Here is a 57,671-nt window from a genome sequence, read left to right on the forward strand (position 1 = left end):
TCAGGAGATTGAGCATCTTCTGTAGTTCTCTTAAACCGCACGGCTTGATCGACATAAAATTGGCGAGTTGCAATTAAATCAATCAATTGCTGATCAAGTTGATCGATATTTTCACGGACTTGCTCTAAAGATTCACACTTCTCTTTTTTCATCATTTGATCCGTCTAAGTCCTGTTCTTCTGCGTCTTGTTGAGCACGTTCCAGCTCATTCTCTGTCTTATACTTCTGTTCTAACACATTACTAAAAATACTTTCAATCATCCAAACGCGATATAGACTGTTAAATACGTAACGCTTTCCTTCAATTCTTAACTCTAAGACAGGAAAATCAGGCTGATGCTTTTCGGCACATTGTCGATCGTTATCTTTTAATAATGCTTCAACATCAATATCAATCAGCTTTTCAATATTTAAATCACGCTGTAATTTTTGAAAATGTGCTTGAAAAGACAAATCCTGACCCCGTGTCCAAACAGCTTGTAAAATCTCATACATCGCATCTACACGTTGTTCTTCTAGCACACTGTAATAAAGTTGCGCCATATTCAGAATACTGTCCTTTGTTGGTCTACAAAATGGCGTGAATTTCACTTCAGTCCGTTTGGATAAACGAGTCGCCAAACTCCAATCAAAAAAATCACGCCCGTGATAACTTAAAGGAAATAAATTCAACTGGATATTATAATAATTTGCCAACTCTTCTTTGATATAGGCCAACAATAACCAACTAATTGGATCTTCTAAAGCAATGTATAAGTCCAATTCGGGATGCATGGCTTGAATTTCAGCCAGTTCCTCTGCATCACTCATCAAATGTTCACGCCATTCAATGTGATTAATCAAGAAGATTGGATTATCTACCAGTACCTTTTGTTGTTTTAAACGACGTGTTAAACGCAATAAATCATCTACAGCATGATATTTGCGCCCACCAAATTCAAAATAACTTTCTAAAATAGGTGTATCGTTAAAGACACGTTCTGGGAAATTTTGTGGTTTTTGATGCTTACTCGCCATAACGAATAAAGTGCGTAATTTTCCATACTGTTGTTGCCATAACATATGGAACACATCTTCGAGTAAATAAAGAAAATTCTGACCTAATAAAGGGGTATTTCTTAGAATAATTTCCGCTTGTTGTAATGCTTCTTGGGTCGGTTGCTCAGGTTTTTCATTGTCATAGCTAAAACGATGTTGCGTTGCGAGAATCTTGGCATCATTTAAACTATAGGTCCGCCATTCCTCCACAGTCATACCATTTGGGGGTTCTGCTGAAGTATTCGAAATAATTACTTTTAATGGTTTTAAATCATCTCGAAGTATTTCTTCAAGTTGTGGTAACTGCTGTACTGCAAGATAGCTATAAACATCGTCTAAACGCAAATAAATACTCAGCCCATGCTCCGTGGATAACACCTCTTGACGAGTTGGTTTTTGATAAAACCAGCTCGATCGGATTGGATCAAACCAACGGCGTAGCAATGACATGTGTAGGGCCTCGAAATAAGCGCTTAAAAATAAATAGGATTTGATTGAAACTCATTCAAGCATATCATCCATTCACCTTGGATGCTGAAAAAAATCAATATGAATGAATGGCTCAAAATTTTATAACAATTCATATCGAAATGATCAATGTCTAAAATCCAAAATGAATGAAAGCATTTAGGTCAATACAATAGAAAAAGCACCCAACCAGTGAGTGCTTTTTGAATATTTTAAAATATCATCATGCTATTTAATTCGATGTTTTAAAGTTCTCGAACAGCACCTTTTGAAGCACTTGTCGTATGCATTGCATAAGCTTTCAAAGCTTTAGAGACTTTACGTGGACGCTCTTCCTCAGGTTTCCAACCTTTTGCTTCTTGTTTGGTATGACGGTGCGCCATTGTCGCATCATCAACCGCCAAGTGAATGGTACGGTTTGGAATATCAATTTCGATACGATCACCATCTTCAACCAATGCAATCGCACCGCCTTCAGCAGCTTCAGGAGAGACGTGGCCTATTGAAAGACCTGAAGAACCACCAGAGAAACGACCATCTGTTAATAATGCACAATCTTTGCCTAAACCTTTCGATTTTAAATAGCTGGTTGGATAAAGCATTTCTTGCATACCCGGACCACCACGTGGACCTTCGTAACGAATCACCACCACATCACCAGCAACAATTTTACCTGCTAAGATAGATTCCACAGCAGCATCTTGGCTTTCAAATACACGAGCTGTACCGTTGAATTTCAAGATTGAATCATCAACGCCTGCAGTTTTAACAATACAACCTTCAAGTGCGATGTTGCCGTAAAGGACAGCCAAACCACCATCTTTAGAGAATGCATGTTCTGCATTACGAATCACACCATTTTCACGGTCACCATCTAAACGTGAATAATAACGATCTTGAGAGAATGCTGTTTGAGTTGGCACACCACCCGGTGCAGATTTAAAGAAGTTATATACGTCTTCATCTTCTGTACGGATAATATCCCACTTATCTAAAGCATCTTTCAGTGTTTTCTCATGTACGGTTGGTACAGAAGTATCGAGTAAACCTGCACGGTCTAATTCACCTAAAATCGACATGATACCGCCAGCTCGATGCACATCTTCCATATGTACATCTTGTTTCGCAGGAGCAACTTTACACAATACAGGCACTTTACGCGATAAACGGTCAATATCATCCATAGTGAAATCAACTTCTGCTTCGTTCGCAGCCGCCAATAAGTGAAGAACTGTATTGGTCGAACCACCCATCGCGATGTCTAAAGTCATGGCATTTTCATACGATGCTTTCGTCGCAATGTTACGTGGCAACAAACTGTAATCATTTTGTTCGTAGTGACGTTTGGTAATCTCAACAATCAACTGACCCGCTTTTTCAAATAATTTTTTACGGTTTGCATGCGTTGCTAAAGTTGAACCATTGCCTGGTAATGAAAGCCCTAAAGCTTCCGTTAAACAGTTCATTGAGTTTGCGGTAAACATCCCTGAGCATGAACCACAGGTTGGACATGCTGAACGTTCGTATTCTGCAACTTCTTCATCGGTAAAGCTGTCATCAGCAGCAACAATCATGGCATCAACAAGGTCAATGGCGTGTTCATTACCACGGATTTTCACTTTACCCGCTTCCATTGGTCCGCCTGACACGAAAACCACTGGAATGTTTAGGCGCATAGAGGCCATCAACATTCCCGGTGTGATTTTGTCACAGTTAGAAATACACACCATTGCATCGGCACAATGTGCATTCACCATATATTCAACTGAGTCTGCAATTAAATCACGAGAAGGTAATGAATAGAGCATGCCATCATGCCCCATTGCGATACCATCATCGACGGCAATGGTATTAAACTCTTTCGCTACACCGCCTGACGCTTCAATTTGACGTGCCACGAGCTGACCTAAGTCTTTTAAATGTACATGGCCAGGTACAAATTGCGTAAATGAGTTGACCACCGCAATAATCGGTTTACCAAAATCGTCATCTTTCATTCCTGTCGCACGCCATAAGCCACGTGCGCCAGCCATATTTCTTCCATGTGTCGATGTTTTTGAGCGATAGTCAGGCATTTTTACTTCCAACATTATTTGAGCTGAAATGAATTCAATAATTCATTTTGGCGGAATAAAACTGATAATCAGTCGAAATATATCTACATCATACTATAAGATGTTGTGTAACAGATGATCAAACGCAGGATCGTTTTTATACAATCGTGATTTGTGATGATTTCAACGATTATTTTGTCAATCGGGTATTCTAAAAACTAATATAAACTGATATTTGAGAATACAATACAAAACTTATATGAATAATTTTTAAAAAAAGCATAATTAAATTTTATAAATATAAGTAATTCAAACAAAACTCACGAATAAAAAAGGCTTCCGAGGAAGCCTATCTATTCAAATATTGATTACTTCTGTTTGATTAAATACAAACCTGTACATTGTTTGCCTTCGCGGTCTGTACACAATTCAGCTGTTTTTGCAGACATCCATCTTAAACTCAAACGAATATCAGCATTGGTATAATCCACAGGTTGTCCGCCACAGCCTGCTTTTTTATTGTCTGTTTGCACTTTCATTGCCAAAATATCTAAAGCTTTGGCATCTTTACTTCTAAGTACAGAAAACTCACCCGTCATTCTTTTCTGTTTCGTAGTATAGGTGAACTGTTGAGGCTTAGTGAATTGATAGGTTTCTGTACATTGCGTCTTAGCATTATAAATCGACCAAATTCCCCAAAAATCGTTGGCTAAATTGACTTGTGATTTATCAAAAGCTTGCGCTTGCATAGCTAATCCTAAACCAAGTGCAGCAAATACTATTTTCTTCATTTCGTATTTCTCAAAGTATTTAAATTAATGTTCTGGACGAAGATAAACTGGGCAGTTCTTTCCGAGAGAGTCTATACAAAAATAAATTTTTTGATCCGATTCTTTCTTTAAAAAGTGGGTGGTTGACAACCCTGTTTGATTCTCACGGCTTCCTGTGCAATCAGGTTTTTGATTGTCTGTTTGAAAACCAATCACAACAGCTGGTAATTCAAAACCATTTTCTTTCGATATAAAACTATACATCCCAGAAACTCGCTCTTGATTGCTTTCAATCAAAACTTCACCTGATGGTAAAAAACGATATTTTTCAATACATGCCGTTCCAGTTTGTACCAAACCCCATTGTGGTGTTTTTTGTAAAACCTGCATTACAGATGATGTTTCTGCTTTGCTCACTCCAGCTAAACTCATCAATAAGCTTAATACAACAAGTCTTTTTTTCATGCTGCCATCCAATTCCCTGTTTAACTCTATCACTTTTACCATGAAATATTAACGCGACGATTCGGTGCTAGGCATTCTATTAATTGAATTTTCCTATTTACCCCAGAACATTGTTGATATGCATCTGTTTTGTTTTTCGCTTCAAATTGAATTTGGTTTGCATCTATACCTTGCTGAGTCAAAAGCTGAGTCACCGTGTTGGTTCTTGCGACAGACAAATTTTGGTTATACTTAAATGACCCTAAACGATCTGTATAACCATAAACTTGTACAGTTTTACCATTAGACTGTTTAATTTCTTCAACAATTTTTCCAATCACTTCTGGGTTTTTCACGCCCTTTTTATCTGAACGATCAAAATAAAATAAAACTGTTGCAGTCTGACTTGCAGGAGAAATCACACTTTGCTCTGTATCAGATTGATTATTCACGCCCCATGCCATTAAACCTTGGCAAGCTTCACCTTTCCAATACAGATTTTCAGATAAATAATGTTTATCAAAATCGATACGCAATTGGCAACGTTTATATTGAGTAGAATCAGGCTCTCTAATATCTAATACATAATTCCATGTTCTGACAGCAAATAAGCCTTCAGAGAATTGTGGATTGCCTAGAATATGGCGAATTTGATCTTTGCTCAAACCTTTATCTAATCGAGCAACATTGTCATATTCATAACGTGGTACTTGTTTTAAATAACTGTCTTTTAATTCAGGAAAATGAATTTCTTGAGCTGTTTGTGTTTCTATTTCAGCAGCATGACTTAAAGACATCACTAGACCGCTGATTACACTTAACAGAATCTTTTTGTTGAATGCTTTCATTTTTTGTCTCTCTAAAATTAGGGAAGAAAAAGGAAGGTTCGAAAACCTTCCTTGTCTAGTGAATTAGTCAATTACGCCACTGATACCGATACGTACGCTTGGATCACCTTCAGATGCTGCTGCCACACCACCTGTGATAGACCAACGACCGTTATCTGCCGTTTTACGTAACGTCACACCTACAGCGTTTTCACCACCATGGTATGCCGCACCAGCCGCATAGGTATATTTACCAGGAACATATGGTGCCGATTCCATTGCTAATGCAGCTGCAATACCTGCATTGGCTTTTTTCTCAACATCGTCTATGCGGTTATTGGTTACACGGAATGCGTTATCAAGCTTATTATTCACATTATCAATTTTATTGTTTAATGTTTGATCCGCTTGATTTAATGCATCAATTGCACCGCCGACATTGTTATAAGTATTGCCACCAACATTATAGCTTGGAGCCGTCGTGAAGCTACCTGTGATATTGTCATAACCAGCACCACCACCAAGATAATCAACAACTGTCTGGTTGGTCTTATTCAATTGACTACCATTCACTGCATCTTTAGAAGTTGCATTGACAGCGCCATCTTTAACACCAGTCACAACACGCGCACCTTCGGTACCCGTCATATCTACAGTCGTACCGCCAGTGTCTTTACCAACAGTAATTGGCGCATTCTTATCAGCCTGTTGAACAAGACCAGAAGTACCATTATTAATATTGGTAATCTGCTGTTGAACATTCCACAACTGACCGCCATTCACTGCATCTTTAGAACCTTGTGCAACAGTACCATCTGCAACATTATTCAGTTTTGTTCCATTACCGTTGTTATTCGATAATGTCACTGAATCTTTATTTGCATTGTCATATTGAACAGCATTGTTCGCAACTTGATCAACTTTGTTTTGAACATCGGTGATCGCTGTATCTAACTGGCCTTTATTGACTGCATCTGTTGCATTCACACCATTCGATACATTGGTAATGGCTTTATTACCTGCACTAATGCCTGCTGTCGTTACACTTGGACCATTGGTAATGATCAATCCAGTATTACCTAGAGTGACATTTGAGCCAACTGTTACACCACCATTTTTAATAACAGTATCACCTGTAGTCAGTGAATTAACATTCAAGTTATCTGCAAGTTTAACTGCGATCTTGCCATTCTTCACTTCAGTTGAGATGTTTTTGTCATCACCAACAACTTCTACAGACTCACCCAATTTTTTCTGTACAGTTTGTCCATCTTGAGCAGTTAAGGCAAAACCTTTATTGACAATATTTCCTGTCGCATCAACTACAGCATTGTTCAAGTCACCAGCATTCACAGCTTTAGACGCATTTGCAACATTGGTGTAATCACCTGCACTTGCAACATTATTCAAGCTTGTACCACCTGTTGTGGTGATCTTGCCTGTTGTCGCATCTTTGGTGCTGTTAGACGTCGTTCCTGCAAAAGTTACGCTGTCTTTGTTTGGTACGCCTGACTTGTCATCATACTTCACAGCGTAGTTGTCTAATGTACTTTGCGCTGTATTTAAAGTGTTGATTGCTTTGTTAATGCTGGTTTCAGCATTACCACTGCTATCTTTCACAGTCAGAGCAGTATTGTCTACACCAGCAATGGTCTTACCTGCATTGTCTTTAACCGAAATGCCGTCTTTGCCAATCACTGTTGAACCAGTTGTTCCATCTGTACCATTATTTACAGTGATACCGGTTAAGTTGTTCAAGTTCTTGTTCAACTCAATCGCAACCTTACCGCCAGTAACTTTGGTGGTGATATTGCTATCTGCACCAATTACTTCTACAGCTTCACCTAGGTTTTTCTGTACTTTGCTGCCATCAGCTGCTTGTAATGCAAAACCTTTTGTAGTCGCGGCATTCGTCGCATCTGTAACCGCATTGTTCAAATCACCTGCATTTACAGCTTTAGAAGCATTTGCAACATTAGTGTAATCACCCGCACTCGCTACGTTGCTCAAGCTCGTACCACCAGTTGTGGTGATCTTACCTGTCGTTGCATCTTTAGTGCTACTCGCTGCTGTACCGTTGCCGTTACCAGCGGTAATACTGTTGTAGTTGGTACTACCATCAGCATTCTTGTCATATTGAACACCATTGCTTAATACAGACTGGATCGCATCATTGATGTTATCTTTGCCTGTTCCACCAATGTTGCTCATTGTTATATTGCGTGCTGTTGGGTCGCTTGAGTTGTTTGTTGCATTACCACCCAAAATGTCTTTAACAGCGTCAAGGCCTTTGTGTAGCTGTCCTCCATTGATTGCATCGGTTGAACCTGCTGCCAATGAACCTGCTGCTAAACCACTGATTTTGTTCGTCGTACTATCAACGACAATATTACCTACAGTCACTTTGTCTGTTGTAATACCGTCTTTAGTGATAACAGTTTGGTCACCCACTGTGCCTACTGTTAAACCTGTTGTATCCAGTTTGCTTGCACCAGCAGTTACGCTAGTTACAGATACATCTTTCTTCAATGCAACCACAATATTGCCAGCTGTATCAACTTGAGTCATCAAGTTGTTGCCACCATCAAACTGAGCAAAGTCTGTATTGGTGTCTGCACCTTTTACAGTCACTTTAGTGCCAAGTTTTGCTGTGTAATCCGCTCCACTATTCGCACCAAAGATTAAGCCTTTATCGGTTAAACCTGTGCTTAAGCTGTCCAGTTGGCCTTTGTTCACCGCATCGCTTGCATTCACACCATTGGCAACATTACTGATCGTTGTGCCGCCTGAGGTCACTACGTTATTACCCGCAGCATCTTTAATGATCGTTGCCGCTGTACCTTTACCATTTCCAGCAGTGATGCTGTTGTAGTTGGTACTACCATTTGCATTCTTGTCATATTGAACACCATTGTCTGATACGGATTGAATCGCGCCATCAATGGTCGTTTCACCTGTGCCACCAATGTTAGTGGTTGTGATTGCACCTGTCGTTGCATCAATCGTGGTCGAGCCACCAATGATGTTCTTCACGTTGTCTGCTGTGTTAAATAGCTGACTACCATTCACCGCATCCGTTGAGGTAGAGGTGATGTCTCCTGCCGCTAAGCCACTGATCTTGTTGGTCGTACCATCAATAGCAACTGTGCCAACTGTCACTGAATCGAAGTTGACATCTTTCGCTGTCGCGACTTCGTAGTTGCTTGAACCATCTGCATTGGTGGTTGCATTCACAACAACGTTGTCACCCGCTGTAACCGTGGTCTTCGCTTTGGTCGCTGCATCTTTTACATTGCTGATCGCGCCATCAATGGTCGTTTCACCTGTGCCACCAATATTGCTGGTTGTGATTGCACCTGTCGTTGCATCAATCGTGGTCGAGCCACCAATGATGTTCTTCACGTTGTCTGCTGTGTTAAATAGCTGGCTACCATTCACCGCATCCGTTGAGGTAGAGGTGATGTCTCCTGCCGCTAAGCCACTGATCTTGTTGGTCGTACCATCAATAGCAACTGTGCCAACTGTCACTGAATCGAAGTTGACATCTTTCGCTGTCGCGACTTCGTAGTTGCTTGAACCATCTGCATTGGTGGTTGCATTCACAACAACGTTGTCACCCGCTGTAACCGTGGTCTTCGCTTTGGTCGCTGCATCTTTTACATTGCTGATTGCGCCATCAATGGTCGTTTCACCTGTGCCACCAATGTTAGTGGTTGTGATTGCACCTGTCGTTGCATCAATCGTGGTCGAGCCACCAATGATGTTCTTCACGTTGTCTGCTGTGTTAAATAGCTGACTACCATTCACCGCATCCGTTGAGGTAGAGGTGATGTCTCCTGCCGCTAAGCCACTGATCTTGTTGGTCGTACCATCAATAGCAACTGTGCCAACTGTCACTGAATCGAAGTTGACATCTTTCGCTGTCGCGACTTCGTAGTTGCTTGAACCATCTGCATTGGTGGTTGCATTCACAACAACGTTGTCACCCGCTGTAACCGTGGTCTTCGCTTTGGTCGCTGCATCTTTTACATTGCTGATTGCGCCATCAATGGTCGTTTCACCTGTGCCACCAATGTTAGTGGTTGTGATTGCACCTGTCGTTGCATCAATCGTGGTCGAGCCACCAATGATGTTCTTCACGTTGTCTGCTGTGTTAAATAGCTGACTACCATTCACCGCATCCGTTGAGGTAGAGGTGATGTCTCCTGCCGCTAAGCCACTGATCTTGTTGGTCGTACCATCAATAGCAACTGTGCCAACTGTCACTGAATCGAAGTTGACATCTTTCGCTGTCGCGACTTCGTAGTTGCTTGAACCATCTGCATTGGTGGTTGCATTCACAACAACGTTGTCACCCGCTGTAACCGTGGTCTTCGCTTTGGTCGCTGCATCTTTTACATTGCTGATTGCGCCATCAATGGTCGTTTCACCTGTGCCACCAATATTGCTGGTTGTGATTGCACCTGTCGTTGCATCAATCGTGGTCGAGCCACCAATGATGTTCTTCACGTTGTCTGCTGTGTTGAATAACTGGCTACCATTCACCGCATCCGTTGAGGTAGAGGTGATGTCTCCTGCCGCTAAGCCACTGATCTTGTTGGTCGTACCATCAATAGCAACTGTGCCAACTGTCACTGAATCGAAGTTGACATCTTTCGCTGTCGCGACTTCGTAGTTGCTTGAACCATCTGCATTGGTGGTTGCATTCACAACAACGTTGTCACCCGCTGTAACCGTGGTCTTCGCTTTGGTCGCTGCATCTTTTACATTGCTGATTGCGCCATCAATGGTCGTTTCACCTGTGCCACCAATGTTAGTGGTTGTGATTGCACCTGTCGTTGCATCAATCGTGGTCGAGCCACCAATGATGTTCTTCACGTTGTCTGCTGTGTTAAATAGCTGGCTACCATTCACCGCATCCGTTGAGGTAGAGGTGATGTCTCCTGCCGCTAAGCCACTGATCTTGTTGGTCGTACCATCAATAGCAACTGTGCCAACTGTCACTGAATCGAAGTTGACATCTTTCGCTGTCGCGACTTCGTAGTTGCTTGAACCATCTGCATTGGTGGTTGCATTCACAACAACGTTGTCACCCGCTGTAACCGTGGTCTTCGCTTTGGTCGCTGCATCTTTTACATTGCTGATTGCGCCATCAATGGTCGTTTCACCTGTGCCACCAATGTTAGTGGTTGTGATTGCACCTGTCGTTGCATCAATCGTGGTCGAGCCACCAATGATGTTCTTCACGTTGTCTGCTGTGTTAAATAGCTGGCTACCATTCACCGCATCCGTTGAGGTAGAGGTGATGTCTCCTGCCGCTAAGCCACTGATCTTGTTGGTCGTACCATCAATAGCAACTGTGCCAACTGTCACTGAATCGAAGTTGACATCTTTCGCTGTCGCGACTTCGTAGTTGCTTGAACCATCTGCATTGGTGGTTGCATTCACAACAACGTTGTCACCCGCTGTAACCGTGGTCTTCGCTTTGGTCGCTGCATCTTTTACATTGCTGATTGCGCCATCAATGGTCGTTTCACCTGTGCCACCAATGTTAGTGGTTGTGATTGCACCTGTCGTTGCATCAATCGTGGTCGAGCCACCAATGATGTTCTTCACGTTGTCTGCTGTGTTAAATAGCTGACTACCATTCACCGCATCCGTTGAGGTAGAGGTGATGTCTCCTGCCGCTAAGCCACTGATCTTGTTGGTCGTACCATCAATAGCAACTGTGCCAACTGTCACTGAATCGAAGTTGACATCTTTCGCTGTCGCGACTTCGTAGTTGCTTGAACCATCTGCATTGGTGGTTGCATTCACAACAACGTTGTCACCCGCTGTAACCGTGGTCTTCGCTTTGGTCGCTGCATCTTTTACATTGCTGATTGCGCCATCAATGGTCGTTTCACCTGTGCCACCAATGTTAGTGGTTGTGATTGCACCTGTCGTTGCATCAATCGTGGTCGAGCCACCAATGATGTTCTTCACGTTGTCTGCTGTGTTAAATAGCTGACTACCATTCACCGCATCCGTTGAGGTAGAGGTGATGTCTCCTGCCGCTAAGCCACTGATCTTGTTGGTCGTACCATCAATAGCAACTGTGCCAACTGTCACTGAATCGAAGTTGACATCTTTCGCTGTCGCGACTTCGTAGTTGCTTGAACCATCTGCATTGGTGGTTGCATTCACAACAACGTTGTCACCCGCTGTAACCGTGGTCTTCGCTTTGGTCGCTGCATCTTTTACATTGCTGATTGCGCCATCAATGGTCGTTTCACCTGTGCCACCAATGTTAGTGGTTGTGATTGCACCTGTCGTTGCATCAATCGTGGTCGAGCCACCAATGATGTTCTTCACGTTGTCTGCTGTGTTAAATAGCTGACTACCATTCACCGCATCCGTTGAGGTAGAGGTGATGTCTCCTGCCGCTAAGCCACTGATCTTGTTGGTCGTACCATCAATAGCAACTGTGCCAACTGTCACTGAATCGAAGTTGACATCTTTCGCTGTCGCGACTTCGTAGTTGCTTGAACCATCTGCATTGGTGGTTGCATTCACAACAACGTTGTCACCCGCTGTAACCGTGGTCTTCGCTTTGGTCGCTGCATCTTTTACATTGCTGATTGCGCCATCAATGGTCGTTTCACCTGTGCCACCAATGTTAGTGGTTGTGATTGCACCTGTCGTTGCATCAATCGTGGTCGAGCCACCAATGATGTTCTTCACGTTGTCTGCTGTGTTAAATAGCTGACTACCATTCACCGCATCCGTTGAGGTAGAGGTGATGTCTCCTGCCGCTAAGCCACTGATCTTGTTGGTCGTACCATCAATAGCAACTGTGCCAACTGTCACTGAATCGAAGTTGACATCTTTCGCTGTCGCGACTTCGTAGTTGCTTGAACCATCTGCATTGGTGGTTGCATTCACAACAACGTTGTCACCCGCTGTAACCGTGGTCTTCGCTTTGGTCGCTGCATCTTTTACATTGCTGATTGCGCCATCAATGGTCGTTTCACCTGTGCCACCAATGTTAGTGGTTGTGATTGCACCTGTCGTTGCATCAATCGTGGTCGAGCCACCAATGATGTTCTTCACGTTGTCTGCTGTGTTAAATAGCTGACTACCATTCACCGCATCCGTTGAGGTAGAGGTGATGTCTCCTGCCGCTAAGCCACTGATCTTGTTGGTCGTACCATCAATAGCAACTGTGCCAACTGTCACTGAATCGAAGTTGACATCTTTCGCTGTCGCGACTTCGTAGTTGCTTGAACCATCTGCATTGGTGGTTGCATTCACAACAACGTTGTCACCCGCTGTAACCGTGGTCTTCGCTTTGGTCGCTGCATCTTTTACATTGCTGATTGCGCCATCAATGGTCGTTTCACCTGTGCCACCAATATTGCTGGTTGTGATTGCACCTGTCGTTGCATCAATCGTGGTCGAGCCACCAATGATGTTCTTCACGTTGTCTGCTGTGTTAAATAGCTGACTACCATTCACCGCATCCGTTGAGGTAGAGGTGATGTCTCCTGCCGCTAAGCCACTGATCTTGTTGGTCGTACCATCAATAGCAACTGTGCCAACTGTCACTGAATCGAAGTTGACATCTTTCGCTGTCGCGACTTCGTAGTTGCTTGAACCATCTGCATTGGTGGTTGCATTCACAACAACGTTGTCACCCGCTGTAACCGTGGTCTTCGCTTTGGTCGCTGCATCTTTTACATTGCTGATTGCGCCATCAATGGTCGTTTCACCTGTGCCACCAATGTTAGTGGTTGTGATTGCACCTGTCGTTGCATCAATCGTGGTCGAGCCACCAATGATGTTCTTCACGTTGTCTGCTGTGTTAAATAGCTGACTACCATTCACCGCATCCGTTGAGGTAGAGGTGATGTCTCCTGCCGCTAAGCCACTGATCTTGTTGGTCGTACCATCAATAGCAACTGTGCCAACTGTCACTGAATCGAAGTTGACATCTTTCGCTGTCGCGACTTCGTAGTTGCTTGAACCATCTGCATTGGTGGTTGCATTCACAACAACGTTGTCACCCGCTGTAACCGTGGTCTTCGCTTTGGTCGCTGCATCTTTTACATTGCTGATTGCGCCATCAATGGTCGTTTCACCTGTGCCACCAATGTTAGTGGTTGTGATTGCACCTGTCGTTGCATCAATCGTGGTCGAGCCACCAATGATGTTCTTCACGTTGTCTGCTGTGTTAAATAGCTGACTACCATTCACCGCATCCGTTGAGGTAGAGGTGATGTCTCCTGCCGCTAAGCCACTGATCTTGTTGGTCGTACCATCAATAGCAACTGTGCCAACTGTCACTGAATCGAAGTTGACATCTTTCGCTGTCGCGACTTCGTAGTTGCTTGAACCATCTGCATTGGTGGTTGCATTCACAACAACGTTGTCACCCGCTGTAACCGTGGTCTTCGCTTTGGTCGCTGCATCTTTTACATTGCTGATTGCGCCATCAATGGTCGTTTCACCTGTGCCACCAATGTTAGTGGTTGTGATTGCACCTGTCGTTGCATCAATCGTGGTCGAGCCACCAATGATGTTCTTCACGTTGTCTGCTGTGTTAAATAGCTGACTACCATTCACCGCATCCGTTGAGGTAGAGGTGATGTCTCCTGCCGCTAAGCCACTGATCTTGTTGGTCGTACCATCAATAGCAACTGTGCCAACTGTCACTGAATCGAAGTTGACATCTTTCGCTGTCGCGACTTCGTAGTTGCTTGAACCATCTGCATTGGTGGTTGCATTCACAACAACGTTGTCACCCGCTGTAACCGTGGTCTTCGCTTTGGTCGCTGCATCTTTTACATTGCTGATTGCGCCATCAATGGTCGTTTCACCTGTGCCACCAATGTTAGTGGTTGTGATTGCACCTGTCGTTGCATCAATCGTGGTCGAGCCACCAATGATGTTCTTCACGTTGTCTGCTGTGTTAAATAGCTGACTACCATTCACCGCATCCGTTGAGGTAGAGGTGATGTCTCCTGCCGCTAAGCCACTGATCTTGTTGGTCGTACCATCAATAGCAACTGTGCCAACTGTCACTGAATCGAAGTTGACATCTTTCGCTGTCGCGACTTCGTAGTTGCTTGAACCATCTGCATTGGTGGTTGCATTCACAACAACGTTGTCACCCGCTGTAACCGTGGTCTTCGCTTTGGTCGCTGCATCTTTTACATTGCTGATTGCGCCATCAATGGTCGTTTCACCTGTGCCACCAATGTTAGTGGTTGTGATTGCACCTGTCGTTGCATCAATCGTGGTCGAGCCACCAATGATGTTCTTCACGTTGTCTGCTGTGTTAAATAGCTGACTACCATTCACCGCATCCGTTGAGGTAGAGGTGATGTCTCCTGCCGCTAAGCCACTGATCTTGTTGGTCGTACCATCAATAGCAACTGTGCCAACTGTCACTGAATCGAAGTTGACATCTTTCGCTGTCGCGACTTCGTAGTTGCTTGAACCATCTGCATTGGTGGTTGCATTCACAACAACGTTGTCACCCGCTGTAACCGTGGTCTTCGCTTTGGTCGCTGCATCTTTTACATTGCTGATTGCGCCATCAATGGTCGTTTCACCTGTGCCACCAATGTTAGTGGTTGTGATTGCACCTGTCGTTGCATCAATCGTGGTCGAGCCACCAATGATGTTCTTCACGTTGTCTGCTGTGTTAAATAGCTGACTACCATTCACCGCATCCGTTGAGGTAGAGGTGATGTCTCCTGCCGCTAAGCCACTGATCTTGTTGGTCGTACCATCAATAGCAACTGTGCCAACTGTCACTGAATCGAAGTTGACATCTTTCGCTGTCGCGACTTCGTAGTTGCTTGAACCATCTGCATTGGTGGTTGCATTCACAACAACGTTGTCACCCGCTGTAACCGTGGTCTTCGCTTTGGTCGCTGCATCTTTTACATTGCTGATTGCGCCATCAATGGTCGTTTCACCTGTGCCACCAATGTTAGTGGTTGTGATTGCACCTGTCGTTGCATCAATCGTGGTCGAGCCACCAATGATGTTCTTCACGTTGTCTGCTGTGTTAAATAGCTGACTACCATTCACCGCATCCGTTGAGGTAGAGGTGATGTCTCCTGCCGCTAAGCCACTGATCTTGTTGGTCGTACCATCAATAGCAACTGTGCCAACTGTCACTGAATCGAAGTTGACATCTTTCGCTGTCGCGACTTCGTAGTTGCTTGAACCATCTGCATTGGTGGTTGCATTCACAACAACGTTGTCACCCGCTGTAACCGTGGTCTTCGCTTTGGTCGCTGCATCTTTTACATTGCTGATTGCGCCATCAATGGTCGTTTCACCTGTGCCACCAATGTTAGTGGTTGTGATTGCACCTGTCGTTGCATCAATCGTGGTCGAGCCACCAATGATGTTCTTCACGTTGTCTGCTGTGTTAAATAGCTGACTACCATTCACCGCATCCGTTGAGGTAGAGGTGATGTCTCCTGCCGCTAAGCCACTGATCTTGTTGGTCGTACCATCAATAGCAACTGTGCCAACTGTCACTGAATCGAAGTTGACATCTTTCGCTGTCGCGACTTCGTAGTTGCTTGAACCATCTGCATTGGTGGTTGCATTCACAACAACGTTGTCACCCGCTGTAACCGTGGTCTTCGCTTTGGTCGCTGCATCTTTTACATTGCTGATTGCGCCATCAATGGTCGTTTCACCTGTGCCACCAATATTGCTGGTTGTGATTGCACCTGTCGTTGCATCAATCGTGGTCGAGCCACCAATGATGTTCTTCACGTTGTCTGCTGTGTTAAATAGCTGACTACCATTCACCGCATCCGTTGAGGTAGAGGTGATGTCTCCTGCCGCTAAGCCACTGATCTTGTTGGTCGTACCATCAATAGCAACTGTGCCAACTGTCACTGAATCGAAGTTGACATCTTTCGCTGTCGCGACTTCGTAGTTGCTTGAACCATCTGCATTGGTGGTTGCATTCACAACAACGTTGTCACCCGCTGTAACCGTGGTCTTCGCTTTGGTCGCTGCATCTTTTACATTGCTGATTGCGCCATCAATGGTCGTTTCACCTGTGCCACCAATGTTAGTGGTTGTGATTGCACCTGTCGTTGCATCAATCGTGGTCGAGCCACCAATGATGTTCTTCACGTTGTCTGCTGTGTTAAATAGCTGACTACCATTCACCGCATCCGTTGAGGTAGAGGTGATGTCTCCTGCCGCTAAGCCACTGATCTTGTTGGTCGTACCATCAATAGCAACTGTGCCAACTGTCACTGAATCGAAGTTGACATCTTTCGCTGTCGCGACTTCGTAGTTGCTTGAACCATCTGCATTGGTGGTTGCATTCACAACAACGTTGTCACCCGCTGTAACCGTGGTCTTCGCTTTGGTCGCTGCATCTTTTACATTGCTGATTGCGCCATCAATGGTCGTTTCACCTGTGCCACCAATGTTAGTGGTTGTGATTGCACCTGTCGTTGCATCAATCGTGGTCGAGCCACCAATGATGTTCTTCACGTTGTCTGCTGTGTTAAATAGCTGACTACCATTCACCGCATCCGTTGAGGTAGAGGTGATGTCTCCTGCCGCTAAGCCACTGATCTTGTTGGTCGTACCATCAATAGCAACTGTGCCAACTGTCACTGAATCGAAGTTGACATCTTTCGCTGTCGCGACTTCGTAGTTGCTTGAACCATCTGCATTGGTGGTTGCATTCACAACAACGTTGTCACCCGCTGTAACCGTGGTCTTCGCTTTGGTCGCTGCATCTTTTACATTGCTGATTGCGCCATCAATGGTCGTTTCACCTGTGCCACCAATGTTAGTGGTTGTGATTGCACCTGTCGTTGCATCAATCGTGGTCGAGCCACCAATGATGTTCTTCACGTTGTCTGCTGTGTTAAATAGCTGACTACCATTCACCGCATCCGTTGAGGTAGAGGTGATGTCTCCTGCCGCTAAGCCACTGATCTTGTTGGTCGTACCATCAATAGCAACTGTGCCAACTGTCACTGAATCGAAGTTGACATCTTTCGCTGTCGCGACTTCGTAGTTGCTTGAACCATCTGCATTGGTGGTTGCATTCACAACAACGTTGTCACCCGCTGTAACCGTGGTCTTCGCTTTGGTCGCTGCATCTTTTACATTGCTGATTGCGCCATCAATGGTCGTTTCACCTGTGCCACCAATATTGCTGGTTGTGATTGCACCTGTCGTTGCATCAATCGTGGTCGAGCCACCAATGATGTTCTTCACGTTGTCTGCTGTGTTAAATAGCTGACTACCATTCACCGCATCCGTTGAGGTAGAGGTGATGTCTCCTGCCGCTAAGCCACTGATCTTGTTGGTCGTACCATCAATAGCAACTGTGCCAACTGTCACTGAATCGAAGTTGACATCTTTCGCTGTCGCGACTTCGTAGTTGCTTGAACCATCTGCATTGGTGGTTGCATTCACAACAACGTTGTCACCCGCTGTAACCGTGGTCTTCGCTTTGGTCGCTGCATCTTTTACATTGCTGATTGCGCCATCAATGGTCGTTTCACCTGTGCCACCAATGTTAGTGGTTGTGATTGCACCTGTCGTTGCATCAATCGTGGTCGAGCCACCAATGATGTTCTTCACGTTGTCTGCTGTGTTAAATAGCTGACTACCATTCACCGCATCCGTTGAGGTAGAGGTGATGTCTCCTGCCGCTAAGCCACTGATCTTGTTGGTCGTACCATCAATAGCAACTGTGCCAACTGTCACTGAATCGAAGTTGACATCTTTCGCTGTCGCGACTTCGTAGTTGCTTGAACCATCTGCATTGGTGGTTGCATTCACAACAACGTTGTCACCCGCTGTAACCGTGGTCTTCGCTTTGGTCGCTGCATCTTTTACATTGCTGATTGCGCCATCAATGGTCGTTTCACCTGTGCCACCAATGTTAGTGGTTGTGATTGCACCTGTCGTTGCATCAATCGTGGTCGAGCCACCAATGATGTTCTTCACGTTGTCTGCTGTGTTAAATAGCTGACTACCATTCACCGCATCCGTTGAGGTAGAGGTGATGTCTCCTGCCGCTAAGCCACTGATCTTGTTGGTCGTACCATCAATAGCAACTGTGCCAACTGTCACTGAATCGAAGTTGACATCTTTCGCTGTCGCGACTTCGTAGTTGCTTGAACCATCTGCATTGGTGGTTGCATTCACAACAACGTTGTCACCCGCTGTAACCGTGGTCTTCGCTTTGGTCGCTGCATCTTTTACATTGCTGATTGCGCCATCAATGGTCGTTTCACCTGTGCCACCAATGTTAGTGGTTGTGATTGCACCTGTCGTTGCATCAATCGTGGTCGAGCCACCAATGATGTTCTTCACGTTGTCTGCTGTGTTAAATAGCTGACTACCATTCACCGCATCCGTTGAGGTAGAGGTGATGTCTCCTGCCGCTAAGCCACTGATCTTGTTGGTCGTACCATCAATAGCAACTGTGCCAACTGTCACTGAATCGAAGTTGACATCTTTCGCTGTCGCGACTTCGTAGTTGCTTGAACCATCTGCATTGGTGGTTGCATTCACAACAACGTTGTCACCCGCTGTAACCGTGGTCTTCGCTTTGGTCGCTGCATCTTTTACATTGCTGATTGCGCCATCAATGGTCGTTTCACCTGTGCCACCAATATTGCTGGTTGTGATTGCACCTGTCGTTGCATCAATCGTGGTCGAGCCACCAATGATGTTCTTCACGTTGTCTGCTGTGTTAAATAGCTGACTACCATTCACCGCATCTTTCGAACCTGATGCAATACTTCCGTCTGCTACATTCGTAATCTTTTGATTGTTTGCATCAAAACCATTCGCTTTAACCACTCCACTAAATACTGGTGCATCTACTACATTGTATTTATAGGTATTCGTTGCAGCATCATAGACTGCCGTTGTATTGGTGCCATTCGCAAAGTTAACCGTTTCTCCAAGCTTAACGTTGTCTGCAGTTCCACCATTCACACTAAAGTTTAAGCCTTGATTGGCTGTAGTCAGTGCTGTATTTGCTGTCGTATTGGCTGTATTGGCTGTAGTCAGCGCTGTATTCGCTGTCGTATTAGCCGTATTGGCCGTGGTTTGTGCCGCATTCGCTGTATTTTGCGCTGTCGTTACATTCGTATTCGTTGTAAACAGCTGTCCACCATTCACTGCTTCTGTCGATGCTGCTGAACTGATGTCGCCAGCTGCCAATCCACTGATCTTATCCCCACCTACATTTAGACCATTTGCTGTGCTGGTTAAAGTAGTCGTGTTTGCTCCAGTTCCAATCACCGCTTGTGGTGTCGTGATACCAGTATTATTAATTACTGTTGCACCTGTAGTGACACTACCTGCAGCTCCTAAATTGATTGCTTCTGCTAGTTTGATATCAAGCTGATTACTACCATTAGCCACAACACCAATATTATTATTGGTAAGTGTACCTGTAGATCCACCCTTAACATTTAAGTCTTCGCCTAGTTTACGTGTTGCTTTCGTTCCACTATCACCTACAAAGCCTAGTGGACTGTCTGCTAGAGTCTGTACTTTACCGTCAACATAGGTTTTGTTGGTCGCATCTGTCCCTAACGTAGGTGCAGCAGTCACCGTTACACTGGTAAAGGTTGGGGTAGCACTTGTACCAATCGTAATATCATTACCACTTCGTGTAACTTTAATATTAGTACCGTCAAGGAATTTAACCGTATCACTCGATTTAACCGCGGATGCTACATCTCCATTTGCTTGAAGTTTCCATGTTTGGTTTTGTAAATTTGTTACATTCGTATTCGTTGTAAACAGCTGTCCACCATTCACTGCTTCTGTCGATGCTGCTGAACTGATGTCGCCAGCTGCCAATCCACTGATCTTATCCCCACCTACATTTAGACCATTTGCTGTGCTGGTTAAAGTAGTCGTGTTTGCTCCAGTTCCAATCACTGCTTGTGGTGTCGTAATACCCGTGTTGTTAATTACTGTAGCGCCTGTTGTAACACTACCTGCAGTTCCTAAATTGATTGCTTCTGCTAGTTTGATATCAAGTTGGTTACTACCATTCGCCACAACGCCAATATTATTATTGGTGAGTGTACCTGTAGCTCCACCTTTAACATTCAGGTCTTCACCCAATTTGCGTGTTGCTTTCGTTCCGCTATCACCTACAAAGCCTAGTGATTTCGTCACTTCTGTATTTAAGTTACCTAGTGCAGTTGCTACGTTATTCGCCGCTGTGTATGCCGTGCCATCTGTCTTAGTAATTGTGTAGCTCGGTGCTGTAATACCACCAGCTGCCGTATTTGCTAGCGATCCACCACCCAAAGCTGATGCTGTATTTGTAGCAAGATTACCTAGCTCAGTATTTGTTTGGAAAAGCTGACTACCATTAATACCATCTGTACTCGTCGCACTTACTCGACCTGCAGCTAAATTAGTTAATGTACGCTCGCTACCCGCTGTCCCAATGCTCACTGTACTTGAACTTGCAGGCGCACCAGCATAGGTATATGTTTTACCATTTACTGTTGCACTACTGGTTTGAACATAAGCAGCTGTTGTAGAACCGCTACCTAACGCAACACTATTTGCAACAGATGCATTTGCTCCTGCACCGATAGCGACTGCATTGGCTGCTACTACATTACTTCTTGCCCCCAAAGCAACTGCGCTCGTACCTGCAGCTGTAATCGTTGATTGCGCACCAATAGCAACAGCATTAGCACCAGCAGATTGAGCACCTCGAGTTGAGTTACTACCAATGGCAACAGCGCCTTCAGCATTTGCAGTTACAGAATTTGCATAAGAGGTTCCAGACCAGTCAGCCGTACCACCAATAGCTGTTGCATATTGCGCATTCGCTAAGGAGCCATTACCAACTGATGTTGCAAATGATGCATTCGCATATGAATCACCACCAACAGCCACTGCTTTAGGTTGCGTTGCTTTCGCAGATGTACCAATTGCAAAGGCATTATTCCCATTTGCTTGTGAGCTTGCGCCAACAGCAAAAGCACCAGGCCCTCCAGCTGCATTGGAATTATAACCTATAGATACTGAATCTACAGTTAATGCATTTGAGTTATATCCCAATGCAGTAGCTCTAGCATCAGAAGCTTTAGCTCCATTCCCTATAGCTACAGCATTTCCTCCTGTTGCGGCAACAGTCGCGCCATCACCAATTGCAATAGCACTGGTCGCTAGTGCATTTGAAGCCACACCTATAGCAATAGAATTCACCGCATTCGCATTAGAACCCGCCATTAATGCCAAAGCATGGTTACCCGCAGCAACAGCACCATTCAAACTATTGGTCGTACCATCACCACTTGAACCAATTGCAACAGAACCTGTACCATTGGCCATCGGGCTTTTAAGAGTAGTCGTTAAACCACTACCAATAGAAACACCACCTTTACCTGTTGTTGTTGTAGGGTTCGCATTAAAATTTGAACCAATGACAACTGCCTGTATAGCAGTTGTGCTTGTAGTAATATCATTACCAATCAGTGTGGATTGCTCACCATTACCATAAACATTTGGACCAATCGCGATCACTTCAACAGCATTTGACTGAGTTGTACCAATCCCAGCTCCACTACCACCAGTCGTATTACCAATTGCTATGCCCGTAATCGTACTGCTCGTACCACCAGCAACAGTATATGCCGCCATCGCCTCTGGACTAAACGTTACCATCAAACTTATAGTAGCCGCACCGACAATACTTGTAATTTTAGACGACTTTGTTTTGCCTTTTGCAAGCTCTGATACTGCTACCCATGTACCTAAAGTTGCATTCCAAATAACTTTATAGATCTTATTCATTTCGACTTTCCTCTAGGAGATAGGCTGCAGCAGTTACCGTTTGGCTAAACAATGCATACAAAACATACAATTTTTTTGATATTTAACAATCTATATACAATTTTTTCAATCATTTTTTTAAGATATATTTCACTTTTTTAAGCAGTAAACATTAATTATGTTTACATTTTTATTAAATCTAAATTATATGATAATAATCATTAATTATAGCAAATAAAATCAATTACTTATTTTAAATATATCGTTTGTTAAAATTGACCCTACTAAGTTTGATGAAAATCACACTTGTGACAATTTTTGTCATTATAAGTCGCATTTTGTGTGACATACTTCACACTTGCAAAACTATTAAATATGGGTTAACTTTTTATGTTCATTATCTAAATAATGATTGCTTTTTTACACGTCATCTAAACCTTAAAGATTTGTTATAATTCCTTTAGAACGGATATTAAACGAGTCCATATTTTGAAAATTATTTTTGCAGGCACACCTGAGTTTGCAGCGACCGCTTTGGCTGCACTTCTTCAAACTGAACATGAGATTGTTGCAGTGTATACGCAACCTGATCGTAAGGCAGGGCGTGGGCAGAAACTCACTGCATCTGCAGTCAAACAATTGGCTTTAGCGCATGATCTCCCTATTTATCAACCCTTACATTTTAAAGCTTCTACTGAGGAAGGTTTAGCGGCACAGCAGGAACTTGCTGATTTAAATGCAGATGTGATGGTGGTTGCTGCTTATGGTTTGATTCTGCCTCAAGCTGTTTTAGATTTGCCAAAATATGCTTGTCTAAATATTCACGGTTCATTGCTTCCGCGTTGGCGTGGTGCAGCACCGATTCAACGTGCCATCGCAACGGGTGATGCTGAAACAGGTGTGACCATTATGAAAATGGCAGCTGGATTAGATACAGGTGATATGTTATTTAAAACATTCTGTCCGATTACTGCGGAAGATACTTCAGCAAGTTTGCACGATAAACTTGCAGTGCAAGGTGCAGAGGCCATTTGTGCGGTTTTAGCCTCAGAAGAAAAACTTAAAGACTATTTAGACAACCGTGAAGTGCAAGATGAAGCTTTTACGGTTTATGCTCAAAAACTGTCTAAAGCCGAAGCGCAAATTGATTGGACACAGCCTGCAATCAATATTGATCGTAATATTCGTGCATTTAATCCATGGCCTGTCGCTTTCACTCCGATTGATGAAAGCAATAATCTGCGTGTATGGAATTCATCATTATCCGATCAAAGCTCTTCTACTGCTGTCGCAGGTGAAGTGATTGCAATTGATAAACAAGGTGTTCATGTCATGTGTGGCGACCAAAAAGCAATCTGTATCACCAATCTACAATGGCCCGGTGGTAAAGCTTTAAATGCCGTACAAATTAACCAAACTCAAAAACTCTCTTTAGGATATAAATTCGCATGAGCCAAATTCAATCTTCTGCAAAAAATTTGAATTTGCGTGCACAAGTGGTCAAAACGCTCGTGGCCGTCCAAAATGGACAATCCTTAACCTCTGTTTTAAATCAGCATATCAATAGCGTATCTGAACGTGATCGTAGCTTATATCATGAGTTGACTTTGGGCTGTTTACGTCAATGGCATTCTCTAAAAGCCATCACACTGCCTTTGCTGACCAAGCCTTTAGACAATGAAGCGCTGGAAAGTTGTTTATATCTAGGCTTATATCAAATTTTGTGTACGCGTATTCCAGCCCATGCTGCAATTTCAGAAACAGTGAATGCTGCAAAACAATTAGGCTTTGAACCTTTAAGTGGCTTGGTGAATGCGATTCTGCGTCGTGTTTCACGTGAAACAGAAGCGTTTCAAAGCGCATTAAATGATTCGCATGGTTTACCAAGCTGGTTGTACAAACGCCTTAAAAAAGATTGGCCTGAACAGCTTCAAGACATTTGCCAAAATCTCAAACAAGCTGCTCCGCTAACTTTACGTGTCAATGAACGTCAAATCAGTCGTGATGAATATTTAGACATTTTGGATGAAGAACAGATCGATGCGCATGCCTGCGATTTTTCGGATGTCGGTATCGTGCTTGACCAGAGTGGAAATATTACGCTTTTACCCGGTTTTGAAGAAGGTGGTTTCTCTGTTCAAGATGAACATGCTCAGTTGTGCGCTACGCTTTTACCAAACTTAGATGACCAAATTGTTGTAGATGCATGTGCTGCACCGGGTGGTAAAACAGCACATATTCTGGAACGTTTTAATCCTAAAAAATTGATTGCTCTGGATCATGATGCAAAGCGTTTATTACGTGTTTCTGAAAATTTAGAACGCCTAGAACTGAATGCTTATACAGAGGTAGACATTGTTGAAGCAGATGCAACCCAATGGGTCACCAACGAACCTGTGGATTGCATTATCTTAGATGCGCCATGTTCTGCTATCGGTGTGATGCGTCGCCATCCTGATATTCGTTTATTGCGTCAATCCACAGATATTCCAAAAACTGTAGATTTACAAAAACAGATTTTAAATCAAATGTGGCAACAGCTCAAAGTTGGCGGAACTTTGTTGTATATCACCTGCTCTATTCTCAAAGTTGAAAATGAACAGCAAATGCTGAACTTCTTTGCAGAACATCCTGATGCTGTTGAATCGAAAATTGATGCATCTTGGGGTATTGAACAAATCCATGGCCGTCAGTTATTGCCTAAAACAGATCATGGTGATGGTTTTTATTATTGTCGAATTCAAAAAATTGCATAAAAAAGCAGGCTTTCGAGCCTGCTTTTTTATTACCAACTTTAAAAACTACAAGGTATGATGATCTTTAACTTCATTTAAAACATCATCGACCTCTTCAGGGTGACGCATTAAATGCATGATTGATAATGCTAAACCACCCCATAAAAACACCATGGAAATGACCATCATCACGATAGCTGAAGTATTCATTCTATTTCTCCTAGCGATCTTTCATTTTAGATAAAAGTATAGCGATCACAGCACAGAAAATCACACTGCCCCATCCAAAGATAAACTGCATACTGAAATCATAAGTGTCATAACCTTTCATAATCAAATTATAAACGGTCATCGATAATGTCACCAACAGAATCATCGATGTGATTACAGTTAAAGTGAAAGCCCAGCCTTTACCCAATTGAATCGTCGAAATACGATTCACATGATCACGTAACGCAATTAATGCATCTCGTTTGAACCATGCAACACTAATGATTGAAAGCAAAGCACCGCCAATAATTCCAATGTTATTGATAAAGTGATCGACAATATCAACCAATTTAATCGCATTTACACTTGAGAAAAGAATAACTGAAACGAGAGCACTACCACCACCAACGATGGTTACTGCCTTTTTACGACCCCATTTCAACTTATCTTGCATCGCAGCAATAGGCACTTCCAAGATACTCACCATCGATGAGATCCCTGCTACGAATAATGAAGTAAAGAATAAAATACCAAATAAATCTGCGCCAGAACCCAAACTTGAAATAATTTTTGGGAATGCAATAAAGGCTAGACCAATACCACCACTGACCACATCTTGAACATTGGTTCCTGCTGAATGCGCCATAAAGCCAAGCGCAGCAAAGATACCAATCCCTGCTAGAATTTCAGTTGATGCATTGGCAAAACCAACAATCAAACCTGAACCTGTCAAATCAGTTTTTGGCTTGAGATAAGATGCATAGGTCACCATGATCCCGAAACCGACAGACAATGAAAAGAAGGTATGACCATAAGCAGCCAACCAAACTTTATAGTCCATCATTGCTGCCCAGTTCGGTGTAAAGAAAGCATTTAAACCTTGTGCTGCACCTGGTAAGCGTAATGACTGAATCACGAGAATGGTAAATAGAACAAACAATAATGGCATAAAGATCTTATTCGAAAGTTCTACACCCTTTTTCACACCACCATACAAGATGATGAGTGTTAGCGCCCAAATCCCAACGATTGGCCAAAATAAATGACTGACAAACTGAAAATCAAAAGTTGCTGATTTGGTGGTTTGTAAATAAGTATTGAAGAAAAATGCTTCTGGATCTGAACCCCACATCTGTCCGATCGAGAAATAAACATAACTACCTGCCCATGTCAGTACACTTGCATAATACAAGCCAATAATGATACAGACACAAACTTGCCACCAACCCAGTGTTTCACCACCTTTAAACAAAGCACGATATGCTTTAGGGGGTGAATTATTACTTTTATGCCCAACAGCATAATCTAAAAATAAAAGTGGTAAACCTGCTGTAATTAAAGCAAGTAGATAAGGAATAAGAAATGCGCCACCACCATTTTCATAAGCAACATAAGGAAAGCGCCAAATGTTACCTAAACCAACAGCAGAACCAACTGCTGCGATAATGAAGCCTGATCGTGACGTCCAGTTTTCACGAGAATCTGCCATACAACACCTAATCTGTAGATGCCTTCAAATGCCGCTTATTTTCTTTGTGATATCGCAAGCAAAAGAAGTACCAATAATAAAATTTTGTTGTTTGAATAAGAATGATGCCTTTTGAGCATTTTCTTCTAATTACAAACCAGTCCATTTTTGAATCATCTTTGCTTAAAAGAAATTTCTTAAAAGTACTGTTTAATGATGCAACAATACCTGTTTTCCTCGCTTTTTTCTGTAACTTCCAACCTAAATCTCAGACTTTTTCATGTAATTTATCTCGGTTTGATAGTTTTTTATTCAATTTATTCATTAAATCCATTTAAGTGTTCTTTTAACTCAACTTATGGCTAGTTTAAAGCTTTAGGTAATCGATAATGCCCAATGATTTTATACTCAAATAAAATATCATTCTCTCGCGTACCATAACCAATATTATGAATGACTAAAGGCGTACTGGAGAACATCGTGGTTTTATCCGAAATAATACCGATATGTACCAAACCTTTGCCCAAATCCCAAGTCACGATATCGCCTGCCAAATATTTTTGATCCTTGACTTGATAACCTTGTCTTTGAAAATAGGTCATGATATTGGGTACACGCCGATGATCAATATTTTTATCCGTTCCTTTTAAGCCCCATTTCTGTGGATACTTTTTAAAATTTGCTTTCATATCTTCATGGATACGCTGTTGCAAATCAATATTTTGATGTCGTAAAGCTCGAATCACAACGTCGGTACACACACCTTTTACGATCGGAACATCACCCATTGGATACTTTAACTGGGTATAACTTGGGTCATAATACAAAGTCTTCCAAATTTGAGAACGAGCATCTGTAACCAATTTATTATTTTGAAATGCTGCTGTCTGAAAGGCTGTGCCCATAAAAAAGCAGAGGGTAAATATCCTCAATCCGTATTTTATTATCATTTTTAAAAACCTCACTCAAAAATCCAAGCACAAAAAAGGAGCCGAAGCTCCTTTAAATATGGCCTATTGTTTAATCACAAGCAACCTTTCCTCTTGCATATCCCGAATAGCAGATTGAATCCCTTCACGGCCTAAACCAGAGTCTTTTACCCCACCATACGGCATATTATCCACACGGAAAGTTGGAATATCATTAATGATTACACCACCCACATGCAAATGATCCCATGCATATAACATTTTATTCAAATCTTGTGTATAAACACCTGCTTGTAAGCCAAAACGGCTTTTGTTGATTATATCGATTCCTTTTTCAAAATCTTTATATTTTTCTAAAATTGCCACAGGGCCAAAGGCCTCATTTTGATAAATTTCAAGAGACTCATCAACATTCTCAAGAAGCGTTGCTTCAAATAAAACGCCTTTTAAAGTTCCTCCACTGAGAATTTTTGCCCCTTTCTTCTCAGCCTTATCCACCCATTTTTTTAAGCGCACAGCTTCTGATTCTTTAATCATCGGCCCTACGATCGTGGTATCTAAACTTGGATCAGCTGCTTTAATATTCTTTAACTTGGTAATCAGTTTCTTCTTTAATTCAGAATAAATATTTGCATGAACCAAAATGCGCTGCACACTAATACACACTTGCCCCGCATGACTATATGCCCCACCAATTAGGCGATCCACCAATGCATCAGTAATTTCAGTTTCAGGTTCAATCAATACCGCTGCATTACCACCCAGCTCTAAAGTGACCTTTTTACGACCTGCACGCGCCTTCATATCCCAACCAACTTGGTCAGAACCTGTAAAACTCAACAATTTAAAACGATCATCTGTGACTAAAACATCTGCATGTTCCCGAGGACACGGTAAGATTGAGAATGCCCCTTTAGGGAGGTCAGTTTCTGCTAAAACCTCAGCTATTTTAAGCGCTGAAATCGGTGTTAAACTTGCTGGTTTCAAAACAAATGGACAACCAGCAGCAATTGCAGGTGCGATTTTATGTGCTGTTAAATTAAAGGGGAAATTAAACGGGCTAATTAAAGAAACAGCACCTATTGGCACATGTTGTACCATACCACGATATGCAGATGCAGCTGGTGTTACAGCAAGCGGCATTAAATAGCCACTGTCTAAGGTTGTGACTGCATCGGCAGCAAGCTGAAAGGTATTAATGAGTCTTTCAACTTCCGCTGTTGCTGCAAGTTTAGGCTTTCCGCCTTCAATAATTAACAGTTGTACTAACTCATCGCGCATTTCTTTAAAACGATTGACACAATGTAAAAGGATTTTTTGTTTTTGAAATGGTTTCAAAACCGCCATTTCCTTTTCAGCTTTCACAGCAGCATTAATCGCCTTTTCTAAAACTTTAGCATCAGCTAAAGCCACTTTGGCATAAACATTTCCAGAAAACTTATCATGTACTTCAAGCCACTGCCCTGTTTTTACAGGTTTACTTGCTAGGTACAACGGAAACTCTAAAATTGGCTGATCGATTGTGTCTTTCATATTACCCTCTATTCTCTATTTTAATAATGCAAAATTTAAAAAACCCCTATATCATGCGCTCAGTTTGTAAAGTAATAAATGTATTTACGTAACAAAAATACAGGACAAAAGATCTTTTGGGAGATAGAAATGAATAAATTTAAATTATCAGCATTTATGCTTACACTTGGACTAAGTTCTTTTGCACAAGCTGATTTTATTGGTTTAAAAGGTGATGTTAGCTATTGGATCACTGAGGGTAGCTTTGATGTTAATAAACCATATGAATCACATGATGAGTTTGATCGAGATGGTGCAGTTCAATTATCGTTAGCATTCGAACACCCAATTCCATTTGTTCCAAATGCTAAAATTAAATATGTAGACTTAAATAGTACAGCATCAAATAATCTATATAAAACAGATGCTTCACTTACAAATACAGACTATATTTTATACTACGAAATTTTAGACAACGTTATCAGTCTCGACGTTGGTTTAGGTCTAGCAAACTTAGATGGTGATATTAAGCAATACACTCCAGTAGACTATGTTAATTATACTATTGATGGTAATGGTTTAAGTGGCTATGTAAATATAGGAGCTAAATTACCATTTACTGGCTTAAGCACTTCTGCAGAACTTGTACATAGTAGTTTTTCGGATGGACAGTTTATGGATATCCAAGCCGAGCTTCAGTATGATTTTGTTCAATCAATGGCCTTGGATCTTGGCGCTAAAGTTGGCTATCGCTTTATGCAAATAGATATTGATGAAGCTAAAGACCAAGATTTGAAACTTGAGTTTAAAGGGCCATATGTGGGTTTAAACGCTCACTTTTAATTTTTGAACTTGAAAATTACTCTTCATTGCAGTACTAAAAGCAGATCAATTGATCTGCTTTTTTAATATCAGTGCATTATTGAGCTATGTAAGAAATAGCTTACAAGAATTAAATCCTTTGTCATCTATTCCACAGCCTCTACATTTCATATTCTAAACACATAGGGAACAGGAAGTTTCCCAGACAAAAAACAACAATAATCGGTCTGAGCATCAGGAACGTGAGATGAGACAGGAGTCAAATCTAACTAACCAATACAAAGAAACCCCGTCAGGATGATGGGGTTTCTTTTTATCTATGGGTTTAAATTTTATAAGCTTTTTAAATAGTCGATAATCTCTTTATTTTCAGCCATTTCTGCAAGTTCTAACGCAGTATATTCAGCTTTGTAATTTACCTCTGCACCTTTACTGATTAATAACTTTACGATTTCAAGATGATCATTCTCAGCTGCAGCATGTAAAGCACTATAGCCTTCATCATCTGCTTGATTGGCATTTACACCCTGTGATAATAATTGCTCTACCTGTTCAATATCACCTAGTGATGCAGCATAAACCAGTTCAGGAAGATGTAATTCTTCATCATTTTCGGGAATTGGAGAGAATGAGTTGAATTTCATAAATAATTTTTCATAACAATTTATAAAATAATAACTGCAAAATTGGATTTTAAAAAACTGCTTTGTATCAAACTGTTAAAAATATAAGACAATAGATAAATGAGTTATTCAGAACATTTTAGACGAAAAGTTTTAGTTAAGCTTGCAGAAGGAAATTCTATACCTGAAATCAGAGAACAATACTTAAAGAATCTGGATGAGTAAAAGCGCAAGCATCCTAGGCTTTAAATCACATGAACAACGACCTTATGATTACTCTAAACAAGGAACACCTTGTTATGGGTCATATCACTGGCAGCTGAAGAATCAAACCAATGCAATTATTGGTGCAATATATCAAGGCCGCTTATTTGGAGTTGGACTATTTGATTGTAAAGTGAATTCAGACGTATTTCATTTTTGGGTTAAGGAGTTTCTTATCCCTGAATTGCCAAAGCAGAGCATTGTTGTTATGGATAATGCGACATTTCATAAAAGGTCAGATAACTAATTCTAAAAAACCCCAAACAAAAAAACACCCTCTGGATTAGCAGAGGGTGTTTTGAATTTAAAAGCTGGCGATGACTTACTCTCACATGGGTAACCCCACACTACCATCAGCGCTAAGAGGTTTCACTTCTGAGTTCGGGAAGGGATCAGGTGGTTCACTCTTGCTATTGTCGCCAGCAAACTGTTATGGACTTGTTCGGGTCTTATTTAAATGCCTTACTTGGTACCAAATGAGTTTAACAGAACATTTGAGTTGGGTATTGTAACTAGCTTTACAACTAAATCAAGTATGATTGATCTTTTATGAATCAAATGATGCTCTATATACAACTGTTTGGGTGTTGTATAGTCAAGCCTCACGAGCAATTAGTATTGGTCAGCTTCATACGTCACCGTACTTCCACATCCAACCTATCAACGTCGTAGTCTTCAACGGCTCTTTAGGAGGCATAAAGCCTCGGGGAAATCTTATCTTGAGGTAGGCTTCCCGCTTAGATGCTTTCAGCGGTTATCCCTTCCGAACATAGCTACCCGGCGATGCGACTGGCGTCACAACCGGTACACCAGAGGTTCGTCCACTCTGGTCCTCTCGTACTAGGAGCAGATCCTCTCAAATTTCCAACGCCCACGGTAGATAGGGACCGAACTGTCTCACGACGTTCTAAACCCAGCTCGCGTACCTCTTTAAATGGCGAACAGCCATACCCTTGGGACCTGCTTCAGCCCCAGGATGAGATGAGCCGACATCGAGGTGCCAAACACCGCCGTCGATATGAACTCTTGGGCGGTATCAGCCTGTTATCCCCAGAGTACCTTTTATCCGTTGAGCGATGGCCCTTCCATACAGAACCACCGGATCACTAAGACCTACTTTCGTACCTGCTCGACTTGTGGGTCTCGCAGTTAAGCGCGCTTTTGCCTTTATACTCTACGCGTGATTTCCGACCACGCTGAGCGCACCTTCGTACTCCTCCGTTACTCTTTAGGAGGAGACCGCCCCAGTCAAACTACCCACCAGACATGGTCCTCGTCCCGGATAACGGGACAGAGTTAGAACCTCAATATTACCAGGGTGGTATTTCAAGGATGGCTCCATTGGAACTGGCGTCCCAATTTCATAGCCTCCCACCTATCCTACACAAGTAAGATCAAAGTTCAATGTCAAGCTGCAGTAAAGGTTCACGGGGTCTTTCCGTCTAGCCGCGGGTACACCGCATCTTCACGGCGATTTCGATTTCACTGAGCCTCTGCTGGAGACAGCGCCCCCATCATTATGCCATTCGTGCAGGTCGGAACTTACCCGACAAGGAATTTCGCTACCTTAGGACCGTTATAGTTACGGCCGCCGTTTACTGGGGCTTCGATCAAGAGCTTCGCTTACGCTAACCCCATCAATTAACCTTCCAGCACCGGGCAGGCATCACACCCTATACGTCCACTTTCGTGTTTGCAGAGTGCTATGTTTTTAATAAACAGTTGCAGGGGCCTGGTTTCTGTGGCTGCCAATAGCTCAAGGAGCAAGTCCTATCACCGTCAGCAGCGTACCTTCTCCCGAAGTTACGGTACCATTTTGCCTAGTTCCTTCAGCAGAGTTCTCTCAAGCGCTTTGGTCTACTCGACCTGACCACCTGTGTCGGTTTCGGGTACGATTCCTGTGTAACTGAAGCTTAGAGACTTTTCCTGGAAGCTTGGTATCAGCCACTTCGCTAGTAAACTAGCTTGTTATCAGTTCTCAGCATAGAGTACCCCGGATTTGCCTAAGATACATGCCTACAACCTTTCACCTGGACAACCAACGCCAGGCTGACTTAACCTTCTCCGTCCTCTCATCGCATTACACAGAAGTATTGGAATATTAACCAATTTCCCATCGACTACGCCTCTCGGCCTCGCCTTAGGGGTCGACTCACCCAGCCCCGATTAACGTTGGACTGGAACCCTTGGTCTTTCAGCGAACGGGTTTTTCACCCGTTTTGTCGTTACTCACGTCAGCATTCGCACTTCTGATACCTCCAGCATGCTTCTCAACACACCTTCATCGGCTTACAGAACGCTCCCCTACCACGTGCACTTAGTGCACATCCGCAGCTTCGGCATATAGTTTTAGCCCCGTTACATCTTCCGCGCAGGCCGACTCGACTAGTGAGCTATTACGCTTTCTTTAAAGGGTGGCTGCTTCTAAGCCAACCTCCTAGCTGTCTATGCCTTCCCACATCGTTTCCCACTTAACTATAATTTTGGGGCCTTAGCTGGCGGTCTGGATTGTTTTCCTCTTGACTACGGACGTTAGCACCCGCAGTCTGTCTCCCGGATAGTACTCATAGGTATTCGGAGTTTGCATCGGTTTGGTAAGTCGGGATGACCCCCTAGCCGAAACAGTGCTCTACCCCCTATGGTATTCGTCCGAGGCGCTACCTAAATAGCTTTCGGGGAGAACCAGCTATCACCGAGTTTGATTAGCCTTTCACCCCTATCCACAAGTCATCCCCTGGCTTTTCAACGACAGTGGGTTCGGTCCTCCAGTTAGTGTTACCCAACCTTCAACCTGCTCATGGATAGATCACCCGGTTTCGGGTCTATACCCAGCAACTAAACGCCCTATTAAGACTCGATTTCTCTACGGCTCCCCTATACGGTTAACCTTGCTACTGAATATAAGTCGCTGACCCATTATACAAAAGGTACGCAGTCACCGAACAAGTCGGCTCCCACTGCTTGTATGCATGCGGTTTCAGGATCTATTTCACTCCCCTCACAGGGGTTCTTTTCGCCTTTCCCTCACGGTACTGGTTCACTATCGGTCAGTCAGGAGTATTTAGCCTTGGAGGATGGTCCCCCCATATTCAGACAAGGTTTCACGTGCCTCGCCCTACTCGTCATCATTATATGTGCACTTTCGTGTACGGGACTATCACCCTCTACGGTCGCACTTCCCAGAGCGTTCCGCTAATACACATATAACTTAATGGGCTGATCCGCGTTCGCTCGCCGCTACTGACGGAATCTCAATTGATTTCTTTTCCTAAGGGTACTGAGATGTTTCACTTCCCCTCGTTCGCCTCGCATGACTATGTATTCATCATGCGATACCTACCTTATGGTAAGTGGGTTTCCCCATTCAGAAATCTCCGGATCACAGGATATTTGCCGCCTCCCCGAAGCTTATCGCAGGCTATTACGTCTTTCTTCGCCTCTGACTGCCAAGGCATCCACCACATGCACTTAATTACTTGACTATACAACCCCAAACAGTCGCTAACACATACAAGTGAGTGTTATCGTTGCAAACTTAATTGCTACTATCTGTTGTTCGTGCACTTAAGCACTGTACAGCTTCAATTTAATTCATATACCAAAACGCTTGATTCAGTTTTATCGCTAGTGCTCATTTCATTCAACATTAACAATTGCTTGTTAATTTGCTTGAAACGAGTTAAACAATTATTTCAACTCAAATTTATTCTGTTAATGATTCACTACCGCCTCGTCAGCAAGTAGTTCACTGTGATAAATCACAGAAGTTAATAAATCAAGACCATGTGATCTTCTTATTCATTAATTTCTATAAACTATCTTTAGGATTTAACTTTCGTTTTCACATTACTTCGTAATGTATGGTGGAGACTAGGAGAGTCGAACTCCTGACCTCCTGCGTGCAAAGCAGGCGCTCTACCAACTAAGCTAAGTCCCCAGCTTAAGATCTTAATATATCTGTTTCTCTGTAATCTTGAATTTCTTCAATTTCAATCAGTAGACTTGGTGGGTCTGACAAGACTTGAACTTGTGACCCCACGCTTATCAAGCGTGTGCTCTAACCAACTGAGCTACAGACCCTCAGATACATCAATGAAGAACAACTTGTTGTGGATTCTTACCAATAACCAATCTTTCGTTAAGGAGGTGATCCAGCCGCAGGTTCCCCTACGGCTACCTTGTTACGACTTCACCCCAGTCGTCGGCCACACCGTGGTAAGCGTCCTCCCTAAGGTTAGACTACCTACTTCTGGTGCAACAAACTCCCATGGTGTGACGGGCGGTGTGTACAAGGCCCGGGAACGTATTCACCGCGGCATTCTGATCCGCGATTACTAGCGATTCCGACTTCATGGAGTCGAGTTGCAGACTCCAATCCGGACTACGATCGGCTTTTTGAGATTAGCATCCTATCGCTAGGTAGCAACCCTTTGTACCGACCATTGTAGCACGTGTGTAGCCCTGGTCGTAAGGGCCATGATGACTTGACGTCGTCCCCGCCTTCCTCCAGTTTGTCACTGGCAGTATCCTTAAAGTTCCCACCCGAAGTGCTGGCAAATAAGGAAAAGGGTTGCGCTCGTTGCGGGACTTAACCCAACATCTCACGACACGAGCTGACGACAGCCATGCAGCACCTGTATGTAAGTTCCCGAAGGCACCAATCCATCTCTGGAAAGTTCTTACTATGTCAAGACCAGGTAAGGTTCTTCGCGTTGCATCGAATTAAACCACATGCTCCACCGCTTGTGCGGGCCCCCGTCAATTCATTTGAGTTTTAGTCTTGCGACCGTACTCCCCAGGCGGTCTACTTATCGCGTTAGCTGCGCCACTAAAGCCTCAAAGGCCCCAACGGCTAGTAGACATCGTTTACGGCATGGACTACCAGGGTATCTAATCCTGTTTGCTCCCCATGCTTTCGTACCTCAGCGTCAGTATTAGGCCAGATGGCTGCCTTCGCCATCGGTATTCCTCCAGATCTCTACGCATTTCACCGCTACACCTGGAATTCTACCATCCTCTCCCATACTCTAGCTTCCCAGTATCGAATGCAATTCCTAAGTTAAGCTCAGGGATTTCACATCCGACTTAAAAAGCCGCCTACGTACGCTTTACGCCCAGTAAATCCGATTAACGCTCGCACCCTCTGTATTACCGCGGCTGCTGGCACAGAGTTAGCCGGTGCTTATTCTGCGAGTAACGTCCAAGCATCTAGGATATTAGCCTAGAGCTCCTCCTCCTCGCTTAAAGTGCTTTACAACCATAAGGCCTTCTTCACACACGCGGCATGGCTGGATCAGGGTTCCCCCCATTGTCCAATATTCCCCACTGCTGCCTCCCGTAGGAGTCTGGGCCGTGTCTCAGTCCCAGTGTGGCGGATCATCCTCTCAGACCCGCTACAGATCGTCGCCTTGGTAGGCCTTTACCCCACCAACTAGCTAATCCGACTTAGGCTCATCATTTAGCGCAAGGTCCGAAGATCCCCTGCTTTCTCCCGTAGGACGTATGCGGTATTAGCATTCCTTTCGGAATGTTGTCCCCCACTAAATGGCAGATTCCTAAGCATTACTCACCCGTCCGCCGCTAGAGATATAACCGAAGCTACATCCCCCGCTCGACTTGCATGTGTTAAGCCTGCCGCCAGCGTTCAATCTGAGCCATGATCAAACTCTTCAGTTAAAATCATTAGTGACTTAAGGTCACAATTCTGGCTCATCAATTTCCTGACAAATTCTCTCAAATAAACTTCGAGTAATTTAAACCTTTCAATCAATGAAATATTTTCGATCAATCAATCAGTAAAAATCCACACAAGTTGTTCTTCATATTCTCTTAATGATCTTCTCAATGCTTCGTCAGCATCAAGCTAGGTCGGCTATATTACTCTCAATCTCTTAAAAGTCAATCGTTAATGTTAATCTTTTTTCTAACAAATCATTCTTTAATCAATTCAACAAATTTCCTTTAGAAATCTATCTAAACCTTTCAAGCTATTGATTTATCAGAAGTTTTATTTAACATCACCGCCGATGGATGTGCATTCTACACCATTCCTAAACCAACACAACCCCTTTTTTACGCTATTTCTTTCGTATGCGTGTTTTTTCGGCTAAATTCATTAAAAAATCGTTTTTTTATCTATTTTTTGAGCAATTTTATAAAAAAATCCCGCTAAAGCAGGATTTATTGTTGCTTTTATTTCAGTTTATTTTGCTTTATCCATAAATAATTGAGTGCTGTATTCAGCCGTTGCTAATTTCTGAATTTTCTTTTGACCCATTTGCCCAGATAAACTTTGTGTATATTTTAAAAAGGCTTCTGCATAGTCTAGGCCCACGTTCAAACGTCGATCCCCAGTAATTGTCTTGAATGTCGCATAGTAATCACCGCCATTGGCTAAAAAATCGATCGTGATGGCTCTATATGTTTTATTTAGGTCTAAATTTTCATACTGTCCCAAACTGTTACGTACTTGGATTTGACTTAGACGCTGTCCTTTATCTTTTGTGAAGTCAACATTCCAACGTAAACCGCCTGTATATGGATAACTTCCTGTATTGTTTTGTGCAATCACACCATCTATTGCATCCTCTAAGGTTGCTTTAACCTCTGCACCTGTTAGGTCTAAACGCACTAAGGTATTTTTAAAAGGTAAAACATTATAAATTTTACCAACACTGACATCTCCGAGTCCCACGTCTTCACGTACCCCGCCGCCATTTTGAAATGAGATGTCTGCATTAAAAAAGCTTTTTCCTTGTTGTAAAAATGCTTCTGCAATAATTTGCTGAATATCTCCACCATGTTGATCAACATGGGTATTCTTATTACATACATCGCCTAAGGTTGAGCGATTCACATCTCTTTGCGTGCCTGGTACACGACGTGAACATAAATTATCTGTCGCTTGTCCTACGATTTCCTGTGCGAATTTCTTTTTCTGTTCTTGATACGGTTTTAAAATATCTAAGGTCTTTTGTAATGGTGCAACAACTTTAAACGGTACATTGTCAGATTTAAATTGATTGAGGATGTTTTGTTTTTCTGTTTCAGTGACTACTTTTGCGTCTTTCGCTGTTCGTGAAAAATGATCATCAATGAGTACATGCGGTGTACCACTACAGCTTTCGATATTACCATTTTTATCAAAATTCACTTTTAAATCGCCAACGATGTAGCTGTATTGCCAAGCTTGTGCAACACAGACCAAATGCCCATCTTTATTTTTAAGTTGCGTTGGGTAAGCACCTTCAGGCGTCATTCCATATTTTTTAAGGCTGTTCGGCCCCAACAAGGTATGCGAATCCCCCCCTATGATGACATCGACATCGGTCAATGATTTTGCCAATTGTTGATCTAGATCGTAGCCCACATGGGTTTGCAAAATAATATTTTTAATACCCTGCGCTTTAAATTGATCAATTTCCTTTTGTGCAGTTTCAATTTCATCTGTAAATAAGGTATCTGCATTGGGCTGTGAAGAGTTCTTGGTTTTCTTCGCTACCGTTAAACCGATAATGGCAAATTTTACGCCATCTTTTTCAAATATTTGTGATTTTAGAACACGATTGGTTTTATAAAGAGGTGAAGAAGCGCCAAAAGCAACATTGGCGGTTAAAATTTTGGTTTTTTCTTTACATGGGCTTTGATCTAAGAAATCTATAAATTTCTTTAAGCCATCATCTTTTGAATCAAATTCATGATTGCCGGGTGTGAAGGTGTCAAAGCAAACCGTATTCATTGCATCGGCATCAGCCTTACCATCCGTTAAGTTATAGTAGAGATCACCTGTGGTTGCATCGCCTGCATGAATTTTTAAAACATTTTTCTTTTCTATAGCAAGCTGATTGATAAGTGCAGCAACTCTTGCAAAACCACCGCTCGCAACACTGAACTCCTCATCACCCGTTCCAATATTCATTTTAAATTTGATTGTCTCTTCATCTAAATGTGAATGGTGATCATTGATATGTAAAATATTGAGCTCTAAGGGTTTCGCTTCAACGGCTGGAGGAAGTACAGTATTGTTATTGTCATCATTACAAGCCATCAGCATGAATGAAACAGTCGTTAAAATTAATACTTGTTTTTTATTATTAATCAACATGATAAAACCAATAAATAATGAGAATAATGTGTAGCTTGGCAAATATTTGTTTAGATTTGATGAATTACTGCTCGTTCTTCTTAAATTTATTCCCTCAAATTATTTCAGTTTAACTTATTTAAATTAAGGTATTGACCGTTTTTTTAATTGAGTCATGATTTGATGCATCATTTTAGGTTTTGAATATTTTCATTTAATTAACAGCAATCACTACACGCCATGCTCTTGTAAATTCAAATACAATTATCATAAATAACCGATATCTCATGCTGTATTTGTTAAACGCCCAGTCATCAAAGTTAAAAATAAGAAATAATGTGATGAAATTTGTATTTTCAAACATTAAAATAGTAAATAAAATCACAAAAGTGATAAATTATATTGAATCAAGTCAATTAATTTTATATAAAATAAGTATCATAATTTTTTCATTTTGAAGATCATTTGTTGTTGAATAAATCATGGAACCATTATTTTTTCAACACATTGAATTTTAAAATAGATTTTATTATCCGTATTGAATTATACAAATTATCGACTAATAACATTATTTTTATCGGAAAATAGAGCAAAAACTCTACTCTTGTCATATATTGGACAAAACACGATCAAATTAAAAACGTAAGTATAGGGAAATGCTATGAAAAATAAATTACTTGTATGCACTATATTCATGTCAAGTATTTCTAGCTTGGCACAAGCAAAGCAAGATATATGTATTTTTGATTTAATGGGAAAAGCGGGTGAATCATATAAAACGATGGAAGAATGGGCATTAGCTGCAAAAGATTGGACTAGAGATATTCAGCTGATCCCTTACCAAAATGAAGAGCTTGCGGATAAAGATTTTAAGAGCGGTAAATGTGATGCCGTATATATGACAACCATGCGTGCACGCCAATATAATAAATTCGCAGGTTCAATCGATGCGCTTGGCGGTGTGCCCAATAATGCGATTGCCCTCAAGGCCATCACGTTCGTTTTGGACAAACGAAATGCAAAACGTTTAAAAACCACGATTGATGGTGAAGAGTTTGAAATTGGGGGCATTGGGCAAATTGGGCCTGCTTATATTTTTGTCAATGACCGCGCAATTAATACCATTGAAAAAGGTCGTGGTAAAAAGTTTGCTGTACTTTCTTATGATAAAGCCCAAATCGCAATGGTCGAACGTGTTGGCGCAATTCCTGTACCATCCGATATCTCTAATTTCGTTAAAAAATTTAATAGCGGTGAAGTTCCTATGGTGGGTGCACCTGCCTATGCTTTTAAACCGTTAGAAATGGAAAAAGGGCTCGGTTCTAAAGGTGCATTGATCAATTTCCCTGTGTTAAATGTCACGATGGATCTCGTTTTTAGACCACAAAAATTCCCTGCTACTTTTGGTGCTCAATCTAGAGCATGGTTTGTTAAACAACTTCCGCGACAATTTAATATGGTGAAACGTTTGGAAAGCAGTATTCCAGCCAAATACCGTTTAAATTTAAGTAAAGCAGATGTTGAAAAATATCAAATGTTGCTCCGTGAAGGCCGTATCGATTTAACCAAACAAGGCGTATATGACCCAACCATGATGTCTGTTTTAAAAAGAGCACGTTGTACTGTAGATCGTACCAATTTTGAATGTTCACTTGGTGGAGAGTAAATAGTTTATTAACAAAATACTTAAACTACTCGATACAATAAAAATCAGACAGAGGTGGCATCCTAAAACTGTCTGATTTTTATTTTCAAGCTTAAAAACGACTTGGGAGTATTACTCCTTACTGCGCTGAAGGTTGTTGCATGGAGTTCGGATCATTGGTTGCTTGAGTTGGCTGTGATTGTTGCATATTCGCATCACTTTCAACGGCAATACCCTGCTGTGAAGAATCAACTGTTGCTGTTTGGGCAGATTGTTGATCGCTCATTGTTGCTGTTTGCTGTGCTGTTTCAGACGGCTGCGTAGATTGATTTGAAGTACATGCCGTACTTAACGTCGCAACACCAACCAACACACCTAAAATAAGACCTGTCTTTTTCATCATATATTCCTTTTTCACTCGAATTTAAAAATTACGACAACACGAGTACTGCCGTGCTGCATATCATTGCTAATTTTTCCAAAAGAATCGTTATTACTTGGTTAGGCTTTTAACGTGTTGACGTATAAGTTATGCAAAGTTTATTAAATCAATCATTTATTTTTACCTGTGATTATTTTTAATCTAAGATTTTGTTTTCAGTATTTTTTATTGTTCAATTTATGAATTTTTGGTGTTTGTTTGCAAATCTTAAATATATATTTTGATATCAAACCATCTACTTTCGTTACATTGTTAATGAAAAACTAAAAAGTTAAAAAATTGCACTAGATTATTTTAGACAAAAAAAAGCTTACCCAAAAAAGACTGGATAAGCTACGAAAACACATTTAGGGTGGAATATAGGCTTAATGATTACGATTTGATCCAATCATTGGTCTATTTAATTCTCTCATCTTTCTATCTATGCCATCTCTTCTCTAAGAGATGAAACTCTATATCGTTTAAATCGAAACCATATAAATCGACATCAAAAAATCTATAACCGATCAATATAAAACGCAGTTCAACTGTTGCAATATAGAACAGCAATAAGCTTAGAAAGTTTTCCTTTAAATACAATTATATTTTTGTACGATTTAAAAACGTAAATTTTCTTATCAATGACTTGAATTTTAACGACTCGCCCATACCTTTAAGATTATTCATGAATTAAACGATCATGGCAGTTCAGTACTAACGCAGTTAATCTGATGCCGAAAAGGACTGTACATGTTTAAAAACCCATTTAAACGGAGTAAATCAATGGCGACTGAGCATAACCAAGACGCTCAAGATCTTCAAAACGAGCAAGCCGAACAGCAAACTCAAGCTGAAACAGAGCAAGCTGAAGTGACCGTTGAAGATTTACAAGCAAATATCCAAAAACTTGAAGAAAATTTAAAGCTTGAAAAAGCACGTACAGCAAATGCTGTTTATGAAGCTCAAAAGAGTGTTGAACGTATTCAACGTGAATCTGAAAAACATAAAGATACCGTGCTCGAAAAATTTGCCAAAGAGCTTGTTGAGTCGGTGGATAACTTAGAGCGTGCTATTCAAGCTGCAACTGAAGAAACACCAGTGGTTGAAGGTGTAAGACTCACATTAAAATCGTTATTAACTACGCTCGAAAAATTTGGTGTTGTTGAGGCCGATACAACCAATGGTTTTAATGCTGACCTTCATCAAGCAGTAGGCATCGACCCAAATGCGCAAGCCAATCAAATTGGTACTGTTTTACAAAAAGGTTATACCTTAAATGGTCGCCTACTTCGCCCTGCAATGGTGATGGTTGGTCAATAACAGGCAATGTATTGCTTGCAGTGTAAAAATTAGAGTTTTTTTAAATATTTTCATCGTAGATGACTTGAAAAATTTCGAAAAGCTCTCATATCGGATAACAAGAAAATCCCTTTTAACTCCTCTTTAGCAAAGGGGAAATATAAGGGATTCAAAAAAATTTAGAGGAAAATATTAATGGCTAAAATTATCGGTATTGACTTAGGTACAACTAACTCATGCGTAGCAGTACTTGAAGGCGATAAAGTTAAAGTAATCGAAAATGCTGAAGGCGCGCGTACAACGCCATCGATTGTTGCGTATAAAGATGGCGAAATTTTGGTAGGTCAATCTGCTAAACGTCAAGCAGTAACGAACCCTAAAAATACATTGTATGCAATCAAACGTTTAATCGGTCGTAAATACGAAGATTCAGCAGTACAAAAAGATATTGGTCTTGTTCCTTACAAAATCGTTAAGGCAGACAATGGCGATGCTTGGGTTGAAGTAAACGACAAGAAACTTGCACCACAACAAGTTTCTGCAGAAATCTTGAAAAAAATGAAGAAAACTGCGGAAGATTACTTAGGTGAAACAGTAACAGAAGCTGTAATTACAGTTCCTGCTTACTTTAACGATGCGCAACGTCAAGCAACTAAAGATGCAGGTAAAATTGCAGGTTTAGATGTTAAACGTATTATCAACGAACCAACTGCTGCTGCTCTTGCATTCGGTATGGATAAAAAAGAAGGCGATCGTAAAGTTGCTGTTTATGACTTAGGTGGTGGTACTTTTGACGTATCAATCATTGAAATTGCTGACTTAGATGGCGACCAACAAATCGAAGTATTGTCTACCAATGGTGATACATTCCTTGGTGGTGAAGACTTTGATAATGCATTGATCGATTATTTAGTTGAAGAGTTCAAAAAAGAGCAAAACTTCAACTTGAAACAAGATCCGCTTGCACTTCAACGTTTAAAAGAAGCAGCTGAAAAAGCGAAAATTGAGCTTTCTTCATCCACTTCTACAGAAATTAACCTTCCATACATCACTGCGGATGCAACTGGTCCTAAACACTTAGTGATGAATGTAACACGTGCGAAACTTGAAGGTTTGGTTGCAGATTTAGTTGCTCGTACTATTGAGCCTTGCCGTATTGCACTTAAAGATGCAGGTCTTTCGACTTCTGACATCTCTGATGTAATCTTGGTAGGTGGTCAATCACGTATGCCAATGGTTCAACAGAAAGTACAGGAATTCTTTGGTAAAGAGCCACGTAAAGACGTGAACCCTGACGAAGCTGTTGCAATCGGTGCTGCAATTCAAGGTGCTGTATTGTCTGGCGATAAAACAGATGTACTGTTACTAGACGTAACACCATTGACTCTTGGTATCGAAACAATGGGCGGTGTTTTAACGGCGATTATTGAGAAAAATACAACGATTCCTGCAAAGAAATCTCAAGTATTCTCAACAGCTGCGGATAACCAACCTGCTGTAGACATTTCAGTTTACCAAGGTGAACGTAAAATGGCTCAACAAAACAAATTGTTGGGTAACTTCCAATTAGGCGATATTCCACCTGCTCCACGTGGTGTGCCACAAATTGAAGTGTCATTTGACATCAATGCGGATGGTATCTTGAAAGTATCTGCGAAAGATAAGAGCACAGGTAAAGAGCAATCGATCCAGATTAAAGCAAATTCAGGTTTGTCTGATGCTGAAATCGAAGCAATGATCAAAGATGCTGAAGCAAATGCTGAAGAAGATCGTAAGTTTGAAGAACTTGCTAAAGCACGTAACGAAGCAGATGCTTTAGTTTCAAGCGCTCAAAAAGCAGTGAAAGATCTTGGTGAACAAGTGACTGCTGATGAAAAAACTGCAATTGAAACTGCTGTTTCTGAACTTGAAGCAACTGCAAAAGACAATGATCTTGATGCGATTAAAGCGAAAACTGAAGCTTTACAAAACATCATCATGCCGATCACACAGCGTGCTTATGAAGCTGCTCAAGGTCAAGGTGGAGCTCAAGGCTTCGACCCGAACCAATTCGGTGGTGATGCTGGTCAACAACAGCAAAAAGCGGATGATGGCGTTGTAGACGCTGAATTCACTGAAGTTAAAGATGACAAAAAATAAGTTGATTTGATTCAGCTTGGAAGTAAAAGACCGTGCGAAAGCACGGTTTTTTATTATCTAATTTTAAAAACATTTCACTAAAAATACCGATGAACGCATTTAAATAAAAATAAATATGTTAATTTAACTCGATAACAGGGTCGCAGAATAAAAAGGCTTTCAATGAAAAACCAACCAATTGTTTCTCTTAATGTTTACTATACCTTGATCATTGCTCAATTGGTGCTGCCTGTACTTGCATCTGCCATCGATATGTTCAGTACAGATCCTGAGTTAAGACTCTTAGACAGAACCTTGTATATTGAACCGCAAGCTTGGGAAGGTATTTTTATTGCTATTGTTGCCATCACGGTATTGGTTATCACCTTTGGGCTATTTTTCCGTAAAGATTGGGCAAGAAAAGCCTATTTATATATGTTCTTCCCTGCTTTTTTAGTTTATTTCATGCCCTATTTGCACTGGTTTTATATGAGCAGCTTTGCAGCGATTTTCAATGATTTAGCCTTTGTCTGTTCAGGTGTTTTACTGATGATTTTTGTCACACCAGCCCTATATGAACCGATCTTTGAAAAAGAATGAGTCATGTATAAAATACTGTTGATCAGCATAACACTTTATATTTTCTTCGAATTATTATGCCATGGCTTTGCTCTGTTTATGCGTAAAAGTTTAAATAAAGTCGTGGTACAAAATGAAAGAAAAACGCTATACCTTCAATTCATTCAGCACACTTTTTATCGCACCCTATTATTGATCAGCATCATACTGATGAATCATATTTATACGGAGGTCGCTCTCTTTGAACAAAGCGCATGGGTGCGTTTCACGTGGAGCATGATGGTCACGCTACTGATTTTAGGTTTTCTATACAGTCTAAATGCATGGATTATTCATCAAGTCCTGTTAAAACAAGTGACCCAACAATCTGTCAGCGCAGTCTTTAAACAAAAAATAAGCTATATCTTGCTGCATCCTCTGGAATTTAAGCCTTTATATAGCCATCAAGACTATTTAACAAAATCAATATGGATCAATCGATTACTCAGTATGATTGCCTTTATCTTATTATTTTTAGATGTACAGCTTTTATATAATGTGGCGCATTCATAGCGGTATTTTATTATTTTCAACTTAGCTAATATTAAATAATTAATTAAAATCAAATGCTTATTTCCAAATAATCACAACCCATATCGCTATAGCTTGCGCTTCTGTAAATTTCAGATAAATTATTCATAACAAAAATTATTTTTAATAAAATACATGCGCTTTTGGTTACTGGTTGCTTTGATTGTTTTTACAGCCTATTTTTCGATACAACGAATGATGTATCCTCAACTCAATCATAACTCTGTGGTTGATCGACTCTCACACCCTCTTGATACTCGTTTACGTTATCGTATTGGCGATGTCGATCCACGTTTTAATTTAAGTCAAGATCAGATAAAAACACTATCACAACAAGCAGCAGATATTTGGCATTTAGGTACAATGAAAAGCTTATTTGTCTACGATCCTAACGCCCAGCTCACCATCAATTTAATCTATGATGAACGCCAAGCAGAATCCTCTGCACGAAAACAAGAAATGCGGATTTTGGAAAATACGCAACAATATACGCAAAGTGAAAAACAAAGAATTCAACACTTACACGCTGAATTAGATCTTGCCAACCGAGAACTGGATATTCAAAAGATCAATTATCAAACCAAAGTTGACCAATATAACCAGCTTATAGGCATGATTAATCAATCTCAACAAAATTTAAGCCCATATGAAAAACAGCAACTTGAACAGCAAAAAGAGCAACTTTTACTTGATCAAAACCAATTAAAACAACAGCTTGATAGCTACAATCAAAAAGTAAATGATTTGAATCGTCAAGTTGATCAACTCAATTCAATTAACCAACAATTTAACCAATCCGTTGATCAATTTAATACTCGCTTTCAGCCTAGACAGTTTGATAAAGGTGTTTTTGATGGCAAAAGTATTAAAATTTATGAATTTGAATCTCATGATGATTTACGTGTCACCATTGCACATGAGCTTGGACATGCATTGGGTTTACAACACAATTCTGACCCAAAAGCCTTAATGTATCCGACAATGAAAGATCAAGATTTGCAGAATTTCAAATTAACAACAGCCGATTTAGCCATGTTAAAATAGAATAATAAATCATCAAAATCATACTTTTTTATGTGTTTGACAACCCATAATTAATTTATGTATTTAAATTGCTTTTGTCCCATTTTTGTTAAAAATCATGTTATTGTGAGTCGATAACGCAATATATAAGGAGAAGGCTGTGAGTTATTATCATATTATTCTAGAAGTAAATGATCACATCAGCACGATTGAACAAACACGTGATATCGAAATTTTTGATATTACTGAAATTCAGCCTTATCTCTACTCGATCTTATTGCCTTATTTCAATGAACAAATGATTGAGCTTGAAGATGATAATGTTGAATTTAAAGATATTCTCCATCTAGAAATCAAACAGACATTATTACCAATTCAACACTTAATTGAAGAAGAACAAAAACAGTTGCCGAGCGATACCGATGTAACCATCACAGCCTATGAAATTTTCAACGATCGTGACCATACCCAAGATGTGACCGCTGTTGTTTTAGATCTTTTGGAAGCGGTTAAAATTGACCAGTCTGCAATTGAATAAATACCAAACCAAGTTCACATAAAATAAAAGGTCTGCAATTGCAGACCTTTTTAAATACAACCATTTATAAACAACAATATGAATTACTGTTTTAAATCATTTCTCACGATATACATCACTGCATCATCTGTTTAGCAGCCTCGTTTCTAAATGCTTTTAGAATCTGTTGCCCTGCTCTACCTGTTGGACTCAAACCCAATTTAATTTGCTCTTGCTGAATCGCTTGACGGGTTTTGTCGCCAATCAAACCGTCTGCATCACCAATTGCATAACCTTTTTTCAACAAATAGTTTTGAATTTCACGGCGTTCTGCCCGAGAAGTCCCTGCATCATTGGTTGGCCAAGCCGTTTGGAAGTAGCCCTTACCTTGTAAACGATCCGATAAATGTGCGATGGCTAATGCGTAGCTTTCCGCAGCATTATAAGCATAGATTGCATCAAAGTTTTTAAAGACTAAAAATGCTGGGCCATTTTCGCCCGCAGGCATCATCAAACCCGCTTGAGAACTTTCAGATAAATTACCCTGAATAATCGGCGTGCCGTCTACACGGGTAAAACCACGATTCACCCATGAATTTAAAGATTTTTTATTACGACGACTTTCACCATTGACTGAAATACCTTGTGGAATTTTAACCTCAAAACCCCACGGCATTCCTGTCTGCCAACCCCGTTTTTTTAAGAAATTGGCAGTAGATGCGAAAGCATCTGAAGTACTTGAAACCAAGTCACGACGGCCATCTCCATCAAAATCTACCGCTAATTCCTCATAAGTAGATGGCATAAACTGAGTATGACCAAAAGCCCCTGCCCATGAACCTTTCAATTGTTCTTCTCTTAAATCACCACGCTGTAAAATACGCATTGTGGCAAAAAACTCACCACGGAAATAACTTTGGCGACGACCTTCACAACTCAGTGTCCCTAAAGCTTGTAATAGAGGATATTTACCTGAAATATCTCCAAAATTACTTTCCACACCCCATACAGCCACCACCGTTTCCGCAGGTACACCATAAGCAGCTGCAACACGATTCAGCACATCACGATGTTGCGCCAACATTTGACGCCCCTTTTCTACTCGCTCATCATCCACCAAACCCGATAAATAATCCCAGATTGGCGTAGAAAACTCAGGTTGATAATCCAATTTACTGATGACCGAATAATCGGGGCTTAAATTTTGAGTATAGCGATCATAGGTCGAACCACTCACACCTGATGCCATCGCTTGAGAACGAAGGTTGGCAAGACAACTTTGAAAATTAGAATTAGGTGAAAATGTTGGATTTGATGTTGTAATTGTAGTGCCTGATGACGGTTGACCATTAATGATCAATTCCGCATGCGCATGAGAAATAGCCAATAAAGCAGATCCGCAAAGTAATGAGAAGTAACGCATAATATCCACAATTGCTTTTAAATTTAAATTATGTGAATACCATATCAGCCTGTGAATAAAATGACAGATGTAAAAACGTAAAATTTGAATTCATTTCCTTCATTTTAAATTCATATATTTTGATCCGTTTTAAATTTAAAAATCTTATCCAGAAGCATCTGATTTATTATTTTTCAATTCAAAAGTGACCTTTCAATTTTAAATTCAAAACAAACGTATGCACAACTCACAATTATTCACATGCACCATTTTAAACTCAAACATGGGGAAATATGCTTAAAAAACCATTACTCATTGATATTGAATCATTATTTTAAAATTGAGCACTTAAGTTATTTCCAAGTACGTTTAGAATAATTTTTAAATTCAAAAACCATGACCGTTTAAATTTAAAGTTTTGAATTCAAAATTTCTTAGCTTTTAAATTTAACCTGATTGTGGATAACATCCATTTCACTCTTCTTATTTTTTGAATTTAAAGATACAAAATCGTTTTAAATTCATTTTTAAATTTAAATTTTTTTACACTTTAAGCCGAAGCTTTTGCCTTATTTTTATATCAATTGTGGTTTTTTCATGCAAATTAACTTTTGTTTTTTCGATTAACGGCGTATAGCAAAATCAAGGAGCGCCATGATACCGAAATCGAGGCAATAAAAAAGCGGTCAATTGATTGACCGCCTTTTTAACAAACAAAGCTGAGTTTAAGTGCTCATATCTTCGCTGAGTGCCAATGGATTCGGTAAAATCTTCGCCAATTGACGACACAAATTCGTTAATTCAGCACTATCATTTGGCATAAGCGTGATATGACCGATCTTACGACCTTCACGCTCAGTTTTATTATAAAGGTGTAAATGCGCACCATTTAAAGCCAAGACATCTTCAGATTTTGGATGCTGACCAATGATATTGACCATCACCGTTGGACGTACAACTTCCGTTGAGCCCAATGGTAAACCTGCGACAGCACGAACATGATTTTCAAACTGTGAGCACACTGCACCTTCAATCGACCAATGGCCTGAATTATGCACACGAGGCGCCATTTCATTGGCATATAAGCCTTTGTCAGTGACAAATAGCTCAAGTGTCAACACACCGACGTAGTTCAAATGATTGAGTAAACGCGTGATGTAATCTTGCGCGACAGGTTGTAAATCTGCACTGTTTGGCGCAGGAACAATCGAATGTGAAAGGATGCCATGATGATGGTGGTTTTCAGCCAACGGCCAAGTTTTAACATCGCCATCGATACCACGTACCGCAATAATTGATACTTCACGTGAGAAAGTCACAAAACTTTCTGCAATCAAAGTCCCTGCAGGGCCAAGTTCTGTCCACGCTTGGTCAATTTGATCTGCTGAACGCAATACGAATTGACCTTTCCCGTCATAACCACCCGTTGTCGTTTTTAAGACAATTGGTAAGCCCAGTTCAGTTACAGCAGCTTTTAAACTGTCCAACGAATCGACTGCTTTATACGGCGCAACAGGGATATCTAATTCATCGAATAATGCTTTTTCAGACAAACGATGTTGTGCAATAGCCAAAGCCTGACGTGGTGGATGCAAATCTTTTTGTTTAGTTAAAACATCGACATCTGCCAATGGGGTATTTTCAAACTCAAGACTAAAAACATCTGCACTTGCAATAAAATCCTGTAAGCCATTTTCAGTCTGACTTGAAAAGACTTGACCTAATATTGCGGATGGACAATCTGCTGTGGCTTCAAAGAATGTACATTGAATATTTAACGGTAGCGCAGCTTGCGCCATCATACGGCCGAGTTGACCACCACCAAAAATACCGATGGTTTTATTCATAACCTGTGTCCCGTTTTAAACTTGGCTTTAAATTTGACCTGGAATATTGTGACTTGCCACTTTATCCGTTTGTGCCGCACGGAAATCTGCAACATTTTTTGCAATTTCAGGACGTGTTAAACCGAGAATCTGCGCCGCCATAATGGCTGCATTAGTTGCACCAGCAGGCCCAATCGCCAAAGTACCTACGGCAATACCAGCGGGCATTTGTACAATGGAAAGCAATGAATCTACGCCATTTAAAATAGAAGATTTTACAGGAACGCCCAATACTGGCAGATCTGTTTTAGCAGCACACATACCTGGTAAATGCGCTGCGCCACCTGCACCTGCAATGATCACTTGGATACCGCGTTCACGTGCTGTTTCTGCATATTCGAATAAGCGATCTGGCGTACGATGCGCAGAAACAACTTCAGCTTCAAAAGGGACACCAAGCTGTTTCAGCATATTGGCAGTGTTTTCGAGAGTCGCCCAATCCGATTGAGAACCCATGATAATTCCAACTAAAGGAGCGTCTTGTACAGCGGCCGCATTCATTGCAAATATTCCATAAACGAATGTAAGGAAGTTTAAATTCTGGTCGTCCAGTCTTTAAATGAATATCAAGAAGCTCGCTATTATAGACTGATTTTTCATCTCACGAAAATTTAACAGAGCTCGTCGAGCATTATTTTCAGTATTTTTTTAGAAAATAGAGCATGCATCGCTGTTTTAAATGGATCATTGAGATCTAAAAACAAAAAATACACAGCCCAATAAACACAGACCAGCCCATAAGTAATCGAGCTTAAAAGGTTGTTTAAATAGAAAAATCATAAAAGGAACAAAAACCAATAACGTTACAACTTCTTGGGTAATTTTCATTTGCCCCAAAGACCAGCCATGTTGCGCCAATAAACGTGTCGCAGGAATCATAAAACTGTATTCAAGCAGGGCAATGATCCAACCAAATAAAATGGCTTGCCATAACGGCGCATCGTGTAAAAATTTTAAATGCCCATACCAAGCTAAAGTCATGAAGCAATTCGAGATAATTAACAATAAAAGGGGAAGGGATAAAGCCATTTTTAGCTCAAAATTATTCTAAAACAGATAGATTACACGGATATTTTAAAAGATTGATAAATCTTAATGCTATTTTTTATCGTTGTAGATTCACCATGATTTTAAGTGTGCTGTACATATGATTAAAAGAAAGTTACTACATCCCTAGACCAGATTTACAAGATTAGCTGATAAAAATAGCTCATCCAAAATCATAACAAGAAAAACTATCTTTTCCCCTTAACCCTTGCTATCGTTGCTTTCAAATCGAATTAATCACGACAACAGCACAACAAAAAGTGATGTGTCTAAAAAGCAGTGGAGTTAAAAAGAATGCATCTGCATATTCTGGGTATTTGTGGCACCTTTATGGGTTCTTTAGCACTATTGGCTCGTGATTTAGGGCATAAGGTGACAGGCTCAGATGCGAATGTCTATCCACCGATGTCCACTCAGCTTGAAAATGCAGGCATTACCTTAATGCAAGGTTATGATCGTAGCCATTTACAGCCTCATCCTGATCTTGTCATTGTGGGCAATGCCATGAAGCGCGGTATTGATGCTGTGGAATACATGCTCAATGAAGGTCTACCTTATATTTCAGGCCCTCAATTCCTTGCAGATCACGTATTACAAGGCAAGCATGTCCTCGGTGTTGCAGGAACACATGGTAAAACGACAACGACAACCATGTTGGCTTGGGTACTCGATCAAGCAGGTTTAAACCCAGGTTTTTTAATCGGTGGTGTACCCTTAGGTTTTAGCGAAAGCGCACGTTTAGGCGGTGGAAAATACTTCTGTGTAGAAGCAGATGAATATGATTCTGCATTTTTCGACAAACGCTCTAAATTTGTACATTATCATCCAAAAACCGCAATTTTAAATAACCTTGAATTTGACCATGCTGATATCTTTGATGATTTGGCTGCTATTCAAAAACAATTCCATCATTTAGTGCGTACCATTCCAAGTGAAGGTCGCATTATTGCGCCAATTACTGAAAGTAATATTGATGAAGTTTTAGAGATGGGCTGTTGGACACCTGTGGTACGTACATCACTTGAAGCCAATAACACTGCTGAAGTCTATGCAGAACAACTTTCAGCCGATGGCTCGCATTTTAAAGTTCTACAACACGGCATTGTAAAAGGCGAAGTACAATGGAACATGACAGGGCAGCATAGTGTTGCGAATGCTTTGGCAACCATTGCAGCGGCTGAACATGTTGGTGTTTCAATTGAAACTGCTTGTGAAGCTTTATCGAATTTTGGTGGTGTAAAACGCCGTATGGAATTGCTCGATACGGTTAATGGGATCGAAGTCTATGATGACTTTGCGCATCATCCAACAGCTATTGATACAACACTCGAAGGCGCGCGTAAACGCTTAGGTGAACGTAAACTTTGGGCAATCATTGAACCACGTTCAAATACCATGCGTATGGGTAGCCATAAAGATGGTTTAGCACATTCTGCACGTTTGGCAGATGAAGTGATTTGGTATCAGCCTGAAGGTTTGGACTGGGATTTACAACCTGTTATTGATGCAGCACCGAATAAAGCGGTCGTCGCTCGTACACTAGACGACATCATCAACACTGTGGTTGCAGAAGCAGGTGAGGGCGATGCCGTGGTGATTATGTCCAATGGTGGCTTTGGTGGTTTACATCAGAAATTAATCGCTGCTTTAAAAGCAAAATAAACTGTTTTAAATCAAACAGTGCTAACAGAAACACCTCGAAAATTGGGTACTTTTAATCTAATTTGAAGGGTGTTTCTCTATATTGGTATTGTTAATCATCAAGCTTAATCGATTCATCTAAAATCCAGCTTTGCAGAATTAGCTTCTTCATTTTGATCGATCCATCATATGGATTTTTGTTAAAGGCTGAGATTCTCGGACGATTTAAATTTCCTTATAAATTCGCATTTTCAATTTTCACCAATAGACTTAAAAACTCAACAATATTTTGTTCATCCAGCTGATGCGGTTGAAACCTTTTAAAGCCTTGCTTTTCAAAAAAACGAGAAATTCGAGTAGAATTTTTCACGTATTTCATCGACCATTTAGAAAAATGGTTTTTCTCAATTTCATGGTCTTTAAAACGATGAATATTCACATGACGACGATCTTGTCGAATCCGTTCAAACAAAACCTCAAGTATTTCTTTATTACCCTCTAAACATTGAAAATATATCCCATCAGAATAATACAATACGCCGTAAAGCTGATTTTCATGGTTAAAATCTCGAGCTGCAGACAAAATATCCGTTAAATCTTGTAATAAATCTGAATCACCTTCAACTCGAGTACTTGCATAGCATAATTGTATAGGCATTCTATGTTCCTTTATTCTTTAATTATTCAATGTAATGACTTCATATTTATAAAAATCTTGAAATATCTAGTGAATAGAGAAATTATACTTATAAATTAAATTATGTATTTTATGAATACTTAAAGTGCTCAATTTACAGACTGGATTGCTAAAAGATGAATGCGTATCGTTTTTTATTGATCCGAGGATTGTTGTTTTCTACACTGAACGACTTTAATGGTCTGAACCATTTTTAGCAGTTATTTTTTCTGTGAAAATACCCATAGAATACAGAAGCTTCTTAACAATACGTGATGATAGGGAAGCTTCTCTACACATACTTATAGATTACATCGATTGATTTAAATTGAATTAAAAATAGCAACTAAGCTGCCACATCTGCAAAACTTTTCTCACGGCGGAACATGACATCGACATAAGAGCAGGTTGGCACAACTTTTAAGTTATTTTCACGTGCAAATTCAACCAAAGTATCTAACAATTGACGTGCTATTCCTTGCCCACGTAATGAATCATCAACCCATGTATGGTTGGCAATAATTTTATGCTCACCGCTCCATACATAACTAATTTCAGCAATGCGCTTGCCTTGTTCATTATCTAAAAAGAATTCACCATTTTTTTGATTATTTACATGTTGGAATTGCATAAACCTGATCTCGACTTTGATTGCTTATCTATACAATTCCACTCTAACAAAGTGATTCTAAGATTTCAAAACATCATGGATCGACTAATCTTTATATTAAAAACCAATTTTGTCCGAGCGTTCATAGCTTTTGCATCATTATTAACACTTAACAACCCAATTCATTCAGCCTAAAATTTAATATTCGTTTTTAAATTAATTGACCATGTCATCTCTATCTCCTCAAACCTCTCCTACTCAACCACCGCCCAGTGAAACACAGCAATGGGTCAGTGTGATTAGTCTAGCTTTTGCTGCTTTTATTTTTAATACCACTGAATTTGTTCCTGTTGCGTTACTCAGCGATATTGGTCACAGTTTTGCAATGCCAGCCACAGATGTTGGCATCATGATTACACTCTATGCTTGGGTGGTTGCTCCGATTTCACTGCCAATCATGTTATTGACCAAAAATATTGAACGGCGCTTTTTACTGATCGCTTTATTTATCGTTTTTGTGATCAGCCATACTTTATCTTACATTGCATGGAGTTTTGATATCCTCCTGATCAGTCGTATTGGTATTGCATTTTCACATGCACTATTTTGGTCGATCACTGCTTCTTTAGCTGTGCGCGTAGCACCTAAAGGCAAAGAGTTTCAAGCATTGGGTTTACTGGCTACAGGTACTGCTTTAGCCATGGTTTTAGGCATTCCATTTGGTCGTATGATTGGTGAATCTTATGGTTGGCGTAATACTTTTGCTTTAATTGCGATTGGCGCGAGCGTGGTTTGCTTAATACTCGCCAAAACTTTACCGCATTTGCCCAGTGTCAATTCAGGCTCTTTAAGCAGTCTAAAAGTGCTATTGAAACGACCGAGCTTGATGATTGTTTTTGCGCTAACCGTTCTCGTGATCACAGCACAATTTACGGCTTATAGTTATATTGAACCCTTTGCTTTAAATATTGCACATTTTAGCTCATCACAAACCACAACTTTATTGTTGATCTATGGTGCTGCAGGCTTCTTAGGTTCTTATTTATTTGGGAAATTTGGTCAAAAATATCCTAAATTACCCATTCCTTTCAGTAGCACTCTTCTAGCAATTTCAATGTTATTACTGATCCCACTTTCAACTGATTTTACCAGTTTTAGTATTCTCAGTTTATTTTGGGGAATGGCGATTATTTGTTTTAGCTTAGCGCAGCAAGCCAAAACTTTGAATTTAGCTTCTGATGCAACTGATGTTGCGATGGCTATTTATTCAGGTCTTTATAATGTTGGTATCGGTGGTGGTGCATTACTGGGTGGATGGGTGACAACCCATTATGGACTCATGAATATTGGCGTGGTTGGAGGAATACTTGCTGTATTGGGTACGATTTTGGCACTCATTTTGGTACAACGTAAAGATTTTAGCCCTAATTAGCCCTAAAATGTAACGATCTTTTTAGGGCACAGAGTATCGAACAGTTCAGTGTAAATATAATTTCATCGATTTTATTGGTTCGATTTAGTCTTCATCGCTATCGTTGCTTGCTGAAAGACGCTAATGATTGATAAAAAATCTCTGAAACGTGTACTTAAATGTAAAAATTCATTCAAAATTTGCACAATTGCGATAAATGTGCCATTCTCTGCTCATATTAAGAAATGAACATATTTCTTTAAACAGTTTTCGAACAAGGGGAGTAGCCTCTCCAGTCAGAATATCGTCATTACGCTTTGCAAAAAGCCGGTATCTGAGCATCATCAAAATACAGATGATGTAGGCAAGACCTTGATCATGTTGATACAGATGTTTAATCATCTGGCAACAGGTCAAGGTTTTTTTATGCCTGATTGCCAGATTTGGAGAATTTTATGGAATCTATTGGCAATCCGTGGCTGTATTTGGCGTTTTTCGCTATCGTTGCAGTCATGCTCATCATCGACTTTCTTGGGTTTAAGCAAAAAGAAGGTCAAGACGTCAAAATCAAAACGGCTGCGTATTGGAGTATTGCATGGGTTTCTGTGTCCATGCTTTTTGCGGGTGGTTTATGGCTTTATCTACAGCAAACTGCGGGCATTGCTGTTGCAAACACCAAAACCATGGAATACCTCGCAGGTTACTTACTCGAAAAATCTCTTGCGATCGATAACGTATTCGTTTGGTTAATGATCTTCGCTGCTTTTGCTATTCCACCTGGTCTACAACGTAAAATTTTACTTTACGGCGTATTAGGTGCAATTGTTCTACGTACAATCTTTATTTTTATTGGTGCATGGTTCGTACAAGAATTCTCTTGGATTCTGTATATTTTCGGCGCATTCCTTGTCTACACAGGTTATAAATTCCTTAAAGGGCAAGATGAAGAAGAAACCAATATTGAAGATATGGCGATTTTAAAATGGTTACGTAAACACATTCGCATCACCCCAAATTTACAAGGCGATAAATTCTTTGTTCGTCAAAATGGTCTACTTTGGGCAACACCACTATTTTTAGTTTTAATCTTAGTCGAAGCTTCCGATGTGATTTTTGCGGTGGATTCAATCCCAGCAATTTTTGCCGTAACCAGTGACCCGTTCATTGTATTGACTGCTAACCTCATGGCGATTTTAGGTTTACGTGCAATGTTCTTCTTATTGGCAGGTTCAGCATCAAAAATGCATTATTTACCGTATGGCCTAGGTATTATCTTAGTCTTTATCGGTTTTAAAATGCTCATGCTTGATGTCTTCCATATGCCGATTTTGATTTCATTAGGCTTTATTGTTGTGGTATTGGCGATTACAGCTTGGTTATCAATTCGTCGTAATAAGCAGTTGGAATTAAACTCTTAAACTATTTCAGAGAGTGATCACTCCTAAAATAGATGGATACTTTTCACAAATAAAATCGAGTTAATTCATTAGCTCGATTTTTGTTTTTATCAGACTGCCTATATGAAACTGTGTTGCACTTCATCTACACCTCTAAGCTGATAAAAACCAAATGATAAAATGAATAAAAAATATGATCTAAGCACGATAAAAAATTATTCTTCAATTTCGATCATTTGTAAATTTTGCCACTTTTCTAAAAACCGTTTAGATTGCACACGCTGTGTAAATACTTCACGACTGACCAATCGATTATTTCAACGTAGTTTCAGTTCAAATAAATCATTTAATTCAAACGGCGCAACGATTT

The 57,671-nt window shown here is 40.9% G+C and carries 34 protein-coding genes, 2 tRNA genes, 3 rRNA genes and 1 pseudogene (2 of these 40 only partly in view); 14 read left to right on the plus strand and 26 right to left on the minus strand.

The genetic code is table 11. The features are described from left to right. From ACY45D_RS17560 to ACY45D_RS17590, 7 genes are all read right to left on the minus strand, one after another. Positions 1–152, minus strand: partial view of a chorismate mutase gene (locus ACY45D_RS17560; protein ID WP_167374946.1) — the 5' portion only. Its footprint begins 136 nt before the window's first position; only the first 152 of its 288 coding nucleotides appear in the window; it begins with the start codon at positions 150–152; its stop codon lies beyond the left edge, outside the window. After that, the gene (locus tag ACY45D_RS17565) at positions 133–1,488 is read right to left on the minus strand and encodes a hypothetical protein (RefSeq protein WP_463107858.1); all 1,356 of its coding nucleotides are present in this window, start codon (positions 1,486–1,488) and stop codon (positions 133–135) included. Before ACY45D_RS17565 ends, ACY45D_RS17560 begins: the two co-directional genes overlap by 20 nt. Positions 1,489–1,751: 263 nt before the next feature. Continuing rightward, positions 1,752–3,581: a dihydroxy-acid dehydratase gene (gene ilvD / locus ACY45D_RS17570; protein ID WP_463107859.1), complete on the minus strand. Its 1,830-nt coding sequence runs from the start codon at positions 3,579–3,581 to the stop codon at positions 1,752–1,754. 347 nt (positions 3,582–3,928) lie between these two features. Next, a complete protein-coding gene (locus ACY45D_RS17575) occupies positions 3,929–4,351 on the minus strand; it encodes a hypothetical protein (protein WP_463107860.1) in 423 nt (140 codons plus the stop codon). A 24-nt stretch (positions 4,352–4,375) separates the two neighbouring features. Continuing rightward, entirely contained in the window at positions 4,376–4,795 is a 420-nt protein-coding gene (locus ACY45D_RS17580; RefSeq protein WP_463107861.1) for a hypothetical protein, read from the minus strand. A gap of 35 nt (positions 4,796–4,830) precedes the next feature. Beyond that, entirely contained in the window at positions 4,831–5,622 is a 792-nt protein-coding gene (gene tpgA / locus ACY45D_RS17585) for a trimeric autotransporter adhesin/peptidogylcan-associated protein TpgA (RefSeq protein WP_463107862.1), read from the minus strand. Between the two features lie 63 nt (positions 5,623–5,685). Continuing rightward, positions 5,686–22,434: an ESPR-type extended signal peptide-containing protein gene (locus ACY45D_RS17590; RefSeq protein ID WP_463107863.1), complete on the minus strand. Its 16,749-nt coding sequence runs from the start codon at positions 22,432–22,434 to the stop codon at positions 5,686–5,688. 468 nt (positions 22,435–22,902) lie between these two features. Between ACY45D_RS17590 and fmt the strand changes: the two genes are divergently transcribed. Continuing rightward, on the plus strand, positions 22,903–23,865 hold the full coding sequence (fmt, locus tag ACY45D_RS17595; protein WP_463107864.1) for a methionyl-tRNA formyltransferase: 963 nt from the start codon (positions 22,903–22,905) through the stop codon (positions 23,863–23,865). Continuing rightward, positions 23,862–25,169, plus strand: coding sequence for a 16S rRNA (cytosine(967)-C(5))-methyltransferase RsmB (rsmB, locus tag ACY45D_RS17600; protein ID WP_463107865.1), 1,308 nt, complete (start codon positions 23,862–23,864; stop codon positions 25,167–25,169). The genes fmt and rsmB overlap by 4 nt, the downstream gene beginning before the upstream one ends. 45 nt (positions 25,170–25,214) lie before the next feature. Here the strand turns inward: rsmB and ACY45D_RS17605 are convergent, their stop codons facing one another. The 4 genes from ACY45D_RS17605 to ACY45D_RS17620 form a co-directional block, all read right to left on the minus strand. Beyond that, positions 25,215–25,358 carry a methionine/alanine import family NSS transporter small subunit gene (locus ACY45D_RS17605; protein ID WP_463107866.1) on the minus strand — a complete coding sequence of 48 codons (144 nt, stop codon included), beginning with the start codon at positions 25,356–25,358 and terminating at the stop codon, positions 25,215–25,217. A gap of 10 nt (positions 25,359–25,368) precedes the next feature. After that, positions 25,369–26,847: a sodium-dependent transporter gene (locus ACY45D_RS17610; RefSeq protein WP_463107867.1), complete on the minus strand. Its 1,479-nt coding sequence runs from the start codon at positions 26,845–26,847 to the stop codon at positions 25,369–25,371. A 341-nt stretch (positions 26,848–27,188) separates the two neighbouring features. Beyond that, positions 27,189–27,731 carry a DUF1287 domain-containing protein gene (locus ACY45D_RS17615; RefSeq protein WP_463107868.1) on the minus strand — a complete coding sequence of 181 codons (543 nt, stop codon included), beginning with the start codon at positions 27,729–27,731 and terminating at the stop codon, positions 27,189–27,191. Between the two features lie 108 nt (positions 27,732–27,839). Then, positions 27,840–29,288 (minus strand): aldehyde dehydrogenase family protein, encoded by a 1,449-nt coding sequence (locus ACY45D_RS17620; protein ID WP_463107869.1) that lies wholly within the window; start codon positions 29,286–29,288, stop codon positions 27,840–27,842. Between the two features lie 129 nt (positions 29,289–29,417). Between ACY45D_RS17620 and ACY45D_RS17625 the strand changes: the two genes are divergently transcribed. Continuing rightward, a complete protein-coding gene (locus ACY45D_RS17625) occupies positions 29,418–30,110 on the plus strand; it encodes a TIGR04219 family outer membrane beta-barrel protein (RefSeq protein WP_463107870.1) in 693 nt (230 codons plus the stop codon). Positions 30,111–30,421: 311 nt separating this feature from the next. On the opposite strand, the gene ACY45D_RS17630 is transcribed toward ACY45D_RS17625, so the two are convergent. Next, positions 30,422–30,733 carry an ankyrin repeat domain-containing protein gene (locus ACY45D_RS17630; protein ID WP_463107871.1) on the minus strand — a complete coding sequence of 104 codons (312 nt, stop codon included), beginning with the start codon at positions 30,731–30,733 and terminating at the stop codon, positions 30,422–30,424. 196 nt (positions 30,734–30,929) lie between these two features. Between ACY45D_RS17630 and ACY45D_RS17635 the strand changes: the two genes are divergently transcribed. Continuing rightward, positions 30,930–31,223, plus strand: coding sequence for a transposase (locus ACY45D_RS17635; RefSeq protein WP_463107872.1), 294 nt, complete (start codon positions 30,930–30,932; stop codon positions 31,221–31,223). 62 nt (positions 31,224–31,285) lie between these two features. Here the strand turns inward: ACY45D_RS17635 and rrf are convergent. The 6 genes from rrf to ACY45D_RS17665 form a co-directional block, all read right to left on the minus strand. Then, positions 31,286–31,400, minus strand: a 5S ribosomal RNA gene (gene rrf, locus ACY45D_RS17640). Between the two features lie 167 nt (positions 31,401–31,567). Further along, a 23S ribosomal RNA gene (locus ACY45D_RS17645) occupies positions 31,568–34,458 on the minus strand. Between the two features lie 379 nt (positions 34,459–34,837). Next, positions 34,838–34,913, minus strand: a tRNA-Ala gene (locus ACY45D_RS17650). Positions 34,914–34,979: 66 nt separating this feature from the next. Next, positions 34,980–35,056, minus strand: a tRNA-Ile gene (locus ACY45D_RS17655). A 59-nt stretch (positions 35,057–35,115) separates the two neighbouring features. Continuing rightward, positions 35,116–36,652 (minus strand): 16S ribosomal RNA (locus tag ACY45D_RS17660). Together the 16S, 23S and 5S rRNA genes with 2 tRNA genes alongside form the textbook arrangement of a ribosomal RNA operon. Before the next feature lie 526 nt (positions 36,653–37,178). After that, the gene (locus ACY45D_RS17665) at positions 37,179–39,080 is read right to left on the minus strand and encodes a 5'-nucleotidase C-terminal domain-containing protein (protein ID WP_463107873.1); all 1,902 of its coding nucleotides are present in this window, start codon (positions 39,078–39,080) and stop codon (positions 37,179–37,181) included. A gap of 640 nt (positions 39,081–39,720) precedes the next feature. On the opposite strand from ACY45D_RS17665, the gene ACY45D_RS17670 reads away from it, so the two are divergent. Next, positions 39,721–40,725 carry a putative solute-binding protein gene (locus ACY45D_RS17670; protein ID WP_463107874.1) on the plus strand — a complete coding sequence of 335 codons (1,005 nt, stop codon included), beginning with the start codon at positions 39,721–39,723 and terminating at the stop codon, positions 40,723–40,725. A gap of 118 nt (positions 40,726–40,843) precedes the next feature. Here the strand turns inward: ACY45D_RS17670 and ACY45D_RS17675 are convergent, their stop codons facing one another. Further along, complete coding sequence (locus ACY45D_RS17675; RefSeq protein ID WP_463107875.1) at positions 40,844–41,104, minus strand: hypothetical protein; 261 nt, start codon at positions 41,102–41,104, stop codon at positions 40,844–40,846. A gap of 804 nt (positions 41,105–41,908) precedes the next feature. Between ACY45D_RS17675 and grpE the strand changes: the two genes are divergently transcribed. The 6 genes from grpE to ACY45D_RS17705 all read left to right on the plus strand — a co-directional run bounded on the left by grpE (position 41,909) and on the right by ACY45D_RS17705 (position 47,252). Then, positions 41,909–42,445, plus strand: a complete 537-nt coding sequence (grpE, locus tag ACY45D_RS17680; RefSeq protein ID WP_463109511.1) for a nucleotide exchange factor GrpE — start codon at positions 41,909–41,911, stop codon at positions 42,443–42,445. 174 nt (positions 42,446–42,619) lie between these two features. Then, positions 42,620–44,563, plus strand: coding sequence for a molecular chaperone DnaK (gene dnaK, locus ACY45D_RS17685; RefSeq protein WP_463107876.1), 1,944 nt, complete (start codon positions 42,620–42,622; stop codon positions 44,561–44,563). A 162-nt stretch (positions 44,564–44,725) separates the two neighbouring features. Further along, a complete protein-coding gene (locus ACY45D_RS17690) occupies positions 44,726–45,142 on the plus strand; it encodes a hypothetical protein (RefSeq protein ID WP_463107877.1) in 417 nt (138 codons plus the stop codon). A gap of 3 nt (positions 45,143–45,145) precedes the next feature. Continuing rightward, positions 45,146–45,673, plus strand: a complete 528-nt coding sequence (locus tag ACY45D_RS17695; RefSeq protein ID WP_463107878.1) for a hypothetical protein — start codon at positions 45,146–45,148, stop codon at positions 45,671–45,673. Positions 45,674–45,826: 153 nt separating this feature from the next. Beyond that, positions 45,827–46,735 (plus strand): matrixin family metalloprotease, encoded by a 909-nt coding sequence (locus ACY45D_RS17700; protein WP_463107879.1) that lies wholly within the window; start codon positions 45,827–45,829, stop codon positions 46,733–46,735. 139 nt (positions 46,736–46,874) lie between these two features. Next, positions 46,875–47,252, plus strand: coding sequence for a hypothetical protein (locus tag ACY45D_RS17705; protein WP_463107880.1), 378 nt, complete (start codon positions 46,875–46,877; stop codon positions 47,250–47,252). Between the two features lie 115 nt (positions 47,253–47,367). On the opposite strand, the gene ACY45D_RS17710 is transcribed toward ACY45D_RS17705, so the two are convergent. The 4 genes from ACY45D_RS17710 to ACY45D_RS17725 all read right to left on the minus strand — a co-directional run bounded on the left by ACY45D_RS17710 (position 47,368) and on the right by ACY45D_RS17725 (position 51,548). Next, complete coding sequence (locus tag ACY45D_RS17710) at positions 47,368–48,654, minus strand: lytic murein transglycosylase (protein WP_463107881.1); 1,287 nt, start codon at positions 48,652–48,654, stop codon at positions 47,368–47,370. A gap of 704 nt (positions 48,655–49,358) precedes the next feature. Beyond that, positions 49,359–50,480, minus strand: coding sequence for a 5-(carboxyamino)imidazole ribonucleotide synthase (locus ACY45D_RS17715; protein WP_463107882.1), 1,122 nt, complete (start codon positions 50,478–50,480; stop codon positions 49,359–49,361). Positions 50,481–50,507: 27 nt separating this feature from the next. Continuing rightward, positions 50,508–51,020 carry a 5-(carboxyamino)imidazole ribonucleotide mutase gene (gene purE / locus ACY45D_RS17720; protein ID WP_463107883.1) on the minus strand — a complete coding sequence of 171 codons (513 nt, stop codon included), beginning with the start codon at positions 51,018–51,020 and terminating at the stop codon, positions 50,508–50,510. A 183-nt stretch (positions 51,021–51,203) separates the two neighbouring features. Continuing rightward, the gene (locus ACY45D_RS17725; protein WP_463107884.1) at positions 51,204–51,548 is read right to left on the minus strand and encodes a DMT family protein; all 345 of its coding nucleotides are present in this window, start codon (positions 51,546–51,548) and stop codon (positions 51,204–51,206) included. A gap of 312 nt (positions 51,549–51,860) precedes the next feature. Between ACY45D_RS17725 and mpl the strand changes: the two genes are divergently transcribed. Then, positions 51,861–53,228 (plus strand): UDP-N-acetylmuramate:L-alanyl-gamma-D-glutamyl-meso-diaminopimelate ligase, encoded by a 1,368-nt coding sequence (gene mpl / locus ACY45D_RS17730; RefSeq protein WP_463107885.1) that lies wholly within the window; start codon positions 51,861–51,863, stop codon positions 53,226–53,228. A 214-nt stretch (positions 53,229–53,442) separates the two neighbouring features. Here mpl and ACY45D_RS17735 read toward each other — a convergent pair whose 3' ends face one another. Beyond that, complete coding sequence (locus ACY45D_RS17735; RefSeq protein WP_463107886.1) at positions 53,443–53,865, minus strand: BLUF domain-containing protein; 423 nt, start codon at positions 53,863–53,865, stop codon at positions 53,443–53,445. Between the two features lie 364 nt (positions 53,866–54,229). Next, positions 54,230–54,514 carry a GNAT family N-acetyltransferase gene (locus ACY45D_RS17740; protein ID WP_463107887.1) on the minus strand — a complete coding sequence of 95 codons (285 nt, stop codon included), beginning with the start codon at positions 54,512–54,514 and terminating at the stop codon, positions 54,230–54,232. Between the two features lie 205 nt (positions 54,515–54,719). On the opposite strand from ACY45D_RS17740, the gene ACY45D_RS17745 reads away from it, so the two are divergent. Together ACY45D_RS17745 and ACY45D_RS17750 are read left to right on the plus strand one after the other, a co-directional pair. Further along, positions 54,720–55,925: a sugar transporter gene (locus ACY45D_RS17745; protein ID WP_463107888.1), complete on the plus strand. Its 1,206-nt coding sequence runs from the start codon at positions 54,720–54,722 to the stop codon at positions 55,923–55,925. A 434-nt stretch (positions 55,926–56,359) separates the two neighbouring features. Continuing rightward, on the plus strand, positions 56,360–57,322 hold the full coding sequence (locus ACY45D_RS17750) for a TerC family protein (RefSeq protein ID WP_463107889.1): 963 nt from the start codon (positions 56,360–56,362) through the stop codon (positions 57,320–57,322). Positions 57,323–57,516: 194 nt separating this feature from the next. Here the strand turns inward: ACY45D_RS17750 and ACY45D_RS17755 are convergent. Beyond that, positions 57,517–57,671 (minus strand): annotated as a pseudogene (locus ACY45D_RS17755) (nucleotidyltransferase family protein); it runs 442 nt beyond the window's last position.

The sequence above is a fragment of the Acinetobacter sp. BZX-2 genome (assembly GCF_055179795.1).

Coding starts and splice junctions, on each gene's coding strand:
- ACY45D_RS17745 (WP_463107888.1), top strand. CDS start 54,720: ATGTCATCTCTATCTCCTCAAACCTCTCCTACTCAACCACCGCCCAGT.
- purE (WP_463107883.1), bottom strand. CDS start 51,020: ATGAATGCGGCCGCTGTACAAGACGCTCCTTTAGTTGGAATTATCATG.
- grpE (WP_463109511.1), top strand. CDS start 41,909: ATGGCGACTGAGCATAACCAAGACGCTCAAGATCTTCAAAACGAGCAA.
- ACY45D_RS17635 (WP_463107872.1), top strand. CDS start 30,930: ATGAGTAAAAGCGCAAGCATCCTAGGCTTTAAATCACATGAACAACGA.
- ACY45D_RS17590 (WP_463107863.1), bottom strand. CDS start 22,434: ATGAATAAGATCTATAAAGTTATTTGGAATGCAACTTTAGGTACATGG.
- ACY45D_RS17565 (WP_463107858.1), bottom strand. CDS start 1,488: ATGTCATTGCTACGCCGTTGGTTTGATCCAATCCGATCGAGCTGGTTT.
- rsmB (WP_463107865.1), top strand. CDS start 23,862: ATGAGCCAAATTCAATCTTCTGCAAAAAATTTGAATTTGCGTGCACAA.
- mpl (WP_463107885.1), top strand. CDS start 51,861: ATGCATCTGCATATTCTGGGTATTTGTGGCACCTTTATGGGTTCTTTA.
- ACY45D_RS17740 (WP_463107887.1), bottom strand. CDS start 54,514: ATGCAATTCCAACATGTAAATAATCAAAAAAATGGTGAATTCTTTTTA.
- ACY45D_RS17670 (WP_463107874.1), top strand. CDS start 39,721: ATGAAAAATAAATTACTTGTATGCACTATATTCATGTCAAGTATTTCT.
- ACY45D_RS17715 (WP_463107882.1), bottom strand. CDS start 50,480: ATGAATAAAACCATCGGTATTTTTGGTGGTGGTCAACTCGGCCGTATG.
- ACY45D_RS17580 (WP_463107861.1), bottom strand. CDS start 4,795: ATGAAAAAAAGACTTGTTGTATTAAGCTTATTGATGAGTTTAGCTGGA.
- ACY45D_RS17615 (WP_463107868.1), bottom strand. CDS start 27,731: ATGGGCACAGCCTTTCAGACAGCAGCATTTCAAAATAATAAATTGGTT.
- ACY45D_RS17675 (WP_463107875.1), bottom strand. CDS start 41,104: ATGAAAAAGACAGGTCTTATTTTAGGTGTGTTGGTTGGTGTTGCGACG.
- ilvD (WP_463107859.1), bottom strand. CDS start 3,581: ATGCCTGACTATCGCTCAAAAACATCGACACATGGAAGAAATATGGCT.
- ACY45D_RS17695 (WP_463107878.1), top strand. CDS start 45,146: ATGTATAAAATACTGTTGATCAGCATAACACTTTATATTTTCTTCGAA.
- ACY45D_RS17750 (WP_463107889.1), top strand. CDS start 56,360: ATGGAATCTATTGGCAATCCGTGGCTGTATTTGGCGTTTTTCGCTATC.
- ACY45D_RS17710 (WP_463107881.1), bottom strand. CDS start 48,654: ATGCGTTACTTCTCATTACTTTGCGGATCTGCTTTATTGGCTATTTCT.
- ACY45D_RS17630 (WP_463107871.1), bottom strand. CDS start 30,733: ATGAAATTCAACTCATTCTCTCCAATTCCCGAAAATGATGAAGAATTA.
- tpgA (WP_463107862.1), bottom strand. CDS start 5,622: ATGAAAGCATTCAACAAAAAGATTCTGTTAAGTGTAATCAGCGGTCTA.
- ACY45D_RS17605 (WP_463107866.1), bottom strand. CDS start 25,358: ATGAATACTTCAGCTATCGTGATGATGGTCATTTCCATGGTGTTTTTA.
- ACY45D_RS17625 (WP_463107870.1), top strand. CDS start 29,418: ATGAATAAATTTAAATTATCAGCATTTATGCTTACACTTGGACTAAGT.
- ACY45D_RS17700 (WP_463107879.1), top strand. CDS start 45,827: ATGCGCTTTTGGTTACTGGTTGCTTTGATTGTTTTTACAGCCTATTTT.
- ACY45D_RS17620 (WP_463107869.1), bottom strand. CDS start 29,288: ATGAAAGACACAATCGATCAGCCAATTTTAGAGTTTCCGTTGTACCTA.
- ACY45D_RS17575 (WP_463107860.1), bottom strand. CDS start 4,351: ATGAAGAAAATAGTATTTGCTGCACTTGGTTTAGGATTAGCTATGCAA.
- dnaK (WP_463107876.1), top strand. CDS start 42,620: ATGGCTAAAATTATCGGTATTGACTTAGGTACAACTAACTCATGCGTA.
- ACY45D_RS17690 (WP_463107877.1), top strand. CDS start 44,726: ATGAAAAACCAACCAATTGTTTCTCTTAATGTTTACTATACCTTGATC.
- ACY45D_RS17665 (WP_463107873.1), bottom strand. CDS start 39,080: ATGTTGATTAATAATAAAAAACAAGTATTAATTTTAACGACTGTTTCA.
- ACY45D_RS17610 (WP_463107867.1), bottom strand. CDS start 26,847: ATGGCAGATTCTCGTGAAAACTGGACGTCACGATCAGGCTTCATTATC.
- ACY45D_RS17725 (WP_463107884.1), bottom strand. CDS start 51,548: ATGGCTTTATCCCTTCCCCTTTTATTGTTAATTATCTCGAATTGCTTC.
- ACY45D_RS17735 (WP_463107886.1), bottom strand. CDS start 53,865: ATGCCTATACAATTATGCTATGCAAGTACTCGAGTTGAAGGTGATTCA.